Source organism: Moritella sp. JT01 (assembly GCF_001574435.1).
GTDB lineage: Bacteria > Pseudomonadota > Gammaproteobacteria > Enterobacterales > Moritellaceae > Moritella.
Genome location: NZ_LOCN01000002.1, coordinates 51017 through 108687 on the forward strand (window position 1 = coordinate 51017; position 57671 = coordinate 108687).

The window sequence follows — 57671 nt, forward strand, 5'->3', positions numbered from 1 at the left end:
GAAGCAATGTGAGCAATGTCTTGTCCTACTGAAACAAATAATGATTTCCTGAAGAACAACCTAATAGTAACGATTCTCATTTGCGTTTGCAAGGGTTTTGTATAAATAATAAAAATTCAAATAAAAAGCCCAGCGAGGCTGGGCTTACAACACAATTTAACTTTCGATATTAATCTGCGATGGCTAACTGCTTCTCTACTGATTTTGCATACCCTGATAACACGACAGTATGTAACTTGGTCGGTATCGCTTGTAAATGAGCAGTAAATTTAGCGCGTTGCTCAGCAGTGACTTTACTTGCAGCCTGCTTATACTCAGTACTGGCATGTAGTTGCTCTGCCGCTAATAAATTAGTCCCATGCAAGTAATAATTATTATTGATAGTCTGATCAATACGCTCGGCCAATTCAATCGCATCGGTAAGATCATCAACAATGACATCACCAAAAGTCACGTTAACATGGCCTTTAAAGCCAACAATACCTTGAACAATACTATCAATATCTTCAAATTCAGTTTTATTGTACTCACCCGCTGTCGCTAATTGTGAAAGTTCATTCGCCTTAGCGGCATCGTTTGGATCATATTCGTAAGAGATAGTCACCGGCACGATATTTAATGATTTCATGTATTCAGGAAAGCTAATTTTCTGACCTTTACCATGCATATACATCATTTTTAAAATTGCAGGGTCGGTCTGATCATTACCATCTTTAGCACGGCCTTCTTTTTGCGCAATCCAAATCGACTGTTGTTCAGTTTGGATTGAATGGGCAATATAACCGGATAATGATTTAAATGCCGCAATCATTTCACGCATCCCTTTCACAGAACGTTTCACAATAAAACTTTTATTCAAACGCATCAAATCGGATACAAATGGTTTTTTCAATAAATTATCACCAATGGCAATACGCACAGTATCATGACCATGTTGGTGTAATCCCCAGTTTAAAAATGCTGGGTCCATCGCAATATCACGGTGATTCGAAATAAATAAATAATTTTTATTTTTATCCAACTTCTCTATACCGTCAAAGGTAACTTGAGTGGTTGTGGTCGCTATCATTTTTTCCATATAAGCGATCACTTCGTGCTGAATTTCGCTAATACTGGTGATTTTTCGACATTTACGGCGTAACGCCATACGGATCATCGGGAATATCACCCAACTAAAATGTTTAATCAAGCGCGGAAACTGAAAGTGCGCGATCGCCGTAATAAATTCGTTATCGTTAACTAAGCGTTCAACAACACTTGTTATTTCGTCATCATTAAAAGGACGAATATCATCGTATAAACCCACGTCTGTTGCCATTCGGCACCTCAATTGCGTGTAAATTAAAAGCATAAAATCTAGAACGGGCGATTATACCTTAACTGCCGTTACATTTACTGTAATAAAACAAAAAAGGCGCTAAACTTTTCACATATAAGTGAATAAGTTTAGCGCCTTTCGCCCCCTTACAAAATTAAGTTACATTAATTTAATTTCACAGAGGAGAGGTTATTGTTCGCATTCGCTTCAAATGTGATAACACCCGCTAACTTAGTTAATAAAATACCATAAAGCGGTAAAAAGATGATTAAACTGATCAGCAGTTTGAACCCATAATCTACCGTGGCAATTTCAACCCAATTAGCCGCCATAAATGGATCAGCACTTTGATAAAACGCAACAAAGAAGAAAATAGCCGTATCGATTAAATTACCAAATACCGTTGATGACACTGGTGCAAACCACCATGTTTTTAATTTTCTTAAACGATTAAAAACAACAATATCAAGAGCCTGTCCGCATAAATAAGCTAGAAAACTCGCGAGAGCAATACGACCCACAAAACTATTAAACTCACTTAGCCCTGCAATTCCTTGATAACTACCATCAAAAAATACGACAGACAGAACATATGAAATCAATAACGCAGGTAACATAACTTGCGCAATGATGCGCTTAGCCATGCCCGCACCAAATACACGAATGGTTAAATCCGTCGCCAGAAAAATAAACGGAAACGTAAAAGCACCCCATGTAGTATGGAAGCCAAAAATATTGATAGGGAGTTGGACTAGATAGTTGCTCGCCGAGATCACCAAAATATGAAAACAAGAGAGACAGATCAACGCTTGACGCGTCTGCATTGCAGTTAATTCACGCATAATAAACCTTTTTAGTTAAATTCATGGGGTAAGGGAACCCATGCAAATTGTGCCGCACTTAGGCGGACGAGCATTATACAAAAGCTGACATCGAATTCAATGGAATTATATTTAAGATATAAATTTTTCACTCAAGACCAGAGCACCGCTTAATCTATTATCTTTCATTATTATCAACCCATTACTAACTTATACACCAAAATGTCACTTGGGATTAAAGCTCACAATATTTATAAAACTATAAATTTGACTAATCTTTTTTAAAGCTTGTATTATGTGCTTCGATGCCTATAACCATAATGGTCACTTTGAATGTTAAGACTTTACAAGTACATGTCTCAAGATGTAGCGCTCAAATTTATCAGTAACCCTGTGCTTAGAGTTACTCCTAGATGGGCGTTAAATGATCCATTTGAATGCAAACTAGCTAATACAACAAATGAGCAATTGAATAGCCTTAATGGCAGTGATGATTTAAATATTCATTTTGAAAGTTTTATGGGGTTACATGGCATAGTTTCCCTATCAGAAACTCCAGATAATCTTCTAATGTGGAGTCATTATGCTCAAGAACATAAAGGAGCCGTAGTTGAGTTTTTCATCGATGAAACAGACCCGTTAAGCATCTTTAATATTAGTAAATGCCCTATATCCTCAGATGCAAAACTTGGTAAAGTCAACTACCGTAAACGCCGAAATTATCCGTTTAACGTGGATGCAGAATCTTTAGAACCAATTAGAACACACTACTATTTAACGAAATCAGACGAATGGATTTATGAGAAAGAGCACCGATTTATAATTCCGGCAACGGAAGCTAACTATATGAAATCTGAAAAGTGTTCAAAGTATAATTATGATGAAAATGGCTTAGCCCTCATTGGGTCATCACTGGGTGCTAGTGAACAGCTGCAACTATGGAAGGACTCTAAGGAAACAGGAGCTATGTTTTTTGCCAGTGTTAATCCTAAGAAAATTGGACGATTTATTATTGGCTGTGATGCAGACTTAGAACTTTACAAAACGGCGATGATAGAAGCCGAACATAGCTATCCGTATAGAAGTTTTGCTGACTCTATATCTAATAAATTTCGTGGTGTAGAGATTTCAAAACTTCATTCAGAACGATTTGAACTGTTTTTTGAACCGCTAAATACTGAAATCCATAGTATTTAGATGTACTAATATCCTTGTATATAAACTTATACAAATGCGACCAAAGAGGCAATTAGCTCTAACGCTATTATTGGAAATAATTATATTATGAACCATAAAATGCACTCAAACAGAGTGCATTCAACCTATTACTTGGCATTCTCGGCCTCTATTTTTCGCCTTAACTCCAGCTCAAATATTCGCTTATCATGTTCAGAGAGAGTTATTTTTATATCCCTATCAGACTTGAAAGACTGCCAACTTAACCATGATGCAAACATCACCAAAGGCGGTATGCCAAGCTGGGTTAAGAATCCAATAGCAGGAAAATCCATTACAACACCGCCCGTTTATTTACCCATTTCTCCATGGCCGTGCGTAACATCCGCCTAAAACCAAACGTATCAATGTAAACCATCCCCAAACCGTACCAATAATATTCTGGTACCGTTTCTAATGATCCAAAGCCAAGACCAACGTAGTTCGAATAGTCAGGCAGAAAACAAAGTATTAACGGGGCGGTAGTGATTAATAATAAATATTCATCTTTCCAGCCGCGACCGTTTATACTAATTTCATCCAGTTTGGCCGCGTTAGTGTCACCCGCCGCCGCCCGTTTTGCTTTGGCTTCTGAAACTGCGGCTTTTAATACGCCATCTTGTTTAATTTCATCTGCTTTATTTTTACGTACAGCATTGAATGCACTAAATCCAAAGCGCTTAGATTTGACGCCTACATTGGAAAAAAGGCAATCCAATTAACGGCGTTAGAATGCTAAAACACAAACGGGCTGAAATGGGATTCTTGCAGCCTAAGAAAATGACCTACCTACTTGAAAAATTAGAAAACTCACATAACAAAGATGCGCAGGTTATTACCAAGATTTGTTTAAGTACAGGTTGTCGATGGGGTGAAGCCGCCAACCTTCGCAGCGAGCATATAGCAAAAAATATTGTAACCTTCGTCAGCACCAAAGGTAACAAGCCGCGTTCGGTGCCAATATCACCGGCACTATCAAACATAGTGCCTAAACGGACAGGTAAACTATTCCCTAAAAGTTGTAACGACTCAACATTCAGAACTGCAATTAAGAACGCAAAAATTAAATTGCAGCGCGGACAAATGACACACGTTTTACGCCACACATTTGCCTGTCACTTTATGATGAACGGAGGTAATATTTTGGTGCTGCAACGCATACTTGGTCACGCTTCGATTGTGGATACCATGAAATATTCACATTTTGCGCCCGACCACTTAGAAGATGCGGTTAGGTTGAATCCGATAGCAGGCATTGATACCCTCACTCCGTCAACCATAACATACGCTATGCCCAGTGATTTTAATCACATGTCTGCTTCGTATAAATTAAAAGTCTCATTATTTTTTCTATCCCTAACGCAAAGATCTAAGGCATTCATGCACCATTCAAATTTAAAACGGCTTGGTGGTTGTAAGTTACATTTATTATAGAGACTGTTTATATAATTCCGTTCGTCTAGCTTAGAGTCATACTCTCCAATTATTTTCATGTACTCATCAACGTCTTCTATTAGATATGCTGGATACTTAGAAACTACATTGCGATGCCTAACGTAACTATTTCCTCTGCCCATTCCTTGTCGTGCATGTTTCTCATGTAACGCCCACATTCTAACTAGTTCGCAGCTAGTTCTATCGCTATTGAATACTTCATGATTAAAAATGCCTATTGCTTGGAATTTTCCACGCGTTACATAGGCAAAAAGAACATCGTCCGTTCTATTAGGTAGAGCATCTAGATGAAAATGATGAAACCCTGCAGTATTTAAAATTGTATCTTTGTCATCTCGATAGTCAGGTGGGTTTATTTCTGGTGTATATCCATATTGATGAGCTCTTTTTGAGTGATAAAGATTTATATCTTCTCCATTTCTTACCTTGTCGAGAAGTGCTTCAATTTTATCTTCCAATGCTTTGTAGCGACTATCCGCTTTTACTTCTGGCTCAATCACTGCAGTCCGACATCGAGGAGGGACAATTCTTGATCGCCAATGTAAATAATAAGTAAGAACTTTATGTAAACTTTCAGATTCTAGTTTTTGTGATGTAGTTTTATCGTTTGGATAAAATGTTAACTCCTTGATTAAACCATCCTTAAACTGTTTTATTCTTGTTGATTCTTCCATCGGCTCCCCATAGTATTCATTTACTAAATTTAACTTTACAGTTTGTTGGGGGCTTTTTCAATTCAATAATAAAATCATAGATATGCGGCCTATTGGACATAAAAGTGACAGTACGCCGTGACATTCCTCCTCTTAGATAAAACATCTTCCCCGATACTTATTTTTACCCTTTAAAACTGCTTTCAACCTATCATTTCGGATAGGTTATTTTGCACTTTTTTGGTAAGTCTAGCTTTCACATATGTTTTGATTGGAAAGCTTTTATCTAATGCTTTTGTAATATGAGTTAAGCATCCCAAGGTTTTCCTACCCCATCAATTTAGCATCAACAATAACTCGATAAGTCATTCAGTTGCATTTTGTTTCAGGCTCTATTTTTATAGGAAATTGGCGGCATGAAGCACATCTAATCAGATGTACGGCATATCAGAAGTGAGGTGTGAATTATAAAGCATACGCAAAGACACTCAATAGAGTGTGGTTTAAGGGAAGCCATGTAAATTGTGCCGCACTTAGGCGGACGAGCATTATACAAAAGCTGACCCGCAATTCAATGGAATTATATTTAAGACATAAAAAGCACTCAAATTGAGCAGGCCATATTTATGTGTAATGGGAACGGTTAGAGCGAATTGTTTTACACTCCCCCTATAAGCATTTTATAAAAATTGTCATAGTTTTTGGTAAGCAGTCAGATTTATCTTGTAGGCGAGGTTTATATCAATATAATCAGCCATATAGATGATCTTACATGTTACTTAAAAGACCAGGTTGATAATTTATAAGACAATTCGACGTCCCTAAAAATACAAATATTACTAGCTACTAGGAGTTTAGAAATGATTTGGGTTGCAATACTGATTGGAATATTATTACTATTTTCATTTCCTAAGCAGATGGGGATACTGATAGGGGTGGTTGCTGTCGGGTGTGGCGCAACATACTTATATTCTGAAGCAGAGAAGAGTAAAAAGATAAAGCAGATTGAAGCCGTAATTGTTACCGTAAGCTTTAATACCAAGTATTGCTCTGAAGAATTTCCAATATTTGTAAACATAAAAAATAGAAGCAATAAAATAGTTGAGAAAGTGAGCTGGGGAATTAATGCTTATAGAAAAGGATATAGCAGTAATGTAGCCGACAACAACTATTTTAGAGAGTACTCATCAGACAAAATACTTAATACAGGGCAACACTTTGGAGTTTGTTACAAAGTACCACCACTTTCAGGCACTTTAAATCCAAAAGATCTTAACTGGTTAGCGGTAAATAAAAGCATTGATTTCAAACAGCGCCAAGCTCAATAAGCGGCTAAACCGCACAATTTTCTTCTTGCAGGATATAATAAATGAAAGCAATAGATAATATATTTGAAGACTCTGTTAATATTCCTTTATATCACTACACTGGGATTGGTTCACTTCTAGGTATCGCTAAAGGGGAGGCACTTTGGGCTAGTAGCATTTCATATATGAACGATTCTAGAGAAATAGTTCATGCTTGTGAAACAGTTGAAAGAGTTCTTCAATCTCGACTTGCCTTTGGAAGGCAAGATGAAGAACATGAGTGTCTCACGCAATTACAAAAGTATACGGAATTTTTATCAACACTTTCTCATAAATTATTTGTTTTCTCTTTATCTGAAAAACCTAATTTACTAAGTCAGTGGAGAAGCTATACTCCACATGGGAAAGGAGTTAGCCTAGAATTTTCCGCAGAAAAAGTGAACTATATAGCTAAACATTCAGACATGAAAATAGCTCGCTGTATTTATGATGAGATAGGACAAAGAGAAATCATTACAGCTCTAATTGAGCGGCTATTGGTAAACTTTAGACAGCAACTCCCACATATGCCCGTTTTTCATGGCCACCCATCACAGTGTTATAGTCCTTTCTTAGATCAATATAAAAATGATATTCTTCAAGTGTTAGCAATTATTAAGGACGAAGCATTCGAAGAGGAATGTGAGTGGCGGTTAATCTCCCCTCATTATCCAGAAGGTAACAACACCAATCTAAAGTTTAGAGAAGGAGCATCTATGTTAGTTCCATATATAGAGCTTCCTTTAGGTAATAAACCATTTTTCAGTCATGTACGAATGGGGCCATCTCAACATCAAAACCTAGCGTTTGAAGGTTTAATGATGTACCTCTCTAATGAAAACATTAGCAACTCTCTTGGTAATTGCCAAATACCATATAGAGAATGGTAAGAGCGGTTTTGAACTAAATTCTATATGAAACACCAAATGCACTCAAACTGAGTGCATTATTCAATGGCTTTCTGCCTTCAAGTTTTATCTGTTTTCTTCAATACCGTTACGCGAGCATTTAAATTCACAATATTGTCTCTTATCCCCATTTTATTTTTATCAGCTGCCAACCTACCCAACACGTAAAAACTACAAGTGGATTAATACCAAGACTGTTTAGCAGGAAAATCACAACACAGCCCATTTATTTACCCATTGCTCCATGACCGTACGTAACATCCGCCTAAAAGTTGCAACGATTCAACATTCAGAGTTTCAATTAAGAATGCAAAAAACGAGTCATCATATACCGTCATCACACTTTAAAAACAACATAACCATAACAAAACGATTCACTGATCTGGATCAGTTTATCGAATGTGGAAAACGGTATTATTACTCATAAATAAGTAATAATTACTTGCTAATACAAGCATGACTATTTACTGATATAACCAATAATAAGAGGACGAACACGATGGAAATTTGGACTAAACTTTTAAGCGACCTTTTTTCTGACACGGTCGGCATTGCCTCGATTAGTGTCATCGCCCTCACCCTTATTATTGCCAGTGTACTTATCGGTATGTTTATTGTGAAGAGCCGATAACCACGATAAGGTAACAACTACGGGTTAATTACTATTAGCAAATACCGACTATAATAAGTGCATAGTCATGAATGTTAGCCGCTGTGCACCCCAAGTTATGCCTTGCATTAATTAAGGACATTCAATTACCCGGAGATGTCCATGATCACTATCATCAACCTTTCTGAAGCCAATCTGTTTATAAACCTGTCTAAAACAATCACTCACAGTGATTACGAAAATGTATTAGAACCCGTCATAAACGATATTCTTAAACAGCACAGTCAGATAAATGTCTGCGTGATATTTGCAGATGATTTTTCGGGTCTTGAATTTCATGCCTTAATCGATGATGCCATGATGGGCATAAAGTACTGGCAATATTGGCATAAAATAGCCTTGGTTTCCGAACCCAAATGGCTGCATTCGATTGCAACAGCCATCGAGGCGATCAATCCCATTACTGTCGAAACTTTCTCAACAATATTACAAGCAGAATTATGGTTTAACGAAGAAGAGTATTTTTAATTGATGTAATGATTCTGCGCCTACGCTAACTTTGTTGCTATTTCAGCAAGAATACCCTGGTCTTCTTCACGGGTAACAGCAAGCCATGCACTGCATGTGTAATCTTCAAATTCAAACAACAAATTAATATCCTTATATTCCAACATCCAGGCGTGGCGATCTGCCCCCCAATTTTTATCACATACTCGCGCACCTAATAGCGTGACTAATTTGGGTGCAAGCGTCATAAAGTTTTCAAAGCTCACCGCTTCATGTTCTAACATCAAAATATTATCTGTTGCTTGCTGCGTTGCCAGTGTCCAATTCATTGTTTTATCCTTAAATACGATCAATCTGTACTGTTAATCGTAAGACGCTATTTTAGTTAAAAATTGACGACCGAAACGTTCTAATTTAACGTGACCAACACCGTTAATATCCAACATTTCAGCTTCATTTTGTGGTTTTATTTCTGCCATTTCAGCCAATGAAGCATCATTAAACACAACATAAGGTGGAATATTTTCACTGTCGGCAATGTCTTTACGTAACTTACGCAGTGCAGCAAACAGCTTACGGTCATAATTAAAGTTAGCAATACGACTATTGCGTTTTGGTGCTTTATCGACATTCGTAATAGGCTGTAATCGAGGTTCTGCTAATTCTAGCTCTTGCTCACCACGTAATACCGGACGTGCCGCTTCTGTTAATTGTAATACCGAGCTGCGGGTAATATTTTGTAACAATAACCCGCTATGCACGAGTTGGCGTAACACACTTAACCAGTGCTCTTGCGATTTATGTTTACCAATACCAAACGTCGATAACTTATCGTGCCCACGCTCTTTCACCCGTTGGTTTTGCGAACCTCTTAATACATCAACAACATACGCCATACCAAATGCCTGACCAACACGATACACGCACGACAATGCCATTTGTGCATCTTTAGCGCCGTCATATCGCTTCGGCGGATCTAAACAAATGTCGCAGTTACCACAAGACCGATCATTAAACTCACCAAAATAATTCAGTAATACCTGACGACGACACGTTTGTGCTTCGGCAAATGCCACCATGGTATTGAGTTTATGCATTTCAACACGTTGCTGCTGCTCGTTCTCAGTTTGTTCAACCATATAACGCACCCGCATAATATCCGCGGGATCAAACATTAATAACGCTTCTGCAGGTAAACCATCACGCCCAGCTCGGCCTGTCTCTTGGTAATAGGATTCAATATTTTTTGGTAAGTCGTAGTGCACAACAAACCGCACATTGGGCTTATTGATCCCCATCCCAAATGCCACGGTCGCCACCACAATATCCAATTCATCACGAATAAAGGTTTCTTGTGTATCTTGGCGCTCTTGTTGGGGCAAACCCGCATGATAAGGCTTGGCATCAAACCCTGCCCGAGTTAACCCTTCAGCCACTTCTTCAACGCGTTTTCGACTTGTGCAATAGACAATGCCACTGACACCGTCTTGTTGTTTTACATAACGTTTAAGCTGATCTAACGCTTTAAATTTTTCCACCAACGAATAACGAATATTAGGTCGGTCAAAACTCGACATACTCACTTTAGGATCGTTCATTTTCAATTGATTCAGTATATCTAAGCGTGTGGCATCGTCTGCCGTAGCCGTTAATGCCATCAAAGGCACATTTGGAAACAACTGTTTCAACTTCCCTAACTCATTGTATTCTGGTCTAAAATCATGACCCCACGACGAAATACAATGCGCTTCATCAATGGCAAATAAACTGATTGGTAATTGCTGTAAATACTGTAAAAAATCACCCACCATCAAACGCTCAGGAGATAAGTACAGAACTTGTAGACGGTTATTATGTAAGTCATTAAAGATTTGCGCAGACTCTTGTCGCGCTAAGGTTGAATTCATATAAGCAGCAGAAACACCACTGGCTCGCAGTGCATCAACCTGATCTTTCATTAATGAAATTAACGGGCTTAACACGATCGTTAACCCGCCACGCACCAAGGCGGGTATTTGATAGCATAATGATTTACCGCCTCCCGTAGGCATAATAACTAAACTATCGAGTCCTGCGACAGCATGTGCGATCACATCTTCCTGACCCATACGGAATTGTTGATAGCCAAAGACGCTCTCAAGTACTTGCTGAGCAGATGGAAGAGTTGAAACAGATGCTGTCATGATAGTTCGTTCTCGGTTTAATTCAATTAGGGTTGTTCTGAAAATAACGTAATCGGTAATTTTAGCAGGATATGCATGCACTAAACAAACGCTACTAAAACAAAATTCGCGCGAATTATTCAACTGTAGTCATCAATATACAGAATATTGCCTACACTGGATCGTAACAGTATAAAAAATAGTTATATATCCCCAAAAATCCCCACATTCAAGGAGAGTCAATTGTGGAACCAATCAACCCAGCGATAGCCGCCTTTTTACCCAACGAAGTTCAGGATATGTTCTTCCCTTTTGCGAGTGTCATGCTTGCACCATTATTGATGAACTTGGTGATAGGCTTTGCTTTATCTTGGGTTATTGGTGTCCACTTCCGCTATTTCGCGTCTTCATTTTGTAACCGTCAAGATTTCTCTCGTCTATTCCCTTTACTTATGTTGACGGTTATCTTAATTATCTCAATTGTTAAAGCATCTCTCGCACTGGCGCTGGGCCTAGTGGGTGCGTTATCAATTGTACGCTTTCGTACCCCGATCAAAGAACCTGAAGAACTGCTTTATTTATTTTTAAATATTGGTATAGCTGTCGCTCTGGGTGCTGGGCAAACCACTGCAGCAATCACAGCATGTATAACCACCTTAGTACTGGTGAGCTTTATTAGACATTCCAAAACAGACCATCATGGCGAAAAAGGTATTTTCTTATCATTACGTCACCAACATGAAGGTGAAAATCAAGTAAGTATCAGTGAACTGCAAGCGATCTTCACCACCCATACCACCCGCAGTGATTTACGCCGCTATGATCATGAGCGGCAACTCGTCGAAGCCACCTTTTTTATCTCTTTTGCCAACAGTGAACATTTGGATAATTTATTTGAAGCATTAGAACATCGATATCCAGGAGTGGCGTTATCTTTACTCGAACAACATAACATCGCTGGAGTGTAGCCATGCTCCTATCCGAAAACAGATCGCGGTTTGCAAAACGCGATCGCTGGTACACGATTGGTGGGTTGTTATTGATATTATTACTCATAACCCCATCGCCGAAAACCGTTAAGAACTGGCTTGTCCAGCATGGTTTTGTTGCACATAGTACTGACCGCAACACAAAAAACAAACAACTATTAAACGCCCTGATTGATGCGCCACTAAAATACCTCAACGCCGATACTAATATCCCGAACTTACAGTTAGATATTAAATATCAAGATTGGATGCGCTTGGTTGCCGATCGAAAACAAGCATTAAAAGAAGGTCAGATCCCCGATCAACGCTCTGAAGTCAAAGCCAGTGTCAGTTATTTACAAAACAAATATAGCGCTAAGGTACGTCTACAAGGCGATTTATTAGATCATGTTGCGGCACCACTGCGATGGTCGTTACGTGTCGAATTAAAAGGTAAAAGCAGTCTATTAAAGGTAAAAAGGTTTGCCTTACTCAGCCCAAATGTACGCGGCAATCACGCCCCGCTATTATTTACGAAAACCTTAGATGTGGCCGGGTTTGATATTATTTCACCTCAGCATATCCCAGTAAATCTGACGGTTAACGGCACACCTTGGGGATTAATGCTATTAGAAGAAGTATTCGCCAAAGAGTTACTCGCCAATAATAACCGTACCGAAGGACTCATCCTAAAATTAGAGCAAGCGACACAAAATGAAGATAATAGCCAATTACACAAAATATTTCGTCCAAAAGTATTTCAACAACGTAACGCGATCAGTGATCCGAGTTTAAATAGGCAACGTAAGATCGCTTTAACCTTACTCAGTGATTTTCTTAATCAACGCCGTAAAGCCTCCGATGTATTTGACAGTCGTAAACTTGGCCAATACATAGCAACTGTCGACCTGTGGTCTGCATGGCATGCTTTTAGCTGGAACAACTTACGTTTTTATTACAATCCACATACCGCCAAACTTGAACCAATCCAAAGTGATGAAGCATTATCTCCGGTACCGGATAAAATTTTATTACAGCCCGTCAGTGCCCAATTCCCGCTAATCCAAGCCATGCTGAACGATGACAAAGTAAAAGACCAATACGATAAAGCGCTTAATCACCTTATTACCCTTGTTAACAACAAAAAATTACCTGAACAATTAGACATTTTACAGCAGCAAGTCATTAAAAAAATGCAGCATGGTTCGCCATTACTGCAAGGCTATAATTTTGATAGTTTAACGGCCCATGCACAATGTTTAGCAGACGGTTGTCAATCACTCCCCACTATGCCAACAGAGTGGCATCGCCATGTTGATACATTCAGCGCGGAATTACCTTGGGATCTTGCGAGTAAGTTCCGCTATAGCAACAATGAAAAACAACTGCAATTACGTAATAACAATCAAGCACCTGTATCTATTATTGATATAGTTGTGAGTGATAAATGGGGCAGTGAAATTAGTTTAGTTGATGCGCCCGAATTACCTTTTATCTTAACCAGAAACCAAGCTGACGGCAGCTTAATCATTGATAACGATGAAGCGTATAGTATTAAATTACTCAGTCGCCAGAATAATAAAAAACTCCAAACATATCGCTTTGAATTAGGTGAATCAGCAACGCGTTTTTTGCCTCGACCTCTGCCGATGCAGCAAGAGTCTGATGTACTTGCTAAGTATGACTTTATTCAAGTGCAACAAGATGGTTGGTATTTCAAACCCGGTAATTGGCAAATTAATGATTATCTCATCACCCCTGAAGATACCCGAGTGTATATGCCAGAAAATACCCATTTACGTTTCAGTAAAAATGCAGGCATGCTTATTTTCGGGCAACTTGATATTGAAGGCAGCACCCAATATCCGGTCACGCTCACTGCCAGTAGTAAAAAAAATTGGCAAGGTATTGCGGTATTCGGCTCGGGCAGTAAATCAACAATCCAACATTTGGATATGGCAGCCAGTGCCAGTCCAAAACAAGGTAATTGGCAACCCAGAGGGGCACTGTACATGTACGATGTTGACCTTAATGCCAGTGATATGACCTTGCGTAATAACCGCTCCGAAGATGCTTTGAATATGGTTAATAGTAAATTTAATTTGACTAAATTACTCATCGAAAATGCTTATTCTGATGGCTTTGATTGTGATTTTTGTAAAGGCACGATCAGTGACAGTCAATTCAACACAGTCGGCGTGAGGTCTGGTGGTGATGCCATTGATATTAGTGGTTCAAACATTATCGTGCGTAATAGCAAATTTAGTCAAATCCGTGATAAAGCCATTTCAGCGGGCGAACACAGCAGCGTTGATGCGAGTAATATCCAAGTGAATAATGCGGCATTTGGTATTGTCGCGAAAGATGGTTCACAAGTAATTGCCGCTGATATTCATGCTGTCGACATTAAGCATTACCTCTTCATGTCTTATATGAAAAAACCATTCTTTGGTGGGGCGAGTTTGCAAGCGTCTAGTTTTAACTGTGATCACTGCAGTAATATCAGCATGCTTCAAAAAAACAACTATCTGTCGTTAGATGGTCAACAACAAACAGCTAAAAAATTAAACGTGAAAAAACTTTACACTGGCTCCATGCGCTCGGACAAACCCAAATGATTCAAGACTATCGCTTTGAAATTAAAATACCAATCCCGCTTAATCGCTTAGAGTACATGCTGTCTTGGTTGAGACTATCACCAATGGGGTTTCGCCAACATCACCCGGCTCAACATGTAAATAGTGTTTATTTTGACAGTTACCAAATGGCTTGCTTTGCCGAGAATCTCTCCGGTATTAGCAACCGTAATAAAATGCGTATTCGTTGGTATCACGATATTACTAATGCAGGTAAAGCGCAGCTTGAATTTAAGCTGCGCCGTAGCGGTAAAGGCTGTAAAGTAATTTACCCTTTACAGCTTAATTTTGATGACCCCAATATCAGTTGGTCAGAGCACATTAAGCACTGCCAATCTCAGCTGACTCTACAGGCATTGTCAGAATGGGATAGCCAAACTTACCCCATATTATTAGGACGTTATAAGCGCCAATACTTAATTAGTTTTTGCGGGCGAATACGCGCGACACTTGATAGTGATATGGAAGTATACGACCAGCGCTATTGGAGTAAACCGAATACCACTCGCTCACATAAAATGGGTGACTATGTACTATTAGAATTAAAGTGCCAAGATCAACATGAACGTCTGCTCAGTGATTTAGTCAGTCGCTGCCCGCTTAATCCATCACGACATTCAAAATACGTGAATGGTGTGAGACACATGATTTATGTATAGGCCTCTGGTTGGCTGCAGTGCTGGTTTACTGATGTTCATTTCAGTAACGTCGGTCGCAGTCAGTCAAGTATATCCTTCTGCAGGTACCGCTTGGGTGATCACTGGCCAACAACAAGCCGCGACAGCACCTCATTTACAGCAACAATTTCATTCAGCCTCTGCAGTATCACAATGGGAAGATACCCATGCTGATATCAGTATTGGTGGGCATTATAGTCAATATAATGCCAAAAACATTACCCAACTTGGTTATATGTATAGTCAAAAACTAGATTGGCAGATGGGTCAAAAGGAGCAGCAATTACGACACTGGATAACCCTGAAGCAGCAAGAATATGAATCGTTATTTCTACACTTTCAAAACGACACTCAATTTGAAATACCAAACAACAAACACGGTGCGCATACCCCACTCTACGGCATTCCCGAGTTTGTTGCCATTCAACAACCTTCAACGCTAACGCGGCAAGGTCGCATTAAGCCCATCAACATGCCAATACAGCAACCGTTGGCGCTAAAAAAAAACCAATCCTTATATTTATTTTCATCAGAGAAATTAATGGGTTTAGATATCACGTTTAATGGGCAACAGCTCAACAGTAGCAGCATAACAATCTCCTATGCAACACGAGATATAACGACAGAAACGCTTGAATATGCTTGGCAACCATTGCTAACACAGCCTCTAGCATCGACATTAAACAGCCGCTGGAATCCGCCGCAACGTTGGCCAAGAGTCAGTATTTCACCACAACTCAGCTCGCAATTAAGCGCCCAATTAAACGTTAAACACGCCCGTTTTTATGTATTGAAAATTGAGATTAATAATCCAATTACAGGGTTAACGTTAACTAAACTCCGTTTACCAAGTTGGTATCAATTTACTGAAAAATCAAACCAACACTATGTCACAATCCCCGGTTGGGATCCCATTAACGATAGTAATAAAGATGGCTATATTGATGATAGTGAATACCTGCAACGTTTAAATAATAATGCCAGTGCTCGCTTGCCTTATCAAGCGCGCTTAATACCCTTGGGTAGAATGTGGAATGAAAAATCAGCGCTGTGCTACGTTAATTTATTCTCTGCACTCAATCGTACTTTACTAACAGACTATCTTTATCAACATTGGCAACAACAAGGCTATCAAGGTGCTTATAATGACTCACTTTACCGGGTTCCGAACAGCACTCAATTTCCCACCACCACTGGAGGAAATATTCTCGAATTACAACTCCCGGTTCGACAAGCGGGCAAATCTTATTGGCAGAGTCTCAGCGCCTTTAATCAGCATTTACAACAAACAAACCCACAAGCTTGGATTGGTGCCAATATCTCTGATTTAAACCTCTTTAGCCAACCCGACTTACAATCTTTGGTTGCCGGGTTTAATTTTTTTGTACGTGAAGATTACATTCATCCAAGCCTAGGTTTGTTTCAAAAACGCGGGTTACTGCAACGTTGGGAACACTTCTTATTAAGCGCACAAGGTAAGCGTAGCGTGTTGATGGCGCATATGCGTAAAGGCGGAAAAGTACGTTGGCAAGGCCATAGTCAAGTGAACTGGCAGTATGATCAAAGCACCAATCTGGCTATTTTCTACTTACTGAATAACCCCCGACTGGATTTTTATCAGCAATGGAATAATAGTTTTTATTACTCGAGCAAAAATACCCGAGCAGATAACTACTACCAACCCGGCATTCCAAACAATGTCGCTTACCAGCCCACAGCAATGTTACGCTATAACATTGGTCAACCGATTTCAGCCCCCGATAATTACCCTCCAGTCGACTATGTCGATAAAGACAATAATATGATGGCGACCAGCGTCGATACACAACTCACTGTAAATAATCAAACGCTAGCAATCACGCCAAGCCATTGGTTTTATTTTTATCGTCAAGCCAGCAGCGTATTACCCTGGCAGCAACCGCAACCGCCAACAGTAGCCGTCATCGCTCGGCGCTATCAACATGGCTTAATACTTTATTATACCGACCGTAATGGCAGTGATAAAAAATTCAGTGAGCAAGCAAAGGTAACCCTAGACTTACCCGGATATTACCGACGTCTTAATGCTGATGGCAGCCTCAGCGAACGAATAAATAAAATCACATTAACCGGTTACCAAGGCATAATATTGATACCAGAACCCAGTCCTTCATAAAATAATATCCGCTGAATAATTAATTTAAGGTGTATTTTCGATGAAAGTGAGCTACCTTAACGTAACTCGTTTGTTAAACCCTCGATTTTAATAGCACACACAGTTTAGGCAGGACCCATGCAAACAATGACAGAGCAAGATGTAATTGATCAAGAACTCACTGAGCAGCAAATGTTGGATTTCATCAGTGATATGTTTATGAACCAAATGCCATTTAACGACCTACTCGGCATGCGTATTACCAACTACACCACTGACAGTATAGAATTACGCATCAACATGGATGACAAATTGATTGGTAACCCTATCCGAAAAATACTTCATGGCGGTGTAACAGCGAGTCTGCTTGATGTCGCTGGCGGCATGTTAGTGGCAGCAGCAGCCATCCCCAACATGGAAACAAAAAGTACCGCTAACTTTCATAAAAATCTAAAGTCACTCGGTACGATAGACTTGCGAGTCGATTATTTACGTCCTGGTTGGGGAGATGAATTTACCGCCACAGCACAAGTGATTCGTTCGGGTAATAAAGTTGCGGTTACCCGTATGGAACTGCACAATCAAGAAGGGATTCACATTGCCTTTGGTACCGGCACTTATTTAGTCGGATAACCAACAATAAGATTATTAATATCACTACCCCTGCTTATCCATCATTGTTATGCTAACCAATCTATCTACACCTATAAACATCACTGGTATAAGTAATGACAACCAACAATGATACTAAACAAGGGGTGATATTCGCAATCCTTGCTTACGTAATGTGGGGCATGGCTCCGATCTACTTTAAACAATTACATCAAGTACCAGCCTATGAAATATTAGCCCATCGCGCGGTATGGTCTTGTATTTTAATTGCCGTATTACTGAGTCTATTCAAGTTATGGCCAATGGTAAAATCGGTATTATCCGTACCTAAAAATGTGTTATTACTGATCTGCACATCATTATTAATCAGTGTTAACTGGTTAACCTACATTTGGGCGGTAAATAATGATCATTTACTCGATGCCAGTTTAGGTTACTTTATTAACCCGATCATTAACGTTTTTCTTGGCATGATATTTTTGTCGGAAAAATTACGTAAATTACAGTGGGTTGCTATATTACTTGCGGTGATAGGGATCTTAATTCAAGTTATCACGCTAGGATATCTGCCTTGGGTAGCCTTGGTCTTAAGTTGTACTTTTGGTTTCTATGGATTACTGCGTAAAAAATTACGTCTCAATGCGCTGGTTGGTCTGTTAATTGAAACCATTATCATGCTGCCTATCGCGGCCACTTATTTATTTATCTTCGCGGACTCAGCAACATCGGATCTGAGTGCCAATAGTATGCACCTTAACTTGCTATTACTCAGTGCTGCCTTTGTCACCACAATACCGCTACTGTGCTTTAATCATGCAGCTATACGCTTACCTTTATCAACGCTAGGTTTCTTCCAATACATAGGCCCAACATTAATCTTTATTCTTGGTGTCACGCTCTATGATGAAGTAGTGAATACCGAAACACTGCTGACATTTGTGTTTATTTGGGCTGGGTTAGTCGTGTTTAGCATCGATGGTTTTAAAAATAACCGTCATCAACGTGCGCGATTAAAATCTTAGTTCATTACTGCAATACATATAAAATAAGCACCCTTAGGTGCTTATTTTATTTTGCCTATTTACTCACGTCATAATCTTCAATTTTCAAAAAAGTAATGGGTACATCAAGTCTACCCCGTACTAATTTTCCAAACTGATCATAACTGCCATCTAAAAATGAAATATTCACTTCTGAGACAGCAAAAAATGTCGTCATTAATGATGTGCTCGTTCGATGACTAATACAAGATTCAGAAGCCGTTTCACCAACAAAGGTATTTGTTATCTTCAACTCAATCAGTAATTCACAGTTATTACTAATACTGAGTTGAGATTGAGTCAAACTCGTCAATAGTTGTGGCGTATAATAAGCGCCAGCAAAGTCAGATGCGCGTGGAATAGAATAAATGTATAAACGGATCAAGCCATTCGGTGTGGCGACTAATTGCATAATACGCTGACGAAATGGTTTGTTTGAAGAGTGAGTAATGCGACTCTCCATATATAACCATTCACCGTCAATACGGTCTTGCCAAATAGGAGAGATATTTAGATCGATGTTAATTGCACGTCCTTGAATCACATCATTGGTCGATCTATGCATGCCAGATAGCCATTGCTTTAATAACGCCGTATGTTCTGATTTAAAAACAGCAGAATAGGCAAATGAACTGAATAAGCACATTAGCGCGACGATAAATCGTAATATCAAAATAACTCCCTGTAACCGCATAGGTAGCGCTAACATCCAAGTTAGCGTTTAGTATGCAGTGATACTATCCTAAAAATCGCGCAACTATACTATAAAAAATTGAGTGAGACTATAGAGCCTGCAATCTAGCGTAAGATACTACCAACCATTTACTGCCTAGTTGATCAAACTCAATTTGAATACGACATTGCGGACCACTGCCTTCGTAGTTCATCACAATACCTTCACCAAATTTAGTATGCAGTACACGTTGACCTAACTGATAGCCAGTCGACTCAAATGACATTTTTTCTGAACCCGCACTAAAACGCCCAAACTGAGTTGGTTGGCGAATTTGAGTTTTTAAACGAATCTCTTCAATATACTTTTCGGGTATTTCTCGAATGAAACGAGACGGACGATGATTCATCTCTTTACCGTATAAACGACGCGACTCCGCATAACTGATATATAGCTTCTTCATCGCACGGGTAATACCCACATAACAAAGACGACGCTCTTCTTCCATACGCCCCGCTTCTTCTGTCGATTGCTGACTTGGGAACATACCTTCTTCGACACCGACCATGAATACCACTGGGAATTCTAAACCTTTTGCCGAGTGTAGCGTCATCAACTGCACTGCATCTTCAAATTCATCTGCTTGCCCCTCTGCAGACTCTAATACTGCAAAAGCTAAGAAGGCAGATAGCTCGGTCATTTCTTCACTGTCATCTGGGATCTTGAAACCACGCGCCGCAGAAACCAGTTCCTCTAAGTTTTCAATACGTGACTGCGCTTTCTCACCTTTTTCTAGCTGATACATAGATTTCAGACCTGAGTATAAAACCACATGATCAATTTGTTCATGTAGGGCTAACTCGGCAACGTCGTTATCCAATTCGGTGATCAGTTCGACAAACTTACGGATCGAACTTGCCGCACGGCCTGCGATCAAATTGTTATCGAGTAGATAGATCGCCGCTTGCCACAAGGTTGAACCTTGCTCACGGCTAGCATCACGTAATAATGACAAGGCTCGATCGCCAATACCACGCGTTGGTTTATTCACAATACGCTCAAATGCCGCGTCATCATCACGATTATTTTTAAGACGCATGTACGCCATTGCATCTTTAATTTCCAAACGATCAAAGAAGCGATGACCACCATAAATACGGTAAGCGAGCTGCTCTTGTAATAACGCATCCTCGAGCACACGAGACTGGGCATTGCTGCGGTATAAGATTGCGCAATCACTGAGTGAACCACCTTGATCTTGCCACTCTTTAATGCGGCCAATAACAAAACGCGCTTCATCGACTTCATTGAATGCCGCATACAAGGAGATCGGGTCACCTTCTTTATCTTCTGTCCATAATTCTTTGCCCATACGCTCGCTGTTATTAACGATAAGCGCATTGGCAGCATTGAGAATATTACTGCTCGAACGGTAGTTTTGTTCAAGCTTAATGGTTTTAGAACCCGTGAAATCGGTTAAGAAGCGTTGAATATTTGCGACCTGCGCACCACGCCAGCCGTAAATAGACTGATCATCATCACCCACGATCATCAAATTACCGCGATCGCCTGTCAACATGCGTAACCACGCATATTGGATATTATTGGTATCTTGGAATTCGTCCACTAAGATATTAGAAAAACGATCTTGGTAATGGGCTAAAATATGTGGTTTGTGCAGCCAAAGTTCGTGCGATCGTAATAACAACTCACCAAAATCGACTAAGCCCGCACGATCACAAGATTCTTGATAAGCTTGATAAATCTTGATCCAGGTACGTTCAATCGGATCATACGCTTGTAAGTGTTCAGGACGCAGACCTTCATCTTTTTTACCGCCGATATACCACATAGCTTGTTTTGCTGGCCACTGCTTCTCATCAAGGTTCATGGCTTTGATCAAACGTTTCAATAATCGCAGTTGATCATCACTGTCAATAATTTGGAATTCAGCGGGTAAGCCGGCATCTAAATGGTGGGCGCGTAATAGACGATGCGCGATACCATGGAAAGTACCGATCCACATGCCTTGCTGACGACCTTTTAATAGCTTATCAACACGGCCACGCATTTCTGCTGCGGCTTTATTGGTAAATGTCACCGCTAATAAAGAATAAGGCGAGCACTGCTCCACCTGCATTAACCAAGCTAAGCGATGTACCAATACTCTGGTTTTACCACTACCAGCACCCGCTAAAATCAGCATACTCGATTGTGGTGCAGCAACAGCATCACGCTGTTTGTCGTTGAGGCCGTCCAGTAAGAGAGATACATCCATAATTTAGTCACCTTAGACTGTATATTTAATCAGTAGAATGGGGGGATTATAACAGGCTTGTTAATTCATCCAAGTGCGTTATTTCAATATCAGGTAAATGACTGGCTTTGTTACTCGTCATGAGCGATTGTTGTTGGTCATTAAACCACGCAGACATGAAGCCATTGGTGATCGCACCAGCCACATCGGACTTAAGATGATCGCCGACATGCAAAATATGTTGTGGCGGTAAGGCTAATCTCTCTGCTGCCAATGAAAATAAGTCGGGATACGGTTTCATTCTCAGCCCATTACCTGGTTTTATCACGGCCGTGAAAAAAGGTGTTAAACCAATTTTATCAGTATCGACATTACCATTAGTGATCGCAATTAATGGGATCTTACTGGCAAGCGTTGCTAATACCGCAAAGGTTTGTTCCGGCACTTGAAAATCACTACGCACCGCCTGAACTTGCGAAAAAATAGTATTAGCGACAGATTTAGCCTCTTGTTCACTATAGCCATGACGTAAAAATAACGTCATTAAACAGGCAATACGGATCCCACTAACATCATGTATCAAGTGGGGTTGTTGATGAAGAACATGACGCTTTAACTGTGACCAAGCATTATCATCTAAATGTGTAATGTGTGGATATTGACTGCGTAAATGCATATGCATCCAAGCCTCGGCGCGACGCACAACTGGATAGTTATCATATAAGGTATCGTCAAGATCGAAGCTCATGGCTCTAATCTGGTGTAATCGTCGATAGAATTTCATCAGTCATCTCTTTTCTTTTTTGCGCGAGGATGAGCGGCATCATACACTTTGGCTAGATGCTGAAAGTCCAAACTGGTGTAGATCTGCGTGGTACTGATATTAGCATGCCCTAATAATTCCTGTACGGCACGTAAATCACCACTCGATTCGAGCATATGAGTCGCAAAAGAATGGCGTAACTTATGTGGATGAACATGACTGGTCAACGTTTGCTGCTGCCCCCATTTGGCCATCCGACTTTGTACACTGCGATGAGATATACGACGTCGTAATTGACTGACAAATAATGCCGATTGCGCGTTGTCAGCATATTCACCACGCACTGCTAACCACGCTTGTAACGCGGTGATCGCGATACTACCAATCGGTAACTGACGCTGTTTATTACCTTTACCAATCACCCGCATGGTTTTTTCTCGCAACTTAACATCTGTTAAATCCAAATTAACCAGTTCGTCTAACCGTAAACCCGCAGAGTACATTAACTCCATCATGGCTTTATCGCGTAACACTAAAAACGGGTCATCTGTATCTACCGTATTAGACACGGATAATAATTGATTAATTTCATCAACATCTAAGTTCTTAGGTAAAGTTTTATGCTGGCGTGGTGCCGATACCCCTTTCGCAGGGTTCGCGGTGAGATCACCTTGTAATACCAAGTAATCACAGAAACTGCGTAATGCAGATAATTTGGTTGCCAGACTGCGAGGCGATAAACCCAGTTTATGATTTAAAGCCGCTAATTTACGTACCTGGGCAGCATCAAGGGCGCGCCATTCCGTGATCGGTAACGTCAGCATTTGCTCGGCGAATAAGGTCAGGTGACGGCGATAATTACGGGCTGTGTGTAGGCTTAATTGTCGTTCACTGGTGATATAACGTAAAAAACGTTCGATAGGTTTAACTAATTGTGCAGGTAGCTCACTACCTGCAGCGGTATTTTTTTTAAATGGCGTTGTCACGTGAAGGCATCAGTTGCGGTAACAGGGTAGAGATAATGCGACAAAGCTGACCTAACAGCAAGTTATCCATGCCCGCCTGATAATGATCGGCATTGGCACTGCCAATAGCGAGCAAACCGTATTCACCTCGTTCACCTAATGCCATTAATGCCACAGAGTTAACCAAGGCATCTTGGCCAAACAATAATGCTTTATCCACGCCTGCGACAGGACCAAAGTAATGATCACCGCCTGCAAATTGTTTCTGGCGAATACGCACTAACTGTCCAGCAGAAATAGCTAACGGTAGATATTGTGATTTAAGGTGAAAATAGGCTTCATTTAAATGTAAATTTACAGCCGCTAACGGTAATTGAGATTGGATCTGAGTGACCAAAATACGTTGCATTTGCATCACTGAAGTGCAATTAAACAAGGCCGTATAAATATCTGCATAGATACGAAATAATTTATCGTTGTCAGCCGCAATGGCCACTAACTGCTGTAACTGTTGCTCTAAATCGGCAATACGTTGTCGCTGTCGTTCTAACCGTAATGTCACTAAAGACACACTACCTTGAGCGCCATGAGAAATAGGCAAGGTATCGACTAAGTCATTATTACGCACAAAAAAATCCGGATCTGCCTGTAAAAAAGCAATCACATCTTGCTCTGAGATAACAGGCATTTCCGCGTTCAACATCGAAGGTTCAACGTTGATCATATATTAATCTGTCCATCATAAACATGGGTTGCTGGACCCGTCATAAATACTGGTGTACCTGGACCTCGCCATGAAATTTGCAATTTACCACCAGGCAACTCAATACACACATCTTGACCGAGTTTACCTTGTAATTGGCCAATCACAGCCGCAGCACAGGCTCCGGTTCCACAAGCTTGTGTTTCACCAACACCACGTTCATAAACCCTTAATTTAGCATGGTCAGGTGATAATACCTGCATGAACCCCGCATTTACACGGTTAGGAAAACGTTCATGATGTGCGATCGCATGACCGAGTTCGGCCAATGGTGCAGTCTCAATATCATCCACTAATGTCACGCAGTGCGGGTTACCAATCGACACGGCGCCACAAAACACAGTGCTGTCTAACGCACGTAAAATATAGGTTTTTTCTTGCTTGGTGGCACGGAACGGAATTTTATCTGGCGCTAATTCAGGCACCCCCATATTTACCGTTATCTGGCCATCATATTCAACCTGTAAGGAGATCTTACCTGCGCTCGTACTCACCGCGATCTTGCTCTTGTTCGTTAACCCTTTATGACGTACAAAACTTGCAAAACAGCGAGCGCCATTGCCACACTGTTCCACTTCGCTACCGTCAGAATTAAAAATACGATAATGAAAATCAAGATCAGGATCATAAGGCGCTTCAACCACAAGTAGTTGATCAAAGCCAATACCGGTATTTCTATCCGCTAAACGACGGATATTATCATTATTAAAAAAGACATTTTGAGTAACACAGTCAACGACCATGAAATCATTACCCAGACCGTGCATCTTTGAAAACTGTATAAACATATGAACCTGTAACCCCTATTTCATTCAGTAGATAGAATATTATTATGCAGGTAAAATCGCTTCGTCTTTCCAGATCTCTGCAAGCGCTTCTCGACGACGAATCAAATGTGCAACATCACCATCTACCATGACTTCGGCAGGTCTACTACGTGAATTATAATTAGAACTCATGGTTGAACCATAAGCACCGGCAGAGCGTACAACAATATAATCATCCATCGCGATCGTTAAATCACGGCTCTTACCTAAGAAATCGCCAGTCTCACAAATAGGACCAACCACATCATAGTTTAAACATTCACGCTCTAATGATTTGTTCACTGGCGCAATCGCTTGCCACGCACTGTATAACGCTGGGCGAATAAGATCGTTCATGGCTGCATCAACGATAGCAAAGTTTTTATGTTCCGTAAGTTTAATATACTCAACTTTACTTACCAAAATACCGGCATTCGCCATGATCGCACGACCAGGTTCAAAAATAAGTGCCAGTTTACGTCCTGCTAATTTATCTTTTAATGCCTGCGCATATTCAGCAGGTTGTGGGGGTGTTTCACCATCATAAGGTACGCCCAAGCCACCACCAACATCGAGATGTTCCAGTTCAATACCTTGCGCTGATAACTTATCAATTAACACTAATAGCTTATCAACAGCATCCAAGAAGGGCGATAGCTCTGTTAATTGTGAACCAATATGGCAATCAACACCTTTTAATTTAATACCCGACATTTTATTCGCAGCTTTATAAACGCTTTCAGCTAAATCAATATCGATACCAAATTTATTTTCTTTTAAACCGGTAGAAATATAAGGATGGGTACCCGCGTCAATATTAGGATTCACTCGAATAGATATAGGTGCCTGTATTCCACGGCCCACGGCAATGTCATTAATACGTTCCAACTCAGCCGTCGATTCAACATTAAAACAATGAATATTATGATCGAGCGCTAAATTAATTTCGGCGATGGTTTTACCAACACCAGAGAATACAATTTTACTTGGATCACCACCGGCCGCAATCACACGTAATAGCTCACCGCCAGATACAATATCAAAACCCGAGCCCAGACGTGCCATCACATTTAACACTGCAATATTTGAATTAGCTTTTACTGCATAACAAACCAAATGCGGATGCGTACCAGCAGCATCATTAAATGCATGCCAATGACGTTCAATTGTCGCTCTGCTATATATATACGTTGGCGTACCAAATTTGTCTGCTACATCTGCAACTGCACATTGTTCCGCAAATAACTGGCCATCATCCTGATAATTAAAGTAATCCAATGCTCTATCCCTTTTCTTTTAATTCGTACACTAATTCATTCATTGCACATCATGTGACAATGTATATTTATTCTGCGTCGCTACTTAGCGTCTTGCCAGCTTCGTCATCACTATCCACACTTTCTGTAGTCGGTGTTGCGACCTGGATTTGTTTTGCTTTTTTAGCATCGGGTCCCGTGCCAGGTGCATATAAAGGACCTGACATACCACAACCACTGAGTAAACCAGCGCTAAACATAAAGGCTAATGTAATAAATTTTGTTTTTCTTACTTGGCTCATAACCGACTCAATGATAAATTAATCCTATCCCTTATAATCGCACTGACAAAATTAAAAGCAATAGGATTAATAAAAAATGACTGATTCAGAATTCCACCAACAGGTTGATGAACTATTAATAAGCTTTGAAGAGATTATTGATGACAGTGATGTTGAACTCGATTATGAAAACAGTAACAGTATTTTGACTCTATATTGTCGTGATGGCTCGCAAATTATCTTGAATAAACAAACACCATTACACCAACTATGGGTAGCAACAAAAGCCAATGGCCATCACTTTGCATTTATCAATGATGCATGGATTGATAACCGCACCCAACAAGAGTTATCACAGGTATTAACCGAAGCAGTTAAAAATCAAGGCGGTGAAAGCGTTAATTTCTAACGTGAAGTGATAGGTCTTGTTTATATAAAATCTAAATTTTAGACAAAAGAAAAGGGCTACACTAGTAACTAGTGCAGCCCTTTTACGTTGTCGTAATAGCTCATATCCTTGAACTGATTGTGCTCCCTGCACTTAGACATTTACCTAATCCATTAGGTGATTTACTTTTCCCCAATCCTTTGAGTTGTTCCTTTGGCAATCCTAGCCTAACAAGTCATCCTAACCTGCTTCTCATCTCCATCCTGGAGGTGTCCTTTATTCACTCTGAATCCGTGAGTGCTATCCTTGTAATCCACCACATCCTTGCAGTTTCATGTAGAGTGCCAAGTCATCATCCTGATGAACTTCCTGCGTCTCTGGAAACAAATATAGCAAACCTAAAAACAATAAATAGCGATGAAAAACAAATTTAATTAGTGCTTAAACACTAATTACTTAGCACAAATGGCTACAAAAGCCGTGAGAATAGGCTTTAACAATAAAATAAAGAGAAATATATACAATGGATACCTCGGATCACTCCTTAATAAAAGTACTTTATCTATCAACACGAATAGTCGATCTCTTACAGGATAAAATCAGCCCATCAATATAACGCAATAATAGTGCCTACTACGGTCACCTTAGCAGCAATAAATATGTGATCTTGATCGTATTCATTGATTAATCACCAATAATTATTAAGCCAAATGGTGCTAATAGCTGTTCCTGCTGCCAACTACAAATACGTGTACCATGCAAATTAACCCTTCTCGGATCTAAACCCGTTAAATCAACGTGGCTTAAATTACAGTGCTGTAAATTAAACTGCGACCACATGTCTGCCGAAAATTCACCGCGACTCAAATCAGACCCTTGTAAAGAAGCGCCCAGTAAGTTACAGCCCATCCAGCGGTTTTCATATAAATCACATTTTTCGATGCGTTGATCAGAAAAATTGGCATAGCTCAAATTACATTGGGTTATATAAGCAGAACAAAAGAAGGTTTTAGCCGTAATATAATTGGCAAAGCTAGCTCGACTAAAATCCGCCCCTTTCAAATTACAACTACGGAACTCAATGCCAAAACATTCTGCGCCAGTAAATTGAGCCATACTTAAATCGCAGTTTTTAAAACTTGCACCTTTTAAGTCAGCATAAGCAAATCGGCAACCCGTAATATCACCGCGTTCGATAAACTGACAATCAATAAATTCGGCATCACTTAATTGCGCATGATTGAAATCACAGCGATAAAAATAACAGCGAGTAAAGATCGTCGACTCTAAGTCTTGATCAGTAAAATCTGTTTCAATAAAGGTGTTATCAGTCGTCTTCATTATCTTGCTCTCTTGTTCGAATTAGCATCAGATTACTATCAATACACCTATCAGACCTAGTACTATTACAGTGTTAATTCCAAATAAAACAGTTCATTATAATTGATGATTTAAGAGGGGTAATGAGACCATAGAGAAGGAAATATTAATATAATTTATCCGCGGCAAAATATACACCATCGGTTAACAGCGGTACATTACGAGACTTTAATTAGGCATGGTAAGAAATGAGCGATAACAATGAAATAACGTACAATAAAGCAACAGCATGAGCACTATGGTCTGCTAGAAAAGAGACGTAAAATAAAACTGTAGATAAAGAAAAGGACGGCATAAATGCCGTCCTTAAAGTAGTCATGTAGCTCTATCCTTGAACTAATTTTGCTCCCTGCAAATTGACTGACCTAATTTCCTTTAGGTTTAACTCCCAATCCATCGGGTTTCTTGTTATTACCATCCTGGTACAATAAATCATTCCGATTTATTTCATCTCCATCCTAGAGGTGTCCTTTAACTCAAATCCTTTGAGTGTCCATCGCATCTTCATCCTGAAGACTTTTCCTTGCGACCACATCCTGTGGTAAATCCTATTTCGATAATCCATTATCAAGTCGGTAATCCTTACCAACTGCTTACTGCGTCCTTTCGAATACCTACTATAGAGTAATCTAATATCACCGCAATACAGAAATTGTTTTTTTTTGAAAAAAAATAGACGTTCTAGCTCACGCTTTAAAATAAACAAAATAAAATCAATCACTTAAAAACTTAGTAAACGTGTATCACATAGACAGAAACGAATATGCCCACAACAATGTATCCGCATATTCTTACAGCATAAATAGTCAATGTCTTACATGCTAAAAACAAATAAAAAATAAAGTGTGCCGTTTTCGATAAATGGACTAAAAGATGAGGATTATTTATAAAAAAATAGCATTATTTAGAGGATACGTAGGGAATGACTTCTAATTCTTTATTTTCTGAATGAACGATATCGTAAAATTGCGGTAAATTGAAATTGGCAAATGCACCTTCGTTACGTGATTCTTCTTGTGAATTCGTATAAAAGCGATGAACACCTTTGATTAACTCATCTTTATTACCACTAAGATGCTGGTAAGTTTCCACGCGATTGGCTTCATCGACAATATAAACGTTAAAACCATTTTTATAGTTTTCAAAAAAGAACTGTACTAAACCTTCTGACGAATGAGATTCAACAGCTAAAGGTGTGCCTTCTGCCGTGGTGGTTTTATCAATGCGTAGAGGCATTTGTTCTAGCTTTCGCTCAGAGATATGGTTATACAGATCCAGAGATGTTTCAAGCTTACGAATAGACACACCACGACGCTCAAAATAAATACCAAAGCGATCATCACTAATCGTCAGCATTTTAACAATCTGATCTTTATCGCGTTGTAATCTGGTACTTATACAATCTCGCACCAAACGTTCAAAGCTATGACGAATCAAACCACGGAAATGTAAGCTATAACAAAATACTTTAATGGAATCGGGTTCTGTCGCATCTTGATGCATCTTGCCCATGATAGTGGTTAATGCATCAACAATACGTTCTTGACCAGAAAAGTGCAAAGTACGCACTTCATTCCAAGAATTACGATAAATCAGATCAATACTACCCACTAAACAGGCTTTACAGTCACCAAATGAGAATACATCACTGGTATTAGTATCAAACTCAATAATTCGACCGCCCCAGTGATTAGTCGGATCGTATTCTAAATTTAGGTAAATAGATAAATCACGGATCTCACAAGGACGACTTAACGCCTGATTTGAGGCCGGTTTTGCTTGAATAGGGAATTTACTTTTAAGATCTTTACAGAATGAATTCAATACATCGCTGTTCATATCTGAGTCTTGATTAAAAATTTCGACCTGAGTCTTATCGGTCATTAATCCATTAAAATAGCTCCACGCCACCAACTTACTCAGATAGCCGTTATGTTCTAAAGGCTTACGACCAACAATCTGCATCGGCTCTAACGAAGAGTTATATAAGTACCAACCCGAATTATTAAAACGACCGTCTGGTACTTGCACGAAACTTAATTGTTGCTCGGACAAATCAGGCGAGATCTGTGGATTAATAAAAGTCACTTTACCGGGTAGCGATTCGAACGCAGCATATAACTTACGCGATAAAATACCAATATCAGCAGGATTAATCGATTCACTAATATTATTACGGCGGGCGAAACCAATCAGATTACGATAACCCTTCATCATCGCATCAAGCAATTCAGGATGCGCTTCCTGAACTTGTTCAATCTTCCAGTTATCACGATTATCTAGATGAGCAATACGGTCAGGATGCCAATTCCATTCACTAATGACTTCAGCCACAGAAGTACGGTGCCATTCTGGACGGGCATTTTTCTCATTAGCACAATTACCGCTAAACATTTTTAAATAAAAACAGCGACGTAGTAAATCTACACGCGCAGTATCACCTATTTTTTCGAGATAAGCGGTTACTTTCATTAAGATCTGGTAATAGGTGTCGTGCGACAGTTCCAGCTGTGTTGAAGACGCCAACTGAAAATTTTCTTTCATTATTTGCGATAATAAACGGTTATTTGGATATTCAGCCGAATAAGCTTCCATTAATAAGGTTTTTAATACCGCCTTATAAGGAGAATCGATACCTTTATATAATTGCCACAACGCAGAACCAAAGTATTCTTCAGCAGGGATACAAGGAAAACCACCTAAATCAACCCACTCGTTACGGTCAAGGACCCCGTCGGCAACCAGCTGATCAACATAATCATCATAATTATTATCAAATTCAACCGGTAAAATATGCCATAAACTTGGCTTACCCGCGATCCGTAAGGCACTGCGATAAAATTCATCCAGTAATAAGAAATGTTGGGCACTGCCACAACTCTCTTTCGTCATTACCGCATTATTCACTTTTCTAAATTTATCTTCAGCAATCAAGAAAAAGTTAACTTCAACATTAAAGGTTTCTGCCCACGCCGTTATCAATGTGCATTTTTGCTCTAGAAAATGGGCGTCCTCATCACTCATAGCCGGATCATGACATACCCAAATATCTAAATCACTACGCCAATTTTGACCAATAGAACCCGTGCTCCCCATTGCATATAAGCTATATATAGGAGAACAAGTGGCACATTTATCATCATCTAGTGCTACATTTAATGAGGTTAAATAATCTTGTTGTTGTTCATCAGGGGTAAATAAACAGATTCCCTGAGGTACAGGTTCATCAAGATAAACAGGCAGGTTTGGGTGATTAAAATGCAGTAAAAGAGGTAAGATAGCTGTCACTTCACGCCCATTATCATCCATAATGGATAAGGCGCGATCAAGTCTAAGTTGATTAAACAACTTAGCTTTATGTTTCAGTTCAACAATTTTATTCTGCAAAATAAAACCTTAAATGAGAGAAACCATGCTTAAATTTTATTGATTTTTTACAATTAAATTTAGCCATTACGGCAGACATAGAAGTGTGATGATGCTAACAGTTTTCTAGATAATGGTAAACTTATAGCGCCAAAATAGTCGCATAATTAATGTTGGAATTAGGGTGACCGAGTATTCATATTGCAGTCGCCTTTCGTTAATTTGTTTATTACTATTAAAAAACCAGCTGTAAACAAACCATTTACGCACACTTTATAGACAAAGAGCAGTAAAAAAGATCGCCCCCAAGCAGTTTAAATAAAATAATCCAATTAGGGGTTGCATAAACATTTAGAACTGGATAATATCTGCCTCCTCGATTAGGGGCGCTGCTTCAAAACAACGTTTCCAACATTAATCGAAAGTATGGGGTCCTTAGCTCAGTTGGGAGAGCATCGCCCTTACAAGGCGAGGGTCACTGGTTCAAGCCCAGTAGGACCCACCATATATTAAATCTGGTTATATCTTTTATAAGATAAGTAACGGGATTTACTATGAAGAAAGAATTCGGGGGCTGTTAGCTCAGTTGGTAGAGCAGTTGACTTTTAATCAATTGGTCGAAGGTTCAAATCCTTCACAGCCCACCACTTTCTTTATAACACAGTATTGTCGCGGGATGGAGCAGTTTGGTAGCTCGTCGGGCTCATAACCCGAAGGTCGTAGGTTCAAATCCTGCTCCCGCAACCAGTTTATACGATAGACATAACTATCGCTAAAAAAATAATGTGGGTCCTTAGCTCAGTTGGGAGAGCATCGCCCTTACAAGGCGAGGGTCACTGGTTCAAGCCCAGTAGGACCCACCACTTAAATTGTGGTGTTTATGTCATAAGACATAAAGCTATAAAAAGAAAGAATAAGGGGGCTGTTAGCTCAGTTGGTAGAGCAGTTGACTTTTAATCAATTGGTCGAAGGTTCAAATCCTTCACAGCCCACCACTTTCTTACAAGAACAAATAAAAAAACCTCGTTTATCGAGGTTTTTTTATACCTAAAATTTACCTGCCAATATAATCATCTCAACACTTGACCTTCCCCTTAAGGTAAAGATTATGCTCCCTGCCATATTCATTATTTGTTTACCTTTTTTGATGTGTCTTTTTTCATGCGTATAGTGTTATTTATTTTATTAATATTAATAAACACATTCTCATTACCACTTCAGGCAATGAGCATGCGCACGATGCCAGCCAATATTTCTTGTTATATGCAAGACATGCCATGCAACTCTCAAATCAATATGAGTCAAATGCTGCATGATAATCCACAGCTTCAACATTCAACAAACCAATATAATAACGATGATTGCAGCAATATGGATAATTGTAGCGACTGTAATACGACCTGCGTATCATCATTTCTTAATTATAATAATAAGCTGCTCTTAAACACCTATAAACAAAGTAACTTGCTACGTTACGAATTAACCCCGCCTCTAAAACAACACCAAGATAGCCTATATCGACCTCCTCTCATTAACTGATTTTAATAACTTTTTAAAAATCAATTAATTAAGGAAATAGAATGTCATCCAAAATTTATTTTGGGCTATTCGCATTACTGACTATAAATGCCAATGCTCAACAATTAACGCTCTCGATTGCAGAAAATATTGCGCTACAACGCGATCCTTCTGCAATCTTATACAGTGCGCAACAAGCAAGTTTAAAAGCTCAAGGCATTAGCCAGTCACAACTTGCAGACCCTATGATTAAGTTCGGTTTAGCCAATGTGCCCGTTAATAGTTTTTCATTATCCGATGATCCCATGACCCAATTTAGCCTTGGTTTATCACAACAGTTTTCAGCAGGTGATACCTTGGAATTAACAGCCAAAGGGTTCTCGCTACAAGCACAACAGAGCATACAATTTGCAGAAAACCGCCAATTAGAATTAAAATTGCAGATCCGAGAATTATGGTTTGATATTAGCTTTGCCAAAATAGCCCAAACCATTCTCGCCAAAAATCAGCAATTATTTAGTCAGCATGTTACCAACCTCTACCGTCAATTTGAGTTAGGTTATCGTCAAAACCAAGATCTGATTAAAGCAGAATTAGAACTCGCCAAGTTTGATGACAAAATTGCCGCCTTTGCGCAGCAAGAGCAAGCACTGCGCGGGCAACTCGTCTCTTGGATTGGTCCACAAGCGTTTGATGAATTTGATTCTCAACTACCAACGTGGCCTAAAAGCCTTGAATATGTGCAACAAGCTGATCTAAAACACTATAGATTACTGGCTGATCACCCACAGGTATTAGCCGCGCAACAAGCCATTGACGTAGCTCAAAATAATATAGCCACCGCTAATGAGTCCTATAAACCAGCCTTCAAAATTGATATTGGTTACGGTCATCGTGAAGCGCTAGATATGACGACCGGATCCAGCCGTAGTGATTTAATCAGTGGTTCAGTCACCATGAACATACCGCTATTCACCAGTAATCGCCAAGACCAAGTCGTCATAGCAGCCACTCAAGGTAAAGGTATTAAGCAAGCAGAAAAAGATCTATTACTGATTAAATTCAATGGCATATTAAATGGTGCTATCGCTAATTTCAGTAATACCCAGGCCAGAATGCAGCGCTACCAAGACACCCTTCTAGTGCAAGCTAAAGCCAATAGTGATGCCGCAATACAAGGTTATCAAGCCAATACCAATGATTTTGAACAAGTCATCAAAGCATTAATGGATGAACAAGCACTCACGCTTGAATATCAGCAATTGCACTTTCAAAATTTAAAAAACTTAGCTCGCATTCGTTATTTTCAAGCATTATAGAGGCCGATATGAAAACATTACTTACCAGCTCAATTACATTAGCATTGGGTCTTGCTGCAGGTACTTGGTTTAGTACACAAGCAACAACGAATACAACTAGCGCAGAACCAGAGATCCTGTATTGGGTAGCCCCAATGGATGCTAATTACCGCCGCGATAACCCCGGTCAATCACCGATGGGCATGGATTTAGTCCCTGTTTATGCCGAGCAAACGCAAAATACCACAGCCCAGGAGCCGCTGTACTGGGTTGCACCGATGGATGCCAATTACCGCCGTGATAAACCGGGTCAATCGCCAATGGGCATGGATTTAATACCGGTATACAAAGATGCCACAACGGCAAGCGATGCAGGCTTAGTGACCATTTCATCACGAGTAGAAAATAATTTAGGCGTGCGGACACAACCAGCCCAACTTCGCCCTTTCGTTACCCAAATTAATACCGTTGGTATGCTGGAATTTAATCAAGATTCGTTATGGCAAATCAATAGTCGTGTGTCTGGTTGGGTTGATAAACTCTACATCAACAATACAGGTGAGTATGTCTCGAAAGGACAGCCACTATTGACCTTATATTCACCAGAACTTATTAAGGCCCAAGAAGAGTTACTCAACACCCTACATATCGGTAATAAAATCCTCATCACGTCGGCAAAACATCGCTTGTCTGCATTGGGTATAAACCAAACACAGATTAAGCAGCTCATGCGAACTAAAAAAGTGATCCAAAATGTCACGATATCAGCCCCTGAATCCGGTTATATCACCGCACTTTCGATCCGTGAAGGCGCTTATATCACGCCTTTAGCGCAGATAATCGAAGCTGGATTATTAACGGAAATATGGTTACAAGCCGAAATTTTTGAATCTCAAGCCGGTCAAGTGAAAATCGGTGACAAGGCTAAAATGCAGGTAGATAGTTTCCCTGGGCAAACCTGGTTGGGAGAAGTCGATTATATTTACCCGGAATTAAATGCCGCAACCCGCACTCTAAAAGTCAGAATAAAAATAGCCAATCCTGATGAGCAATTAAAACCAAACATGTTTGCAACGTTAACGCTTAGCAGTCAACAACAAACCAACGCAATACAAGTACCCCGTGAAGCCATCATCCGCTCTGGTACCTTTGACCGTATCGTACTCGCCAAAGGTAACGGCCAATATCAATCAATCAAGATCACTTTAGGCAGAGAGTCTGCAGGTTATGTTGAAGTGTTAGCCGGGCTTAAAGAGGGTGATGAAGTCGTTACCAGTGCACAGTTCCTGTTGGATTCAGAATCAAGCTTAACCGCAGATTTCAGCCGTATTGGTCCGCCAACAGCAAGTAACAAGAACAGTATGGCAATGGATCACAGCGCAATGGCGGGAATGGATCTTAGCTCGATGAATATGGACAGCATGGACGATAAGGCGATGTCGAAAACAACCACACCCGCAGTTGAAGATGATTTAGCTTGGTTAGACTTTGATGATGCAGGAGAACTGTAATGATCAAGAAAATAATTGAATGGTCGATACACAATCGTGTCATGGTATTACTGGCGACTTTGGTCGTCCTTATCTACGGTAGTTTTGTGATCAAAAATACCCCGATTGATGCTATCCCAGATCTCTCTGATGTACAGGTTATCATTAAAACCAGTTATCCAGGGCAAGCACCACAAGTTGTTGAAGATCAAGTCACCTACCCACTGACGACGGCGATGTTATCGGTGCCGGGCGCCAAAACAGTGCGCGGTTACTCTTTCTTTGGTGACTCTTATGTTTACGTTATCTTTGATGATGGTACTGACATGTACTGGGCTCGCTCGCGTGTTTTAGAATATTTATCGCAAGTGACTCCGAATCTACCCAGCACTGCAAAACCAGCACTGGGGCCTGATGCAACGGGTGTGGGTTGGGTATATTCGTACGCACTAACCGATACCAGTGGTAATCACGATCTAAGCCAACTTCGCAGTATTCAAGATTGGTTTTTAAAATATGAATTACAGACCGTACCCGGTGTATCGGAAGTCGCGACTGTCGGGGGTATGGTTAAGCAATATCAGATCAGTGTGAACCCTGATAAGCTGCGCAGTTACCAGATCCCATTATCATTAATCACGAATGCGATTAAACGCGGTAATCAGGAAGCGGGAGCCAGCGTCATCGAAATGGCGGAAGCCGAATACATGGTGCGTGCAAATGGTTATATCAGCTCAATCGATGACTTGAAAAACATCCCCTTAAAACTCAGTAATACCGGCACACCTTTATTACTCGGTGATGTCGCTGATATTGTACTAGGCCCACAAATGCGTCGTGGCGTTTCCGAACTAAACGGTGAAGGCGAAGTGGTTGGTGGTATTATTGTCATGCGCTACAGCGAAAATGCCCGTGACGTTATTGCCGCAGTCAAAGACAAACTACAAACATTACAAGCCTCGTTACCGGAAGGTGTTGAAATTGTTCCTACCTATGATCGTTCAACATTAATCGACAATGCGGTCGAAAATCTTTACCTGAAATTATTGGAAGAATTTCTTGTCGTTATTGTGGTTTGCGCATTATTCCTATTCCATATTCGCAGCTCATTAGTCGTATTAGTCAGTTTACCCATCGGTATTCTGGTGGCCTTCATCGTAATGTCATGGCAAGGCATCAATGCCAATATCATGTCTCTAGGTGGGATCGCGATAGCCATTGGCGCGATGGTCGATGGGGCAATTGTGATGGTCGAAAACGTCCATAAACATATTGAGAAAACCCCGTTAACGGATAAAAACCGTTGGCAGATCATCAGTAAAGCGGCTTCAGAAGTCGGTCCGGCATTATTTTTTTCGTTACTGATTATTACTTTCAGCTTTGTCCCCGTGTTCGTACTGGAAGGCCAAGAAGGTAAAATGTTTGCCCCGCTCGCCTTTACTAAAACTTATGCGATGGCGGCATCAGCTGGACTCGCAGTTACCTTAGTACCAATTTTAATGGGCTACTTTATTCGCGGTAAGGTTTTACCTGAACATAAAAACCCAATCAACCGCGGTTTAATCGCATTATACCGTCCGGCATTGGCATTCTCTCTCAAAGCGCCAGTACTACTACTTTGTATCGTTATTGGCCTTGTCGCTGTCGGTTTTTATCCTGTAAATAAGATCGGTAGTGAATTTATTCCGCCGCTTGATGAAGGTGATCTCATGTATATGCCAACCACTTACCCTGGCATCAGCATAGGTAAAGCCAGAGAGTTATTACAGCAAACCAATAAGTTAATCAAAACCGTGCCCGAAGTAGAACGCGTATGGGGTAAAGCAGGTCGCGCCGAAACTGCCACCGATGCAGCACCATTAACCATGATTGAAACGTTCATCACTTTAAAACCGAAAGCCGAATGGCGAGAAGGGGTTACCTCTGAGAGTATACGTCAAGAACTTGATAAATTAGTCCAATTTCCGGGCTTAACCAACGCTTGGGTAATGCCAATCAAAACCCGTATTGATATGTTAGCCACAGGCATCAAAACGCCGATTGGTATCAAGATCGCGGGTGAAAAACTTGCTGAGATTGAAAAAATTGGTAAACAGATAGAAAAAATCTTACTTAACGTACCCGGTACCGCATCCGCTTATGCTGAACGTGTTGTTGGCGGACGTTATGTGAAAATTGATATCGAGCGTGAAAAAGCGGCGCGCTATGGGCTGAATATTGCGGATGTACAAGAAGTCATATCCACAGCAGTAGGCGGTGTTAACGTCACTCAAACCATTGAAGGATTAGAGCGTTACCCGGTAAATATTCGTTACCCTCAATCTTATCGAGACAGTATTGAGCAAATTAAATTATTACCACTGATAACACCATTAGGTGCAAGAATCGCCTTAGGTGATGTCGCAAACATCTACGTCGAAGACGGTGCTCCGATGATCAAAACCGAAAATGCCCGCCCTAATGGTTGGATTTATGTGGACATTGAAGGCCGAGATCTCGGCTCTTATGTAGTCGATGCCCAGCAAGCTGTAGCCGAGCAATTAGTATTACCCGCAGGGTATTCAATTACCTGGTCGGGACAATACGAATATATGCAACGTGCCAAAGAGACCCTATCTGTGGTGATCCCAGCAACGCTCGCGATTATCGTATTATTACTGTATCTCGCCTTTAGACGTGTGGGTGAAGTATTACTGATCCTCGGTACACTGCCATTAGCCATGATTGGTGGTATCTGGTTATTATATTTACTCGACTACAATTTCTCGATCGCCGTCGGTGTTGGTTTTATCGCCCTAGCTGGTGTATCTGTCGAAATCGGCGTAATAATGCTTGTTTATTTAAACCAATCGTTAGCAAGCGCACAAGCGGCAGGTAATTTCACCAAAGCCAAATTACAGCAGGCGGTGATGGATGGTGCAGGCTTACGTGTTCGCCCAATTATGATGACAGTAGCAACCGTGATCATCGGCTTAATCCCCATTATGTATGGGGACGGTACGGGTTCACAGATAATGCAACGCATTGCCGCACCTATGATTGGAGGCATGGCATCAGCGATCATTCTGACACTATTAGTATTACCTGCGTCTTTCTATTTGTGGAAATCAATCAGCTTAAAGTCCCAGATGATTGATGAGCAAAATGTAATCAGCGCGAATAAATAAATATATTAAGGAAGCAAAATAATGTTTAAAAAAATCACAATAGCAATCGCACTTAGCGCCGCCCTCAGTTCACCAGCGTTTGCCCACGGCGATGAGGATGGTCACTGTGAAGATACCCAACTGGGCAGTGTCATGACAGAAATGAGTGATGATTTAAAAGCCTATGTCGGCGCCTTTAAACGTAATGACCAAGCTGCAATGCAAGCTCAGCTAACCAAATTATTGGCGAGCAGTGCTAAAGCGAAAGATGAAATACCATTAAAACTGCAGCAAGGCATGCCCACTATGAAAAATATGGACCACAACAACATGGCTAATATGAAAGGCATGGAAGGTATGGACCACAGCAAAATGGCGAATATGAAAGACATGGAAGGTATGGACCACAGAAAAATGGCAAATATGAAAGACATGAAAGGTATGAAAGGTATGGTTCATAGTACGCATATGCAACATATGGCTTATCAGCAAGGTATGGAAAAATTAACGCACCTTTTTAACCAGTTGCAAAAGGCAACATCAAAAGGTGAAGTTAAAACAGTCCTTGGTAGTATTAAACAACACATCAAAAAAAGTCATAAAGCATTCCGCCTTAATTGTGACTAGTTAATCATCATTAATTTATTAAGCTGCAGTAGTACACGCTGCAGCCAATAACCCACAATATAAATCATTATCTTAACCTCCCCCTTACTTAACTAGCACACCTACGCCCTCTGAATAACGTACTATTTAGACCCAATTATGTACGTTATCGCATGCTTAAATAAGGTGTATTATTTACAAATAAGCCCACCTTAGATCAACTATTAACGGATTAAATCTGTTAATATTTAGCTAATCTAGTTAAATTTGGAAATACAATGGCTACTGAAACACTAAGAATTGCAACCCGTAAAAGCCCATTAGCAATGTGGCAAGCTGAATATGTAAAAGCACGTCTAGAAGCAATTCATCAAAACCTTACCGTTGAATTAATCCCAATGGTAACCAAGGGTGACATCATTTTAGATACGCCTTTAGCAAAAGTGGGTGGTAAGGGTCTTTTTGTAAAAGAACTAGAAATAGCAATGCTTGAAGATCGCGCCGATATCGCCGTGCATTCAATGAAAGATGTACCAGTTGCATTTCCAGAAGGTTTAGGCTTAGAAGTAATTTGTGAACGTGAAGACCCACGTGATGCATTTGTTTCAAATACTTACCGTCAGATCGAAGAATTACCACCAGGTGCAATCGTTGGTACATGTAGCTTACGACGTGAATGCCAACTAAGTGAAGCACGTCCAGATTTAAAAATAATGAACTTACGAGGCAACGTTAACACGCGTTTAAACAAGCTTGATAACAAAGATTATGATGCGATTATTTTAGCTGCCGCAGGCCTAAAGCGCCTAGATATGGAATACCGTATTGCGAGTTATATTGAACCAGAGCAAAGTCTTCCCGCTGTTGGTCAAGGTGCTGTCGGCATTGAATGTCGCGTTGATGATGAACGTGTAAAAGCAATCCTAGCCCCTTTAAATGATGCTTTAACCAGTGACAGGGTCATGGCAGAACGTTCTATGAACCTCGCACTTGAAGGTGGTTGCCAGGTACCCATCGGTAGCTACGCACTAATCGACGGTGATGAGCTATGGTTACGTGGACTTGTTGGTAAACCAGACGGTACTAAAGTCATTCGCGCAGAAATCCGTGGTGACCGTAAAAATGCACGCCAGCTGGGACTCACACTTGCAGATAAATTACTGGCACAAGGTGCAAAAGAAATTTTAGCGGCTGTTTATAATAACGCAGACGCATGAAAATCAGGGCGCTAATCACTCGCCCTCGCGTTAAAGGCGAGCAACTCGCTCGTCAAATTGAGGCAGCTAATGGGGCTGCCTTATGTTGTCCGTTTATCGATATATCCGCAGGACAGCAATTTAATAAAGTTAGTTCATTACTGGAAAAATTACAGCCTGATGACTATATTATTGCCATAAGCGATAATGCTGTAAATTATGCTCATCGCAGTTTAATACAAGAAAATAAAATTTGGCCACAGCATATAAATTACATTGCAGTAGGTCCAACAACAGCACTACGCTGGCAAAAATACGGTGTAAATCACGCCAAAATACCCCAAACACATGATAGCGAAGGGGTGTTAAAACTACTTACTAATACGGCAGTAGAACACAAAAACATTGTTATTCTACGCGGTAATGGGGGCCGGGAGACGATGGCAGAAGATCTAATAAAACGCTCGGCTAACGTGACATATTGTGAAGTTTATCAACGATCTTCCCCCTACTACGAACCCGAGTTGTTGATTAATAAGTGGCAACAATTCGCCATTAATAGTGTTATTATCACTAGCGGTGAGATTCTGGGTAACCTAATAAAAACGATACCCTACACAGCGTTACCTTGGGTACTAAACTTGCACTTTATTGTTCCTAGCCAACGAATAGCAGCACTTGCTCATGCGTTAGGAATAGAACACGTCACCATTGCTAGTGGTGCATCAAATAATTCATTATTTAATGCTGTTAAGCAATTGGATATGCAGATAGGAATAAGCTAAATGACAGACAATAAAAAAAACAGTCAAAATGCCAATACCAAAACAACCAACAAAGGCATTGTTGATTCATCAGATACGATTACAACGGAAGGTAAGCCAGCAAGTAAAGCGGGTATTGTCACTGGTGCGGTGGCGATCCTGTTAACGCTAGGCCTTAGCGCAGGTCTCTATTATCATAGCCATCAGCAAAACCAACTACAGCAACAAGTGCTAACAAAATTACAAGCACAATTGCAAGATCAAAAAAACGCACAGCAATCATCACGTCAGCAGCTAAGCGAAGACAAAAAAGCTGTAGCCAGCCAATTAAAGCAAACGGCGCAACAACTTAGCCAGATCCAAGACAGTGAAAAGCTAACCGCGGCACAACTCGAAACCGTACAACTGGCGGTCGCGAACCTTAAAATGCGTAATCCCAATGAATGGATGCTCGCAGAAGCGGAATACTTAATTCGTATGGCGGGCCGTAAAATAGCGCTAGAACAAGATATTGATACCAGCTTAGCCTTATTATCATCTGCCAGTCGTCGTTTAACACAATTAAATGATCCGAGCTTATTACCACTACGCAAAGTGATTGAACAAGATATTGCCACACTGACTAAATTACCGCGTATTGATCATGATGGTTTAGCACTGAAACTCGCGATTCAAATAGAAGAAGTGGATAATCTCGTATTAGCAGGCCTTACTCGTCCTGATGTCGTGAAAAAAAACAGTACATTATCAAGTAATAGTTCAGACTGGAAAGCGAATCTCACTAAGTCATGGCAATCTTTCAGCGATAACTTTATCACGATCCGTCGCCAAGATAATTCAGTTGACGCCCTGTTATCACCACAAGCAGCTTGGTATTTGACTGAAAACTTAAAAACACAACTGTTACAAGCAGAACTCGCAATATATCGTCACGATCAAGCTAAATTCAAGCATGCACTGAAAACAGCAAAAACTTGGATTAAGCGTTATTACGATGTAAATCAACCCGCAGCCAAAAGTATGCTGGCGAATCTTGATACATTGAGCAAAGCAACGATTACAACAAAATACCCTGCAAAACTAAACAGCGCGGCACTGATCCAGACAACCATCAGAGATCGTAAAATCAACGGATTAGCCAATAGCACAAGCACAAAATAAACGGAGGCAGATAAAATGGTTAGATTTATAGTATTAATCGCGCTGCTTCTTGCAGGTGCAATCGGTGCCCCATATTTAATGGGCAATAAAGGTTATGTCATGATTGCAGCCGGCGATTACGTCATCGATGCAACAGTCAGTAGTGCCGTAGTGATGGTGATTGCTTTCTACTTTACTTTATTAGGGTTTGAAGCATTAATCAATAAACTGACTTACAGCCTAGGTTGGTTTAATCGCTATCATCAAGCTCGCGCTAAAATACAAACAGAAAAAGGCATCTTAGCATTAGCCAGTGGTGACTTTAAAAAAGCAGAAACGTTAACTTTAAAAGCAGCCAAAAAAGCACAAGTACCCGTGTTAAATTACCTTGCCGCAGCGCAATCTGCACAAGGTCTTGGCAACGAAAAAAAACGTGATGAATATTTATTATTAGCACACAAGAATGCAGATAAAAATATCCTTGCGGTCGAGATAACACAAGCTAAGTTGCAAATTGAGCAGCAGCAATTTGAACAAGCATTTGCATCACTATCTGCGTTACATGATAAACATCCAAAGCATAAAGTAGTGCTAACAATGTTTAAAGCTGTCTGTATTGAAAGAAAAGAATGGGAACAATTACTCACGCTTATTCCAGCATTACAAAAACAAAAATTACTTACCTCAGGCGAAGCTGATGAACTACGTAAACATAGTCATTTCCAACATTTAGGTGAAGTAGCCAAACAGCAAGGCAGCACTGGATTACTTGATACCTGGAGCTCACTACCAAAGAAACTTAAACATGATGGCCGTTATCTAGCAGAAACAGTTAACCTGTTAATAGGACGTAACGACCACCAGTCAGCTTATCTGCTGCTGATGGACGCATTAAGTAATGAACTGTATCCAGAACTGATCAGCCTAACACCTAAATTAAACCTTGGTGATTACCATGCGCTCATCGAACGTCTTAAGCGTCTGCAGAACACGCGTGAAGGCTCAGGTTTATTAGCTGTATGTATTGGTCAATTAATGGTAAAAGAAGGTCGTTGGAGCGAAGCCGTAGAAGAGTTAAGCCAAGGTATCAGTCAATCACCGTCTACCTCTGCGTACAGTGCTCTAGCACATGCTTACGAAAAATTAGGTCTCGTTAATGATGCAAATGCGACGTATAAAAAAAGCTTAAGTTACCATCAACAAGCTTAATCGTACAACTCACAACTAAGCCAGTATCATATTCAAAATAATAAAAAGCCGTAACATCTGTTACGGCTTTTTTAATCCGAATACATTCATTATCAATTAAATGAATTCAAATGCATCGCCATATAAATGTTCTTTGACGCCTAGCGGTGCAAAGTCAGTTCGCGCTGCACCAGCCATTTCAAAACGACCAGCAATATAAACATCACATGCCGCTAAATCAGCAACATCTTCCATCACTACTTTATGCACCTGCCCAACTTTACCAGACCATTGCTCTGGAGCGGTTTCGACAACAGGAATGAAAGTCACCTGTGGATGCGCATCAGCTAATTCTTGTGCCAACGAAAATGCATATAAATGCGATGCTTCACGCGCACCCCAATATAATGAAATAGGACGTTGATTAACTTCTACCGCACGCTCTAGAATAGATTTTGTGTAAGAAAAACCAGTGCCGCCTGCAATTAATACCAAAGGACGCTCAGACTCTTCTCTTAGACCAGCATTACCACCTGGCAGTTCAACTTCGATAGTGCCTGATTTTAGTCTTTCCACGACTTGCATTGCATACGAATTTTGTTCTGATGCACCAATATGCAATTCTAAAATATCATCATTACTCGGATTTGAAGCAATAGAAAATGGGCGCTTGTCGTCTTCGGCCATGACCACCATTAGATATTGCCCAGCCTGGAACTCAACTTTTTGTTCTGGCTTTAACTTCACGTTAAATACAGTCTCTGTATACGACTCTAACAATGTCACTTCACACTTAATTCTTAACATACGTTCCCTTTCAATCTCAATCTCTGACAAGCTCGAATTTTTATGATCTAGCTCATTTATATCACAAAATCCCTAATTCGTCCCATAAATCATCGACTCGCTGCTTAACCTTCTCATCCATCACAATTGGTTCGCCCCATTCGCGATCTGTCTCACCAGGCCATTTATTGGTTGCATCCATACCCATTTTTGAGCCAAGACCCGATACCGGTGATGCAAAATCAAGGTAATCAATTGGTGTATTCTCAATCAGCGTGGTATCACGCGCAGGATCCATGCGAGTGGTAATTGCCCAAATCACATCATTCCAATCGCGCGCATTAATATCATCATCACAGACAATCACAAATTTGGTATACATGAACTGACGTAAGAAAGACCACACCCCCAGCATCACGCGTTTCGCATGGCCTGGATATTGTTTTTTAATTGTCACGATCGCCATGCGATAAGAGCAACCTTCAGGCGGTAAATAAAAATCAACAATTTCAGGATACTGCTTTTGTAAAATAGGCACAAAGACTTCATTCAACGCCACACCCAGTACCGCAGGTTCATCTGCAGGACGGCCTGTATAGGTCGAATGATAAATGGCATCTTTACGCATCGTAATATGCGTCACCGTAAATACAGGAAAAGAGTCAGTCTCGTTATAGTAACCAGTATGATCACCATAAGGGCCTTCTTCTGCCATTTCACCCGGCTTAATGTAACCTTCCAAGATAATTTCAGCGCTAGCAGGCACCTCAAGATCATTGGAAATAGACTTAACGACTTCAGTACGACTACCACGTAATAAACCTGCAAAAGCATATTCAGATAACGTATCAGGTACCGGCGTTACGGCTCCTAAAATTGTCGCGGGATCAGCACCTAGTGCCACAGACACAGGGTAGTTTTCACCTGGGTTTAGTTCTTGGAATTCTTTAAAATCCAGCGCACCACCACGATGTGATAACCAACGCATAATTAATTTGTTTTTACTCAACACTTGCTGACGGTAAATACCTAAATTCTGACGTTTTTTATAAGGACCTTGGGTGATCGTTAAACCCCAAGTAATTAATGGGGCAACGTCTCCAGGCCAGCAATGCTGAATAGGGATCTGACTTAAATCAACATCATCGCCTGTTAGCACTATCTCTTGGCAAGGTGCTTTACGCAGTCTTTTAGTGGGCATATTCAGTACCTGTTTAAATATCGGTACTTTTTCCATTAACTCTTTAAAACCTTTCGGTGGTTCAGGCTCTTTTAAATAAGCTAACCATTCACCCACTTCACGCAGTTCACTGACGCTTTCACGTCCCATGCCCATAGCGACACGATCAGGGGTACCAAATAGGTTACCCAGCACAGGCATAGTATGACCTTTCGGATTTTCAAATAATAATGCCGGACCGCCTGCTTTTAATGTGCGATCGCAAATTTCCGTCATTTCTAGATACGGATCAATTTCTTGATGAATACGTTTTAATTCGCCTTTGCTTTCAAGTAAGGCAATAAAGTCTCTCAGATCTTTATATTTCATAAACAATTCCACGCTATTTTTTGAAAAAAAAACGCCACACACTTGTTATAAAAACAAAATATATGGCGTTTATTTTAAATATTAATCACAGACAGTTAACTTAAACGATTATGATTTTTGCTTCTTCATTGCTTCGAAGAATTGATCATTCGTTTTCGTCATGGCTAGCTTATCAATCAGGAATTCCATTGCATCGATCTCACCCATTGGATGAATAATCTTACGTAGGATCCACATTTTTTGTAGCTCAGCTTTATCTGCTAATAGCTCTTCACGACGGGTACCTGAACGCGTGAAATCAATCGCAGGATAAATACGACGTTCTGCAATTTTACGATTAAGGTGTAACTCTTGGTTACCTGTACCTTTAAATTCTTCGTAAATGACTTCGTCCATTTTCGAACCAGTATCAATCAATGCTGTTGCGATAATAGTTAAAGAACCACCTTCTTCAACTTTACGTGCAGCACCAAAGAAACGTTTTGGACGGTGTAATGCATTGGCATCAACACCACCAGATAAAATCTTACCGGATGATGGTGTGATCGTATTGTAAGCACGTGCCAGACGGGTGATAGAATCCAGTAAGATGATCACGTCTTTCTTGTGTTCTACAAGACGCTTGGCTTTTTCAATCATCATTTCCGCTACTTGTACATGACGGCTCGCAGGCTCATCAAAAGTAGAAGCAATAACTTCACCACGTACCAGACGGCGCATCTCTGTTACTTCTTCCGGACGTTCATCGATAAGTAGAACCATCAATATCGCATCTGGATGATTTAACGCAATTGAAGAGGCAATGTTTTGTAATAACATGGTTTTACCGGCTTTCGGCGGTGCCACAATTAAACCACGTTGACCTTTACCGATCGGCGCACTTAAATCAAGAATACGTGCGGTAATATCTTCGGTACTGCCATTACCACGTTCTAGACGAAGACGTTCAATCGGGTGAATTGGCGTTAGGTTTTCAAAGAGGATTTTATTACGAGAGTTTTCTGGACGGTCATAGTTAACTTGGTCAATCTTTAACAGCGCAAAATAGCGTTCGCCATCTTTTGGCGGTCTAATTTTACCGCCAACGGTATCACCCGTTCGTAAGTTAAAGCGACGTATCTGACTTGGTGATACATAAATATCATCAGGTCCGGCGAGATATGAGCTGTCTGCTGAACGCAAGAACCCAAAGCCATCCTGCAAGATCTCCAAAACACCATCACCAAAAATGTCCTCGCCGCTTTTCGCGTGAGCTTTTAGGATCGAGAAGATGATATCTTGTTTTCTTAAGCGAGCCAGATTTTCTAGACCCATAGATTCGCCCAGTTTTACAAGTTCAGAAACTGGTGTGTTTTTTAATTCGGTTAAATTCATAATGATGAGTTCGAGCTTATGCAACCTTTGCGTAACGGAATGTCAACCAAGGATAAAGTATTTGAATCAATGATCGAGTGTGTGAGCCATTAACTAAGTAATGAATCGATAATTTGAGTTATTAAATCAATGATTGAATCATTGATTATGATGCCTGATTCGGCACATAGAACAATAAACGAACAATGAAGTTAGCATTTATAATTTTATTCGTCCACTGAATAATAGCATACTGACGAGATTTAAAAACAAAATCTCGTCAGTATTTTACATGTTACAGGTTTTCGTCTAGAAAACTTTGTAATTGCACTTTTGATAATGCGCCAACTTTAGTCGCCGCTACAGCGCCGTTTTTAAATAACAATAAAGTCGGGATACCGCGGATACCAAATTTAGGTGGCGTACCTGAATTTTGATCGATATTTAATTTACCGATAGTGACTTTACCTGCGTACTCTTCAGCAACTTCGCTTAAGATCGGTGCGATCATTTTGCAAGGTCCACACCACTCAGCCCAGAAATCAACTAGTACAGGTAATTCTGAATTTAACACATCCATATCGAAAGCAGCATCGGTTAGCTGAATAATTTTGTCGCTCATTTATTACTCCAATAAAAAATAATTTTGTTACTACATATATGTGGCACTCATTGCCCTATTTCAATAGATTTAAGTTCTTAATGCAAGCTTAACCTGATATGCTAAATAAATGAGCAAAAATCATCTTACAGAACATAAGTTCTCCCAGTTTGGCCTTAATGCCGACGTACTTGCTGGGTTAGAAGCTTCAGGCTTCGAATATTGTACACCAATTCAAGCACTTAGCTTGCCATTTGCCATCCAAGGTAAAGATGTAGCCGGTCAAGCACAGACTGGTACAGGCAAAACTATCGCATTTTTGGCCGCTATTTTTCATCATTTATTGAAAACAAAACCAGCCGAAGATCGTCCAAAAAATAAGCCTCGCGCTATTATCTTAGCGCCAACACGCGAACTTGCAATTCAAATTCATAAAGATGCGTTACCGATTGCCAAAACAACAGGCCTTAAAATGGGTCTTGTTTATGGTGGCGAAAGCTACGATATTCAACGTGAAAACCTTGAGAACGGCGTTGATATCATCATCGGCACTGTGGGTCGTATCATTGATTTTGAAAAACAAAAAACAATGGATTTATCCGGTGTCGAAGCATTAGTATTAGATGAAGCTGATCGCATGCTAGATCAAGGCTTCATTAAAGATATTCGCTATTTAATGCGCAAAATGCCAGAGCCAAAACAGCGTCTAAACTTACTGTTTTCTGCGACCTTTACTTGGGATATTCGTGAATTAGCTTATCAGCACATGAACGAACCAGAAGAAGTCACTGTAGAAGCAGACAAAGTAACAGGCAGCAGCATTACTCAAGAGCTATTTCACCCGTCAAATGATGACAAAATGGCTTTATTACAAACGTTAATTGAAGAAGAATGGCCAGAACGTGCCATTGTATTTGCCAATACTAAGCATAAATGTGAAGAAATCTGGGGCCACTTGGCAGCAGATAAACATCGCGTAGGTTTATTAACGGGTGATATTCCTCAGAAAAAACGTAATAGTATTCTAGAACAATTCACTCAAGGTAAATTAGACATTCTTGTCGCGACGGACGTTGCAGCACGTGGTCTACATATTCCAGCGGTAAGTCATGTATTTAACTACGATTTACCCGATAATTGTGGTGATTACGTACACCGTATTGGCCGTACTGGTCGTGCTGGTGCAGAAGGTCATTCAATTAGTTTCGCTTGTGAAAAATACATTTATAATTTACCCGCGATTGAAGAGTTCATTGAACATACGATCCCTGTTTGTCATTACGATAAAGCCGCATTATTAACTGACTTACCACGACCGATCCACACTAAACGTGCTCGTCCGAGTAATTCAAGATCAATGAATGATCGTAACAAAACGCGTCGTACTGGCCAACGTCAGCATAATACGCATAACAAAACCCATTAATTAAATAGTTTGTTTATAGATAAAGTGATTAGTGTGAGTAAAAAAAGTTCGTCAAATTTATATGCCGTTATTGACCTCGGTTCAAACAGCTTTCATATGCTGGTCGTTCGCGAAGTTAACAATAGTCTACAAACTGTTGCTAAAGTTAAACGCAAAGTAAGACTTGCTGCTGGCCTTGATGCAGAAAATAATCTCAACCAAGCAGCACTTCTGCGCGGTTGGGATTGTTTAAGTTTGTTTGCTGAACAACTACAAGACATTCCAGTCGAGAACATTCGGATTGTTGGTACAGCTACATTACGTTTAGCAAAAAATGTAGCTATATTTCTTGCTACGGCAGAAAAAATATTGGCTCATCCGGTAAACATTATTTCCGGTGAACAAGAAGCGGCGCTTATCTACAAAGGCGTTGCCTATACCAGCAGTGGTCAAGGCAATCGTTTAGTGGTAGATATCGGTGGCGCAAGTACTGAACTCATTATTGGTGAACAAGCACAAGCAAAGCTGCTTTATAGCTTTAAGATGGGTTGTGTTACTTGGTTAAATAACTATTTTGCTGATGGTAAGCTCAATCAACACAACTTTACGCAAGCAATTGATGCGGCAAAAGCGGTTTTGAACCCTCAGCTAGAAAAGTATTTAACCATTGGCTGGAATACGTGTATAGGTGCTTCAGGTACAATCCAAGCGTTACAAGAAATTATGGTCGCGCAAGGTGAGAATGAACAGATAACACTGACGAAATTACACTGTATTCAGCAGCAAGCGATTGCCTGTGGTGATATTGAAAACCTTAATATCAAAGGCTTAACAACAGATAGAAAACCAGTATTCACAAGCGGCTTGGCTATTCTTACCGCGCTATTTGAAAGCCTAGAAATCAATAATATGTTTTTAGCTGGCGGCGCGTTAAGAGAAGGCGTTATTTACGAAATGACCGGACTGCGTGCAAGTCACAATGTACGTCAACAAACAGTAAATAGCTTGATGGTAAAACATCAATTGGATCTGGGACAAGCTGAACGGGTTAAAAGTACCGCGTTAAAAGCATTTGACCAACTAAAAATGACGATTTCTGAAGACGATACCCAAGCAGGACCTTTACTTGCTTATGTCAGTTCTTTACATGAGATCGGCTTATCGATTGATTATAAGAAAGCACCACAACACGCGGCCTATATTATCGATAACACAGATATGCTTGGTTTTACCAAAGCCCAGAAGCAATTACTGTCGGCGTTATTGATTAACCAACGTGATGAATTAAATTTATCTTTGTTAGCACAACAATCAGCAATCAGTTACGCAAGTGCTTTACTACTTTGTCGTATCTTAAGAGTGTCATACACGCTAGCCTTACGACGTACTGATGGTACAATTCCAGAGTTTTCACTCATTCTCGCTGAAGAAAATACATTAATAATCACCTTGCCAGCACAATGGTTAGCGCAGCATCCATTACGCGCAGCCGCATTAGCATCTGAGTTAGAATTACAAGCTAAGCATAATTTAGTATTACAAGTTAAAGAAAAGTAATAGATAATTAGAAAGTAAAAAACCGAGCATGAGACTCGGTTTTTTATTGCCGTAAAATGATTACGCGTTATTTTCTTTAAGCCATATCGCTACGCGTTTTGCAAAATATGTCAGAATACCGTCAGCACCAGCACGTTTAAAGCATAGTAATGATTCTAGAACACATTCTTGTTCTTTCAACCAACCATTTTGAATCGCAGCCATGTGCATTGCATACTCGCCACTCACTTGATAAGCAAATGTTGGGACGCCAAATTCATCTTTAACACGACGTACAATATCCAGATAAGGCATACCAGGCTTAACCATCACCATGTCCGCACCTTCCTCGATGTCCATCGCCACTTCATGTAACGCTTCATCCGAGTTTGCCGGGTCCATTTGGTAAGTAACCTTACTGCCGCCTTTTAGGTTACTCGCCGAGCCCACCGCATCACGGAAAGGTCCATAATAATTAGATGCATATTTTGCAGAGTAAGCCATAATTTGTGTATTCACATGACCCGCCTCTTCTAATGCGATGCGGATAGCGCCAATACGACCATCCATCATATCTGAAGGGGCGACAATATCTGCACCCGCAGCAGCATGAGATAACGCCTGCTTCACTAAAATCTCAGTGGTAATATCATTAAGGATATAACCCGAGTCATCAATGATGCCGTCTTGGCCGTGAGTAGTAAACGGATCCAACGCCACATCAGTCATGACTCCGAGATCAGGGAATGATGATTTTAATGCACGTACTGCTTTTTGCGCTAAGCCATCAGCGTTATACGCTTCTTCTGCAAGTAAGCTTTTTTTCTCTAACGGGGTAACAGGGAAGATAGCAATCATCGGAATGCCTAACGCGACCAGTTCAGCCGCCTCTTCTAACAGTAAATCAATCGATAAGCGTTCAACACCCGGCATTGATGCGATCGATTCACGACGGCCTGTACCTTCAAGTACAAACATCGGATAGATAAGATCATTAACTGTTAATTGATTTTCAGCCACTAAACGACGAGAAAAATCATTTTTACGATTACGACGAGGGCGACGATTTGGGAAACCACCTAGAATAGTTTTACTCACGATATCTCCTTGCGAGGTAGGAATTCGAATTGGGAAACCAAGTACGGTTTGTACTTGGTTAGATAGCCATCTTACCGCGTGAGTAAATGAATATCAGCACCTTGTACTGAAATAGCATCAACAATTACATTAATTGACGAATTAATCGCAGCCTTTTGATCTATCTCAGGTAGCGCATACACATAAGTCGCAGTTGATAGTAAGAAACTCTCACATGTCGTTAAAAGGTATGGTATCGGTAAATCTTTAATTATACCGTTATGAATACCCGTATTAAGTAATTCCGTAAAGAAGCCTAATACCTCTTCCCAAATAGCCAGTTGGATCTTTTTATCAAAATACAACGAATGGCTACAAAGTAGGATAAACGCCATTTTTTGTGGATGATGAACTAACCAGTGAACACCGTAAACCCAGATATCAGTTAATCGAGATTCAGTATTATGATCATTTGGCTGCAATAAAGCCTGAGCAAATTCTCTTTTTACCTCAAGATATAAGGCTTCGATTAATGCTTCTTTCGTGGCAAAGTGATGAAACAAGGTACCCGTTGCGACTTTTGCTTCACGTGCAATCGCCGCCGTCGTCGTACCATGAAACCCATTGACCGTGAACAGCGCTAACGCGGCATCCAAGATCAGTTTTTTTTTTGATTTAGTCATATTATCTCAAGAAAAATTTCAAAATTATTTTTTGTATCAAACTCCCATAAGGCGCATGAACAAAGCGCGTAGAATGAAATTTTCCTTGTTTCAATATGGTTTTTGATTTTGAAAAAGTACGGAAGCCTTCGATGCCATGATACTGTCCCATACCAGATGGGCCAACACCACCAAACGGGGCATCATCAGCAGCAAAGTGCATGATTGTATCATTAATCGCAACACCACCGGAAATCGTCTCACGTATGATCTGTTGCTGAGTATTTCTATCAAAACTCATGATATATAACGCTAATGGATGTGGACGTTTTTTAATATAACGGATCGCATCATCAATCGAGTCATAAGGTAGAATCGGTAACAATGGACCAAAGATCTCATCTTGCATGAGCTGCATATCATCACTCACATTTAATAATAGATGCGGTAACATACGGTGTCTTTGATCATCAAGGCTATTGCCATCTTGCATTGTTTCTACTTGCACACCCTTTTGCTTCGCATCTTCTAACCATGATTTAAGACGCCCATACTGACGATCATCAACAATATTGGTGTAGTCATCATTCTGCATAGCAGCTGGATAACGGCGATTGAACTCATTACGGTACTCTTTCACAAACTCCGCGACTTTTGCACGTGGACAAAGGATATAATCAGGCGCAATACAGATCTGGCCAGCATTAAGACTTTTACCTAACATGATACGGTTAACTGCCACTTTGATATCAATATCAGGGGCAACCACCACTGGCGATTTACCGCCTAATTCAAGTGTCACAGGCGTCAGGTTATCTGCGGCGGCACGCATTACATGCTTACCCACAACTGTCGAACCGGTAAATAATAAGTGATCAAAAGGTAACTTGGTAAATGCCGCAGACAAGGCCACCTCACCTTCAACAATGCAAACGTCTTTACTATCAAACACTGAAGTAATAATTTGCTTTAATACTTGATTGGTCTTTGGGGTAAACTCCGACATTTTTAGCATCGCACGATTACCGGCTGCAATACTGGTGATCAATGGCATAACGGCCAGATTAATCGGGAAATTCCAAGGTACAACGATACCAACTACACCAACAGGTTGATAATGGATGGTGACACTTGCTGGTGCTAATAACAAACCAGGATTACGTCGTGTCGGCTTCATCCACTTCGCTAAACGCGCTAAAGTATAATTAAATTGTGCCGTCGTTGGTAAGATATCAGCGATTAAAGTGTCGTAACGAGAACGATGGCCGTAATCTTCAGAAACAGCGGTCAGTAACGCTTCTTTGTTTGCCAAGAAAGCGGCTTTAAATAATGTTAAGCGTTTCTTACGCTCAGCCATACCCCATTCAGGTTGGGTTAAATAAGCTTCTTTTTGCGTTGCAAAGATCTGTTCCATTTCTACAATATCATCGATACTGTCGCTATCATTCGTTCTGATTGTCGCTACACTCATAATTTTCATGCCTCAATATAAAAACCGACTAGTTAGTCAATTAAAATAGACTGCTTAGTCGGTTTTGTCTAGTCTTCGATACACAAAGTATTAACGAAGCAATAGGAAGTGATAGTGATCACAGCTTAGGTAACTGAAAGAACTGTTCAGTCACCTGTAAACTGCGACGTAATAATAGCTCAACATCCTCATTACGCGCGGTAGCAATGGTTTGTGCAACATGCGGTAGATAGCAAGGTTCATTACGACGTGATTTCGGTTTTGGTTTTAGATTTCGCGGTAATAAATACGGCGCATCCGTTTCTAACATTAACCGATCAGCAGGAATATCTCGCACCAATTGGTATAACTCCGAACCACGACGTTCATCACAGATCCAGCCGGTAATACCAATATGTAAATCCAATTCTAGGCATGCAGCCAAATCACTCGCAGAACCGGTAAAACAGTGCAATACAGCCGCGGGTAACGCTGATCGATACTCTTTCAATATTGCAATAAAACGTTCATTAGCATCACGTTCATGCATAAACACTGGCATATTTAATTCGGCAGCCAGCTCTAACTGCTTTGCAAACGCAGCTTCTTGCATTGGGCGAGGAGAATAATCACGATTAAAATCCAAACCACATTCACCAATAGCAACCACGCTATCATGTTGAGCCAGGGCTTTAATTTGCTGCCAACTCTCATCAGTAGCATGGCGAGCATCATGTGGGTGAATGCCTGCAGTGGCATAAAGTTGCTGTGGATAGTCTTGAGTAAGTTGATAAGCAAGCTGGCTTTCGGCGATATCCGTGCCAGTAACAATTAAACGACGCACCCCTTGGGCAGAGGCACGTTCAATAACATCAGGTAAATCTTTGTGAAAAGCAGCGTTTGTTAAATTAACGCCTATATCAATCAGTTCCTGCTTCTTCATCTTTTGTCTCGTCCTGTTTAACGTAAAAACGAGAAAATAATAAACCTAACTCAAACAATAGCAACATAGGTATCGCTAATAATGTTTGTGAAATAATATCTGGCGGTGTTAATAACATCCCCATAATAAATGCTGCCACGACAATGTAAGGGCGTTTTTTACGTAAACTGTCAGGCGTTGTCGCACCAGTCCAACATAATACCAATGTAGCAATCGGGATCTCAAATGCGAGACCAAACGCAAAAAATATCTTCAACACAAAATCAAGATAGCTACTAATATCAGGCGCGAATGTGACCCCTTCCGGCGCAGCTTCCGCAAAGAACTCAAATGCTAAAGGAAACACAACGAAATATGAAAAAGCAATACCAAGATAAAAGAGTAAAGCACTACTAATCACCAACGGCGCGATCAATTTTTTCTCGTGCTTATATAAACCTGGCGCGATAAAAGCCCAAACTTGATACAAAACCCAAGGGATAGCAATAAATGAAGACACAACCAGAGTTAATTTTATTGGCGTGAAGAATGGTGTCGCGACATCTGTTGCGATCATCGTTGTGCCAGCAGGTAATTGCGCAATCAGTGGTGCTGATATCAACTGATAAATATCATTAGCAAAATACACTAATGAAATAAAAACTAAGATAATTGCGGCACTCGCACGCAATAACCTATCTCTCAGTTCGATTAAATGAGCAATCAAAGGCTGAGTATTTGGATCTGCTGCCATTTATTTTTTATCCTGTTCTATTACCTGTTCTGCTACTTTAGGCGTTTGGTCAACACTCGGTGTAGATGTTGACGTCGATTTATCTGCATCCGCATAAGGACGCGTCACCGACGCTGCAGCATCACGTAAAGAGTCAATAGAGTTTTGCAAATCAGGACTAATATTATTCATCCCTTGCTGCTCCGCTTTTTTCAAATTGTCATGCATTTCTTGAATTTTCAATTCATGTGACAATTCCTCTTTCACAGAGTTAGCTGCATCCTTGATGGTTTTCACCCAAGTGCTCACAGTTCTGATTGCGACAGGTAAACGCTCTGGCCCTAATACTAATAGGCCCAGCACTGAAATAACCACAATTTCCCAAAATCCGATATCAAACATAGATTATGCCTGTTCTTTATCTTTTTTTGTTTCTTTGGTTACGTCTGTTTTTGCTGCAGTCGTTTCTTCTAATACTTTATTTTCTTCTTTCGTATCTTTAGGCTCGTCACTCATGGCTTTTTTGAAGCCTTTAACTGCCGCACCTAGATCACCACCAACATTACGTAACTTCTTAGTTCCAAACAATAAAAGAATAATTACAGCAATGATAATTAACTGAGTAACACTAATTCCGCCCATGATAAAACCTTATTTTATATAATTGAATACGTCATTATTAACGTCGATCAGTATACAGTATATAAGCTACATATTTACTACACTCTGATCTACGATAAATTTTTTTCGCTTAACTCACTTTGTTGTTCCAGCTACTTAAGCTTAAACCAGCCGACTATTAACAGCGCTGAGCCAATACTGGCTAACGTCGTGGCTAGCGAAGTAGTATCAGGATTGTACACGATCGCCGCACAAATCATAAGTACGCCACCACTACTCAGTAAATAACGACCTTTGTTTGCGTACGCTTGCTGCTGAGTAAACCGCTCTGCTTGGGTAAACAGCGTATCTAATTTAGCTTGCTGCTTAGTCGCTTTCGTTAGTGTATCAAACACCAATTCAGGCAGCTCTGGTAACTTTTCAGCCCAAAACGGCGCACGTTGTTTTACTGCAGAAAAGACCGCTTGTGGCCCCATCTGTTCTTTCACCCAATTTTCAAGAAATGGCTTAGCCGTATCCCATAAGTCTAGCTGAGGATAGAGCTGACGACCTAATCCCTCAATGTACAATAATGTCTTTTGCAATAATACTAATTGCGGTTGTACTGTCATATCAAACTTACGCGCAGTAGCAAATAGATTAACCAGTACATGACCAAAAGAAATTTCAG

Annotated in this window: 50 protein-coding genes, 5 tRNA genes and 1 pseudogene (1 of these 56 cut by a window edge); 28 read left to right on the forward strand and 28 right to left on the reverse strand. The window is 40.3% G+C overall.

Annotated features, from left to right (window positions below):
• Positions 1-169: 169 nt before the first annotated feature.
• Both AKG98_RS02495 and AKG98_RS02500 read right to left on the reverse strand, forming a co-directional pair.
• Positions 170-1318, reverse strand: a complete 1149-nt coding sequence (locus AKG98_RS02495; RefSeq protein WP_067040904.1) for a 1-acyl-sn-glycerol-3-phosphate acyltransferase — start codon at positions 1316-1318, stop codon at positions 170-172.
• 164 nt (positions 1319-1482) lie between these two features.
• Entirely contained in the window at positions 1483-2160 is a 678-nt protein-coding gene (locus tag AKG98_RS02500) for a 7-cyano-7-deazaguanine/7-aminomethyl-7-deazaguanine transporter (RefSeq protein WP_067040906.1), read from the reverse strand.
• Positions 2161-2493: 333 nt separating this feature from the next.
• On the opposite strand from AKG98_RS02500, the gene AKG98_RS02505 reads away from it, so the two are divergent.
• On the forward strand, positions 2494-3336 hold the full coding sequence (locus AKG98_RS02505) for a DUF2971 domain-containing protein (protein WP_198155384.1): 843 nt from the start codon (positions 2494-2496) through the stop codon (positions 3334-3336).
• A 313-nt stretch (positions 3337-3649) separates the two neighbouring features.
• Here the strand turns inward: AKG98_RS02505 and AKG98_RS02515 are convergent, their stop codons facing one another.
• Positions 3650-4072 carry a hypothetical protein gene (locus AKG98_RS02515; RefSeq protein WP_067040912.1) on the reverse strand — a complete coding sequence of 141 codons (423 nt, stop codon included), beginning with the start codon at positions 4070-4072 and terminating at the stop codon, positions 3650-3652.
• Between the two features lie 38 nt (positions 4073-4110).
• On the opposite strand from AKG98_RS02515, the pseudogene AKG98_RS22620 reads away from it, so the two are divergent.
• Positions 4111-4551: pseudogene (locus AKG98_RS22620) on the forward strand (tyrosine-type recombinase/integrase); the annotation flags it as partial.
• Positions 4552-4661: 110 nt separating this feature from the next.
• On the opposite strand, the gene AKG98_RS22625 reads toward AKG98_RS22620, so the two are convergent.
• Positions 4662-5483 carry a hypothetical protein gene (locus AKG98_RS22625; RefSeq protein WP_067040915.1) on the reverse strand — a complete coding sequence of 274 codons (822 nt, stop codon included), beginning with the start codon at positions 5481-5483 and terminating at the stop codon, positions 4662-4664.
• Between the two features lie 839 nt (positions 5484-6322).
• On the opposite strand from AKG98_RS22625, the gene AKG98_RS02525 reads away from it, so the two are divergent.
• From AKG98_RS02525 to AKG98_RS02535, 4 genes are all read left to right on the forward strand, one after another.
• Entirely contained in the window at positions 6323-6790 is a 468-nt protein-coding gene (locus AKG98_RS02525; RefSeq protein ID WP_067040917.1) for a hypothetical protein, read from the forward strand.
• A gap of 41 nt (positions 6791-6831) precedes the next feature.
• Positions 6832-7698 carry a DUF2971 domain-containing protein gene (locus tag AKG98_RS02530; protein ID WP_067040921.1) on the forward strand — a complete coding sequence of 289 codons (867 nt, stop codon included), beginning with the start codon at positions 6832-6834 and terminating at the stop codon, positions 7696-7698.
• Between the two features lie 517 nt (positions 7699-8215).
• Positions 8216-8347, forward strand: a complete 132-nt coding sequence (locus AKG98_RS21800) for a DUF3149 domain-containing protein (protein WP_083543866.1) — start codon at positions 8216-8218, stop codon at positions 8345-8347.
• 141 nt (positions 8348-8488) lie between these two features.
• On the forward strand, positions 8489-8854 hold the full coding sequence (locus AKG98_RS02535; protein WP_067040924.1) for an STAS/SEC14 domain-containing protein: 366 nt from the start codon (positions 8489-8491) through the stop codon (positions 8852-8854).
• 20 nt (positions 8855-8874) lie between these two features.
• Here AKG98_RS02535 and AKG98_RS02540 read toward each other — a convergent pair whose 3' ends face one another.
• The gene (locus AKG98_RS02540; RefSeq protein ID WP_067040926.1) at positions 8875-9162 is read right to left on the reverse strand and encodes a DUF3630 family protein; all 288 of its coding nucleotides are present in this window, start codon (positions 9160-9162) and stop codon (positions 8875-8877) included.
• A 33-nt stretch (positions 9163-9195) separates the two neighbouring features.
• Positions 9196-11016: a DNA helicase RecQ gene (gene recQ, locus AKG98_RS02545; protein ID WP_067040928.1), complete on the reverse strand. Its 1821-nt coding sequence runs from the start codon at positions 11014-11016 to the stop codon at positions 9196-9198.
• A gap of 224 nt (positions 11017-11240) precedes the next feature.
• On the opposite strand from recQ, the gene AKG98_RS02550 reads away from it, so the two are divergent.
• From AKG98_RS02550 to rarD, 6 genes are all read left to right on the forward strand, one after another.
• Positions 11241-11963, forward strand: a complete 723-nt coding sequence (locus AKG98_RS02550; RefSeq protein ID WP_067040930.1) for a DUF4956 domain-containing protein — start codon at positions 11241-11243, stop codon at positions 11961-11963.
• 2 nt (positions 11964-11965) lie between these two features.
• Positions 11966-14581, forward strand: coding sequence for a CotH kinase family protein (locus AKG98_RS02555; RefSeq protein WP_067040933.1), 2616 nt, complete (start codon positions 11966-11968; stop codon positions 14579-14581).
• Complete coding sequence (locus AKG98_RS02560; RefSeq protein WP_067040936.1) at positions 14578-15258, forward strand: polyphosphate polymerase domain-containing protein; 681 nt, start codon at positions 14578-14580, stop codon at positions 15256-15258. Before AKG98_RS02555 ends, AKG98_RS02560 begins: the two co-directional genes overlap by 4 nt.
• Entirely contained in the window at positions 15251-17431 is a 2181-nt protein-coding gene (locus AKG98_RS02565; protein ID WP_067040939.1) for a hypothetical protein, read from the forward strand. Before AKG98_RS02560 ends, AKG98_RS02565 begins: the two co-directional genes overlap by 8 nt.
• A gap of 117 nt (positions 17432-17548) precedes the next feature.
• Complete coding sequence (locus AKG98_RS02570) at positions 17549-18043, forward strand: thioesterase family protein (RefSeq protein WP_067040941.1); 495 nt, start codon at positions 17549-17551, stop codon at positions 18041-18043.
• A gap of 95 nt (positions 18044-18138) precedes the next feature.
• Complete coding sequence (gene rarD, locus AKG98_RS02575; protein WP_067040943.1) at positions 18139-19044, forward strand: EamA family transporter RarD; 906 nt, start codon at positions 18139-18141, stop codon at positions 19042-19044.
• Positions 19045-19099: 55 nt separating this feature from the next.
• Here the strand turns inward: rarD and AKG98_RS02580 are convergent, their stop codons facing one another.
• The 8 genes from AKG98_RS02580 to AKG98_RS02615 all read right to left on the reverse strand — a co-directional run bounded on the left by AKG98_RS02580 (position 19100) and on the right by AKG98_RS02615 (position 26847).
• Positions 19100-19735 (reverse strand): chromophore lyase CpcT/CpeT, encoded by a 636-nt coding sequence (locus AKG98_RS02580; protein ID WP_228140187.1) that lies wholly within the window; start codon positions 19733-19735, stop codon positions 19100-19102.
• Positions 19736-19844: 109 nt separating this feature from the next.
• Complete coding sequence (gene uvrD / locus AKG98_RS02585) at positions 19845-22013, reverse strand: DNA helicase II (RefSeq protein ID WP_067040947.1); 2169 nt, start codon at positions 22011-22013, stop codon at positions 19845-19847.
• A gap of 46 nt (positions 22014-22059) precedes the next feature.
• A complete protein-coding gene (gene yigB, locus AKG98_RS02590; RefSeq protein WP_067040950.1) occupies positions 22060-22776 on the reverse strand; it encodes a 5-amino-6-(5-phospho-D-ribitylamino)uracil phosphatase YigB in 717 nt (238 codons plus the stop codon).
• Positions 22776-23741: a tyrosine recombinase XerC gene (gene xerC, locus AKG98_RS02595; RefSeq protein ID WP_067040952.1), complete on the reverse strand. Its 966-nt coding sequence runs from the start codon at positions 23739-23741 to the stop codon at positions 22776-22778. Before xerC ends, yigB begins: the two co-directional genes overlap by 1 nt.
• Entirely contained in the window at positions 23725-24444 is a 720-nt protein-coding gene (locus tag AKG98_RS02600) for a DUF484 family protein (RefSeq protein ID WP_067040954.1), read from the reverse strand. The genes xerC and AKG98_RS02600 overlap by 17 nt, the downstream gene beginning before the upstream one ends.
• Positions 24441-25271: a diaminopimelate epimerase gene (dapF, locus tag AKG98_RS02605; RefSeq protein WP_067040956.1), complete on the reverse strand. Its 831-nt coding sequence runs from the start codon at positions 25269-25271 to the stop codon at positions 24441-24443. The genes AKG98_RS02600 and dapF overlap by 4 nt, the downstream gene beginning before the upstream one ends.
• Before the next feature lie 42 nt (positions 25272-25313).
• Positions 25314-26567: a diaminopimelate decarboxylase gene (lysA, locus tag AKG98_RS02610; protein ID WP_067040958.1), complete on the reverse strand. Its 1254-nt coding sequence runs from the start codon at positions 26565-26567 to the stop codon at positions 25314-25316.
• A 67-nt stretch (positions 26568-26634) separates the two neighbouring features.
• Entirely contained in the window at positions 26635-26847 is a 213-nt protein-coding gene (locus tag AKG98_RS02615) for a lipoprotein (protein WP_067040960.1), read from the reverse strand.
• 76 nt (positions 26848-26923) lie between these two features.
• Here AKG98_RS02615 and cyaY point away from each other — a divergent pair, with 76 nt between their 5' ends.
• The gene (gene cyaY / locus AKG98_RS02620) at positions 26924-27235 is read left to right on the forward strand and encodes an iron donor protein CyaY (protein WP_067040966.1); all 312 of its coding nucleotides are present in this window, start codon (positions 26924-26926) and stop codon (positions 27233-27235) included.
• Positions 27236-27898: 663 nt separating this feature from the next.
• Here the strand turns inward: cyaY and AKG98_RS02625 are convergent.
• The gene (locus tag AKG98_RS02625; RefSeq protein ID WP_067040973.1) at positions 27899-28555 is read right to left on the reverse strand and encodes a Qnr family pentapeptide repeat protein; all 657 of its coding nucleotides are present in this window, start codon (positions 28553-28555) and stop codon (positions 27899-27901) included.
• A gap of 939 nt (positions 28556-29494) precedes the next feature.
• On the reverse strand, positions 29495-31981 hold the full coding sequence (locus tag AKG98_RS02635; protein WP_067040978.1) for a class I adenylate cyclase: 2487 nt from the start codon (positions 31979-31981) through the stop codon (positions 29495-29497).
• A gap of 408 nt (positions 31982-32389) precedes the next feature.
• Between AKG98_RS02635 and AKG98_RS02640 the strand changes: the two genes are divergently transcribed.
• The 13 genes from AKG98_RS02640 to AKG98_RS02705 all read left to right on the forward strand — a co-directional run bounded on the left by AKG98_RS02640 (position 32390) and on the right by AKG98_RS02705 (position 44327).
• A tRNA-Val gene (locus AKG98_RS02640) sits at positions 32390-32465 on the forward strand.
• A gap of 66 nt (positions 32466-32531) precedes the next feature.
• Positions 32532-32607 (forward strand) — tRNA-Lys (locus tag AKG98_RS02645).
• A gap of 23 nt (positions 32608-32630) precedes the next feature.
• Positions 32631-32707, forward strand: a tRNA-Met gene (locus AKG98_RS02650).
• A 40-nt stretch (positions 32708-32747) separates the two neighbouring features.
• Positions 32748-32823: transfer RNA gene (locus AKG98_RS02655), tRNA-Val, on the forward strand.
• A 56-nt stretch (positions 32824-32879) separates the two neighbouring features.
• Positions 32880-32955: transfer RNA gene (locus tag AKG98_RS02660), tRNA-Lys, on the forward strand.
• 585 nt (positions 32956-33540) lie between these two features.
• Complete coding sequence (locus AKG98_RS02670) at positions 33541-34797, forward strand: TolC family protein (RefSeq protein WP_067040983.1); 1257 nt, start codon at positions 33541-33543, stop codon at positions 34795-34797.
• Positions 34798-34805: 8 nt separating this feature from the next.
• On the forward strand, positions 34806-36287 hold the full coding sequence (locus AKG98_RS02675; protein WP_067040986.1) for an efflux RND transporter periplasmic adaptor subunit: 1482 nt from the start codon (positions 34806-34808) through the stop codon (positions 36285-36287).
• On the forward strand, positions 36287-39433 hold the full coding sequence (locus AKG98_RS02680; protein WP_067040989.1) for an efflux RND transporter permease subunit: 3147 nt from the start codon (positions 36287-36289) through the stop codon (positions 39431-39433). The genes AKG98_RS02675 and AKG98_RS02680 overlap by 1 nt, the downstream gene beginning before the upstream one ends.
• Before the next feature lie 21 nt (positions 39434-39454).
• Positions 39455-40039, forward strand: coding sequence for a copper resistance protein CopA (locus AKG98_RS02685; protein ID WP_067040991.1), 585 nt, complete (start codon positions 39455-39457; stop codon positions 40037-40039).
• 257 nt (positions 40040-40296) lie between these two features.
• A complete protein-coding gene (gene hemC / locus AKG98_RS02690) occupies positions 40297-41235 on the forward strand; it encodes a hydroxymethylbilane synthase (protein WP_067040994.1) in 939 nt (312 codons plus the stop codon).
• Positions 41232-41999, forward strand: a complete 768-nt coding sequence (locus AKG98_RS02695; RefSeq protein WP_067040997.1) for a uroporphyrinogen-III synthase — start codon at positions 41232-41234, stop codon at positions 41997-41999. Before hemC ends, AKG98_RS02695 begins: the two co-directional genes overlap by 4 nt.
• The gene (locus AKG98_RS02700; RefSeq protein WP_067041000.1) at positions 42000-43139 is read left to right on the forward strand and encodes a uroporphyrinogen-III C-methyltransferase; all 1140 of its coding nucleotides are present in this window, start codon (positions 42000-42002) and stop codon (positions 43137-43139) included.
• Positions 43140-43154: 15 nt separating this feature from the next.
• Positions 43155-44327, forward strand: coding sequence for a heme biosynthesis HemY N-terminal domain-containing protein (locus AKG98_RS02705; protein ID WP_067041003.1), 1173 nt, complete (start codon positions 43155-43157; stop codon positions 44325-44327).
• A 96-nt stretch (positions 44328-44423) separates the two neighbouring features.
• On the opposite strand, the gene fre is transcribed toward AKG98_RS02705, so the two are convergent.
• From fre to trxA, 4 genes are all read right to left on the reverse strand, one after another.
• Complete coding sequence (gene fre, locus AKG98_RS02710) at positions 44424-45113, reverse strand: NAD(P)H-flavin reductase (protein WP_067041006.1); 690 nt, start codon at positions 45111-45113, stop codon at positions 44424-44426.
• A 61-nt stretch (positions 45114-45174) separates the two neighbouring features.
• A complete protein-coding gene (ubiD, locus tag AKG98_RS02715) occupies positions 45175-46641 on the reverse strand; it encodes a 4-hydroxy-3-polyprenylbenzoate decarboxylase (RefSeq protein WP_067041008.1) in 1467 nt (488 codons plus the stop codon).
• A 108-nt stretch (positions 46642-46749) separates the two neighbouring features.
• Positions 46750-48015: a transcription termination factor Rho gene (gene rho / locus AKG98_RS02720; protein WP_067041011.1), complete on the reverse strand. Its 1266-nt coding sequence runs from the start codon at positions 48013-48015 to the stop codon at positions 46750-46752.
• Between the two features lie 274 nt (positions 48016-48289).
• Positions 48290-48616 (reverse strand): thioredoxin TrxA, encoded by a 327-nt coding sequence (gene trxA, locus AKG98_RS02725; RefSeq protein WP_067041014.1) that lies wholly within the window; start codon positions 48614-48616, stop codon positions 48290-48292.
• Positions 48617-48725: 109 nt separating this feature from the next.
• Between trxA and rhlB the strand changes: the two genes are divergently transcribed.
• Positions 48726-50021, forward strand: a complete 1296-nt coding sequence (rhlB, locus tag AKG98_RS02730; RefSeq protein ID WP_067041017.1) for an ATP-dependent RNA helicase RhlB — start codon at positions 48726-48728, stop codon at positions 50019-50021.
• Positions 50022-50054: 33 nt separating this feature from the next.
• Entirely contained in the window at positions 50055-51557 is a 1503-nt protein-coding gene (gene gppA, locus AKG98_RS02735; protein WP_067041020.1) for a guanosine-5'-triphosphate,3'-diphosphate diphosphatase, read from the forward strand.
• Between the two features lie 60 nt (positions 51558-51617).
• On the opposite strand, the gene hemB is transcribed toward gppA, so the two are convergent.
• The 8 genes from hemB to ubiB form a co-directional block, all read right to left on the reverse strand.
• Positions 51618-52634 (reverse strand): porphobilinogen synthase, encoded by a 1017-nt coding sequence (gene hemB / locus AKG98_RS02740; RefSeq protein WP_067041023.1) that lies wholly within the window; start codon positions 52632-52634, stop codon positions 51618-51620.
• A 71-nt stretch (positions 52635-52705) separates the two neighbouring features.
• Positions 52706-53296 (reverse strand): TetR/AcrR family transcriptional regulator, encoded by a 591-nt coding sequence (locus AKG98_RS02745; protein ID WP_067041026.1) that lies wholly within the window; start codon positions 53294-53296, stop codon positions 52706-52708.
• A 1-nt stretch (position 53297) separates the two neighbouring features.
• Complete coding sequence (locus tag AKG98_RS02750) at positions 53298-54746, reverse strand: coniferyl aldehyde dehydrogenase (protein ID WP_067041029.1); 1449 nt, start codon at positions 54744-54746, stop codon at positions 53298-53300.
• A gap of 118 nt (positions 54747-54864) precedes the next feature.
• Positions 54865-55668, reverse strand: a complete 804-nt coding sequence (locus tag AKG98_RS02755) for a TatD family hydrolase (protein ID WP_067041031.1) — start codon at positions 55666-55668, stop codon at positions 54865-54867.
• Complete coding sequence (gene tatC, locus AKG98_RS02760; RefSeq protein WP_067041033.1) at positions 55646-56401, reverse strand: twin-arginine translocase subunit TatC; 756 nt, start codon at positions 56399-56401, stop codon at positions 55646-55648. The genes AKG98_RS02755 and tatC overlap by 23 nt, the downstream gene beginning before the upstream one ends.
• Entirely contained in the window at positions 56402-56782 is a 381-nt protein-coding gene (tatB, locus tag AKG98_RS02765) for a Sec-independent protein translocase protein TatB (protein ID WP_067041041.1), read from the reverse strand.
• A 3-nt stretch (positions 56783-56785) separates the two neighbouring features.
• On the reverse strand, positions 56786-57022 hold the full coding sequence (gene tatA / locus AKG98_RS02770) for a twin-arginine translocase TatA/TatE family subunit (RefSeq protein ID WP_067041043.1): 237 nt from the start codon (positions 57020-57022) through the stop codon (positions 56786-56788).
• A gap of 131 nt (positions 57023-57153) precedes the next feature.
• Positions 57154-57671, reverse strand: the end of a protein-coding gene (ubiB, locus tag AKG98_RS02775) for a ubiquinone biosynthesis regulatory protein kinase UbiB (protein ID WP_067041046.1). The gene runs 1123 nt beyond the window's last position; only the last 518 of its 1641 coding nucleotides appear in the window; the start codon falls outside the window, past its right edge — the gene reads right to left on this strand; the stop codon is at positions 57154-57156.

Excerpts from the sequence above, each read along its gene's own strand:
- AKG98_RS02495 (WP_067040904.1), bottom strand. The coding sequence starts at position 1,318 with ATGGCAACAGACGTGGGTTTATACGATGATATTCGTCCTTTTAATGAT.
- AKG98_RS02500 (WP_067040906.1), bottom strand. The coding sequence starts at position 2,160 with ATGCGTGAATTAACTGCAATGCAGACGCGTCAAGCGTTGATCTGTCTC.
- AKG98_RS02505 (WP_198155384.1), top strand. The coding sequence starts at position 2,494 with ATGTCTCAAGATGTAGCGCTCAAATTTATCAGTAACCCTGTGCTTAGA.
- AKG98_RS22625 (WP_067040915.1), bottom strand. The coding sequence starts at position 5,483 with ATGGAAGAATCAACAAGAATAAAACAGTTTAAGGATGGTTTAATCAAG.
- AKG98_RS02525 (WP_067040917.1), top strand. The coding sequence starts at position 6,323 with ATGATTTGGGTTGCAATACTGATTGGAATATTATTACTATTTTCATTT.
- AKG98_RS02530 (WP_067040921.1), top strand. The coding sequence starts at position 6,832 with ATGAAAGCAATAGATAATATATTTGAAGACTCTGTTAATATTCCTTTA.
- AKG98_RS21800 (WP_083543866.1), top strand. The coding sequence starts at position 8,216 with ATGGAAATTTGGACTAAACTTTTAAGCGACCTTTTTTCTGACACGGTC.
- AKG98_RS02535 (WP_067040924.1), top strand. The coding sequence starts at position 8,489 with ATGATCACTATCATCAACCTTTCTGAAGCCAATCTGTTTATAAACCTG.
- AKG98_RS02540 (WP_067040926.1), bottom strand. The coding sequence starts at position 9,162 with ATGAATTGGACACTGGCAACGCAGCAAGCAACAGATAATATTTTGATG.
- recQ (WP_067040928.1), bottom strand. The coding sequence starts at position 11,016 with ATGACAGCATCTGTTTCAACTCTTCCATCTGCTCAGCAAGTACTTGAG.
- AKG98_RS02555 (WP_067040933.1), top strand. The coding sequence starts at position 11,966 with ATGCTCCTATCCGAAAACAGATCGCGGTTTGCAAAACGCGATCGCTGG.
- AKG98_RS02560 (WP_067040936.1), top strand. The coding sequence starts at position 14,578 with ATGATTCAAGACTATCGCTTTGAAATTAAAATACCAATCCCGCTTAAT.
- AKG98_RS02565 (WP_067040939.1), top strand. The coding sequence starts at position 15,251 with ATGTATAGGCCTCTGGTTGGCTGCAGTGCTGGTTTACTGATGTTCATT.
- AKG98_RS02570 (WP_067040941.1), top strand. The coding sequence starts at position 17,549 with ATGCAAACAATGACAGAGCAAGATGTAATTGATCAAGAACTCACTGAG.
- rarD (WP_067040943.1), top strand. The coding sequence starts at position 18,139 with ATGACAACCAACAATGATACTAAACAAGGGGTGATATTCGCAATCCTT.
- uvrD (WP_067040947.1), bottom strand. The coding sequence starts at position 22,013 with ATGGATGTATCTCTCTTACTGGACGGCCTCAACGACAAACAGCGTGAT.
- yigB (WP_067040950.1), bottom strand. The coding sequence starts at position 22,776 with ATGAAATTCTATCGACGATTACACCAGATTAGAGCCATGAGCTTCGAT.
- AKG98_RS02600 (WP_067040954.1), bottom strand. The coding sequence starts at position 24,444 with ATGATCAACGTTGAACCTTCGATGTTGAACGCGGAAATGCCTGTTATC.
- dapF (WP_067040956.1), bottom strand. The coding sequence starts at position 25,271 with ATGTTTATACAGTTTTCAAAGATGCACGGTCTGGGTAATGATTTCATG.
- AKG98_RS02615 (WP_067040960.1), bottom strand. The coding sequence starts at position 26,847 with ATGAGCCAAGTAAGAAAAACAAAATTTATTACATTAGCCTTTATGTTT.
- cyaY (WP_067040966.1), top strand. The coding sequence starts at position 26,924 with ATGACTGATTCAGAATTCCACCAACAGGTTGATGAACTATTAATAAGC.
- AKG98_RS02625 (WP_067040973.1), bottom strand. The coding sequence starts at position 28,555 with ATGAAGACGACTGATAACACCTTTATTGAAACAGATTTTACTGATCAA.
- AKG98_RS02670 (WP_067040983.1), top strand. The coding sequence starts at position 33,541 with ATGTCATCCAAAATTTATTTTGGGCTATTCGCATTACTGACTATAAAT.
- AKG98_RS02675 (WP_067040986.1), top strand. The coding sequence starts at position 34,806 with ATGAAAACATTACTTACCAGCTCAATTACATTAGCATTGGGTCTTGCT.
- AKG98_RS02680 (WP_067040989.1), top strand. The coding sequence starts at position 36,287 with ATGATCAAGAAAATAATTGAATGGTCGATACACAATCGTGTCATGGTA.
- AKG98_RS02685 (WP_067040991.1), top strand. The coding sequence starts at position 39,455 with ATGTTTAAAAAAATCACAATAGCAATCGCACTTAGCGCCGCCCTCAGT.
- hemC (WP_067040994.1), top strand. The coding sequence starts at position 40,297 with ATGGCTACTGAAACACTAAGAATTGCAACCCGTAAAAGCCCATTAGCA.
- AKG98_RS02695 (WP_067040997.1), top strand. The coding sequence starts at position 41,232 with ATGAAAATCAGGGCGCTAATCACTCGCCCTCGCGTTAAAGGCGAGCAA.
- AKG98_RS02700 (WP_067041000.1), top strand. The coding sequence starts at position 42,000 with ATGACAGACAATAAAAAAAACAGTCAAAATGCCAATACCAAAACAACC.
- AKG98_RS02705 (WP_067041003.1), top strand. The coding sequence starts at position 43,155 with ATGGTTAGATTTATAGTATTAATCGCGCTGCTTCTTGCAGGTGCAATC.
- fre (WP_067041006.1), bottom strand. The coding sequence starts at position 45,113 with ATGTTAAGAATTAAGTGTGAAGTGACATTGTTAGAGTCGTATACAGAG.
- ubiD (WP_067041008.1), bottom strand. The coding sequence starts at position 46,641 with ATGAAATATAAAGATCTGAGAGACTTTATTGCCTTACTTGAAAGCAAA.
- rho (WP_067041011.1), bottom strand. The coding sequence starts at position 48,015 with ATGAATTTAACCGAATTAAAAAACACACCAGTTTCTGAACTTGTAAAA.
- trxA (WP_067041014.1), bottom strand. The coding sequence starts at position 48,616 with ATGAGCGACAAAATTATTCAGCTAACCGATGCTGCTTTCGATATGGAT.
- rhlB (WP_067041017.1), top strand. The coding sequence starts at position 48,726 with ATGAGCAAAAATCATCTTACAGAACATAAGTTCTCCCAGTTTGGCCTT.
- AKG98_RS02745 (WP_067041026.1), bottom strand. The coding sequence starts at position 53,296 with ATGACTAAATCAAAAAAAAAACTGATCTTGGATGCCGCGTTAGCGCTG.
- AKG98_RS02750 (WP_067041029.1), bottom strand. The coding sequence starts at position 54,746 with ATGAGTGTAGCGACAATCAGAACGAATGATAGCGACAGTATCGATGAT.
- AKG98_RS02755 (WP_067041031.1), bottom strand. The coding sequence starts at position 55,668 with ATGAAGAAGCAGGAACTGATTGATATAGGCGTTAATTTAACAAACGCT.
- tatC (WP_067041033.1), bottom strand. The coding sequence starts at position 56,401 with ATGGCAGCAGATCCAAATACTCAGCCTTTGATTGCTCATTTAATCGAA.
- tatB (WP_067041041.1), bottom strand. The coding sequence starts at position 56,782 with ATGTTTGATATCGGATTTTGGGAAATTGTGGTTATTTCAGTGCTGGGC.
- tatA (WP_067041043.1), bottom strand. The coding sequence starts at position 57,022 with ATGGGCGGAATTAGTGTTACTCAGTTAATTATCATTGCTGTAATTATT.